This is a genomic window from Phycicoccus endophyticus (assembly GCF_011326735.1).
In the GTDB taxonomy this organism is placed as follows: Bacteria; Actinomycetota; Actinomycetes; order Actinomycetales; family Dermatophilaceae; genus Phycicoccus; species Phycicoccus endophyticus.
Genome location: NZ_JAANCN010000004.1, coordinates 111,659 through 169,190 on the forward strand (window position 1 = coordinate 111,659; position 57,532 = coordinate 169,190).

50 protein-coding genes (2 of these 50 cut by a window edge) are annotated in these 57,532 nt (G+C 73.2%); 12 read left to right on the forward strand and 38 right to left on the reverse strand.

Annotated features, from left to right (window positions below; translation table 11 throughout):
* The 4 genes in view from G8D98_RS06455 to G8D98_RS06470 are tightly spaced (at most 38 nt apart) and all read right to left on the reverse strand, a layout consistent with a single transcriptional unit that may run on beyond the window.
* A protein-coding gene (locus tag G8D98_RS06455; RefSeq protein WP_166100660.1) for a 3-oxoacyl-ACP reductase crosses the window boundary here: on the reverse strand, positions 1-423 show its 5' portion. Its footprint begins 345 nt before the window's first position; only the first 423 of its 768 coding nucleotides appear in the window; the start codon lies at positions 421-423; its stop codon lies beyond the left edge, outside the window.
* Positions 424-461: 38 nt separating this feature from the next.
* Positions 462-1,844 carry an aldehyde dehydrogenase family protein gene (locus G8D98_RS06460; RefSeq protein ID WP_166100663.1) on the reverse strand — a complete coding sequence of 461 codons (1,383 nt, stop codon included), beginning with the start codon at positions 1,842-1,844 and terminating at the stop codon, positions 462-464.
* A gap of 11 nt (positions 1,845-1,855) precedes the next feature.
* Entirely contained in the window at positions 1,856-3,241 is a 1,386-nt protein-coding gene (locus G8D98_RS06465; RefSeq protein WP_166100666.1) for a glutamine synthetase family protein, read from the reverse strand.
* Between the two features lie 17 nt (positions 3,242-3,258).
* Positions 3,259-3,987, reverse strand: coding sequence for a FadR/GntR family transcriptional regulator (locus G8D98_RS06470; RefSeq protein ID WP_166100668.1), 729 nt, complete (start codon positions 3,985-3,987; stop codon positions 3,259-3,261).
* 240 nt (positions 3,988-4,227) lie between these two features.
* Between G8D98_RS06470 and G8D98_RS06475 the strand changes: the two genes are divergently transcribed.
* Positions 4,228-5,742, forward strand: coding sequence for an amino acid permease (locus tag G8D98_RS06475; protein ID WP_229661921.1), 1,515 nt, complete (start codon positions 4,228-4,230; stop codon positions 5,740-5,742).
* A 66-nt stretch (positions 5,743-5,808) separates the two neighbouring features.
* Here the strand turns inward: G8D98_RS06475 and G8D98_RS06480 are convergent, their stop codons facing one another.
* The 15 genes from G8D98_RS06480 to G8D98_RS06550 all read right to left on the reverse strand — a co-directional run bounded on the left by G8D98_RS06480 (position 5,809) and on the right by G8D98_RS06550 (position 23,383).
* Positions 5,809-6,903 carry a branched-chain amino acid aminotransferase gene (locus tag G8D98_RS06480; RefSeq protein WP_166100673.1) on the reverse strand — a complete coding sequence of 365 codons (1,095 nt, stop codon included), beginning with the start codon at positions 6,901-6,903 and terminating at the stop codon, positions 5,809-5,811.
* 113 nt (positions 6,904-7,016) lie between these two features.
* Complete coding sequence (locus G8D98_RS06485) at positions 7,017-8,090, reverse strand: 3-isopropylmalate dehydrogenase (protein WP_166100675.1); 1,074 nt, start codon at positions 8,088-8,090, stop codon at positions 7,017-7,019.
* Positions 8,091-8,171: 81 nt separating this feature from the next.
* Entirely contained in the window at positions 8,172-8,267 is a 96-nt protein-coding gene (locus G8D98_RS06490; RefSeq protein WP_166100678.1) for a 3-isopropylmalate dehydrogenase, read from the reverse strand.
* Positions 8,268-8,529: 262 nt separating this feature from the next.
* Positions 8,530-10,116, reverse strand: coding sequence for a phosphoglycerate dehydrogenase (gene serA, locus G8D98_RS06495; protein ID WP_166100681.1), 1,587 nt, complete (start codon positions 10,114-10,116; stop codon positions 8,530-8,532).
* A 136-nt stretch (positions 10,117-10,252) separates the two neighbouring features.
* Positions 10,253-10,753, reverse strand: coding sequence for a DedA family protein (locus tag G8D98_RS06500; RefSeq protein WP_166100683.1), 501 nt, complete (start codon positions 10,751-10,753; stop codon positions 10,253-10,255).
* A 56-nt stretch (positions 10,754-10,809) separates the two neighbouring features.
* A complete protein-coding gene (ilvC, locus tag G8D98_RS06505) occupies positions 10,810-11,841 on the reverse strand; it encodes a ketol-acid reductoisomerase (RefSeq protein WP_166100686.1) in 1,032 nt (343 codons plus the stop codon).
* A gap of 60 nt (positions 11,842-11,901) precedes the next feature.
* Entirely contained in the window at positions 11,902-12,414 is a 513-nt protein-coding gene (gene ilvN, locus G8D98_RS06510; protein ID WP_166100689.1) for an acetolactate synthase small subunit, read from the reverse strand.
* A gap of 8 nt (positions 12,415-12,422) precedes the next feature.
* Positions 12,423-14,303 carry an acetolactate synthase large subunit gene (locus tag G8D98_RS06515; protein WP_187566483.1) on the reverse strand — a complete coding sequence of 627 codons (1,881 nt, stop codon included), beginning with the start codon at positions 14,301-14,303 and terminating at the stop codon, positions 12,423-12,425.
* A gap of 259 nt (positions 14,304-14,562) precedes the next feature.
* The gene (gene ilvD / locus G8D98_RS06520; protein WP_229661922.1) at positions 14,563-16,263 is read right to left on the reverse strand and encodes a dihydroxy-acid dehydratase; all 1,701 of its coding nucleotides are present in this window, start codon (positions 16,261-16,263) and stop codon (positions 14,563-14,565) included.
* A gap of 96 nt (positions 16,264-16,359) precedes the next feature.
* Positions 16,360-16,890, reverse strand: a complete 531-nt coding sequence (locus tag G8D98_RS06525; protein ID WP_166100698.1) for a SixA phosphatase family protein — start codon at positions 16,888-16,890, stop codon at positions 16,360-16,362.
* A gap of 88 nt (positions 16,891-16,978) precedes the next feature.
* Positions 16,979-18,508, reverse strand: a complete 1,530-nt coding sequence (gene gatB, locus G8D98_RS06530; protein WP_166100700.1) for an Asp-tRNA(Asn)/Glu-tRNA(Gln) amidotransferase subunit GatB — start codon at positions 18,506-18,508, stop codon at positions 16,979-16,981.
* Positions 18,505-20,022 carry an Asp-tRNA(Asn)/Glu-tRNA(Gln) amidotransferase subunit GatA gene (gene gatA, locus G8D98_RS06535; RefSeq protein ID WP_166100702.1) on the reverse strand — a complete coding sequence of 506 codons (1,518 nt, stop codon included), beginning with the start codon at positions 20,020-20,022 and terminating at the stop codon, positions 18,505-18,507. Before gatA ends, gatB begins: the two co-directional genes overlap by 4 nt.
* Positions 20,023-20,077: 55 nt before the next feature.
* Complete coding sequence (gatC, locus tag G8D98_RS06540; protein WP_166100705.1) at positions 20,078-20,374, reverse strand: Asp-tRNA(Asn)/Glu-tRNA(Gln) amidotransferase subunit GatC; 297 nt, start codon at positions 20,372-20,374, stop codon at positions 20,078-20,080.
* Between the two features lie 92 nt (positions 20,375-20,466).
* A complete protein-coding gene (gene ligA, locus G8D98_RS06545; RefSeq protein WP_187566485.1) occupies positions 20,467-22,740 on the reverse strand; it encodes an NAD-dependent DNA ligase LigA in 2,274 nt (757 codons plus the stop codon).
* A gap of 163 nt (positions 22,741-22,903) precedes the next feature.
* Complete coding sequence (locus G8D98_RS06550) at positions 22,904-23,383, reverse strand: mycothiol transferase (RefSeq protein WP_166100707.1); 480 nt, start codon at positions 23,381-23,383, stop codon at positions 22,904-22,906.
* A 151-nt stretch (positions 23,384-23,534) separates the two neighbouring features.
* On the opposite strand from G8D98_RS06550, the gene G8D98_RS06555 reads away from it, so the two are divergent.
* Together G8D98_RS06555 and G8D98_RS06560 are read left to right on the forward strand one after the other, a co-directional pair.
* Complete coding sequence (locus tag G8D98_RS06555) at positions 23,535-25,025, forward strand: long-chain-fatty-acid--CoA ligase (RefSeq protein WP_166100709.1); 1,491 nt, start codon at positions 23,535-23,537, stop codon at positions 25,023-25,025.
* Positions 25,022-25,621, forward strand: coding sequence for a hypothetical protein (locus tag G8D98_RS06560; RefSeq protein WP_166100711.1), 600 nt, complete (start codon positions 25,022-25,024; stop codon positions 25,619-25,621). The genes G8D98_RS06555 and G8D98_RS06560 overlap by 4 nt, the downstream gene beginning before the upstream one ends.
* Positions 25,622-25,636: 15 nt before the next feature.
* Here G8D98_RS06560 and G8D98_RS06565 read toward each other — a convergent pair whose 3' ends face one another.
* The 9 genes from G8D98_RS06565 to G8D98_RS06605 all read right to left on the reverse strand — a co-directional run bounded on the left by G8D98_RS06565 (position 25,637) and on the right by G8D98_RS06605 (position 32,833).
* The gene (locus tag G8D98_RS06565) at positions 25,637-26,650 is read right to left on the reverse strand and encodes a uroporphyrinogen decarboxylase/cobalamine-independent methonine synthase family protein (protein ID WP_166100714.1); all 1,014 of its coding nucleotides are present in this window, start codon (positions 26,648-26,650) and stop codon (positions 25,637-25,639) included.
* A complete protein-coding gene (locus G8D98_RS06570) occupies positions 26,647-26,799 on the reverse strand; it encodes a hypothetical protein (protein ID WP_166100716.1) in 153 nt (50 codons plus the stop codon). The genes G8D98_RS06565 and G8D98_RS06570 overlap by 4 nt, the downstream gene beginning before the upstream one ends.
* A 73-nt stretch (positions 26,800-26,872) precedes the next feature.
* On the reverse strand, positions 26,873-27,847 hold the full coding sequence (locus tag G8D98_RS06575; protein ID WP_166100719.1) for a pirin family protein: 975 nt from the start codon (positions 27,845-27,847) through the stop codon (positions 26,873-26,875).
* 64 nt (positions 27,848-27,911) lie between these two features.
* Positions 27,912-28,301 (reverse strand): TraR/DksA family transcriptional regulator, encoded by a 390-nt coding sequence (locus G8D98_RS06580; RefSeq protein ID WP_229661923.1) that lies wholly within the window; start codon positions 28,299-28,301, stop codon positions 27,912-27,914.
* Positions 28,298-29,380, reverse strand: coding sequence for a tRNA 2-thiouridine(34) synthase MnmA (gene mnmA, locus G8D98_RS06585; protein ID WP_166100722.1), 1,083 nt, complete (start codon positions 29,378-29,380; stop codon positions 28,298-28,300). The genes G8D98_RS06580 and mnmA overlap by 4 nt, the downstream gene beginning before the upstream one ends.
* Positions 29,380-30,564, reverse strand: a complete 1,185-nt coding sequence (locus G8D98_RS06590) for a cysteine desulfurase family protein (protein ID WP_166100725.1) — start codon at positions 30,562-30,564, stop codon at positions 29,380-29,382. The genes mnmA and G8D98_RS06590 overlap by 1 nt, the downstream gene beginning before the upstream one ends.
* Positions 30,565-30,610: 46 nt before the next feature.
* On the reverse strand, positions 30,611-31,024 hold the full coding sequence (locus G8D98_RS06595) for a VOC family protein (RefSeq protein WP_166100728.1): 414 nt from the start codon (positions 31,022-31,024) through the stop codon (positions 30,611-30,613).
* A 37-nt stretch (positions 31,025-31,061) separates the two neighbouring features.
* On the reverse strand, positions 31,062-32,018 hold the full coding sequence (locus G8D98_RS06600) for an electron transfer flavoprotein subunit alpha/FixB family protein (RefSeq protein WP_166100730.1): 957 nt from the start codon (positions 32,016-32,018) through the stop codon (positions 31,062-31,064).
* 26 nt (positions 32,019-32,044) lie between these two features.
* Positions 32,045-32,833 carry an electron transfer flavoprotein subunit beta/FixA family protein gene (locus G8D98_RS06605; RefSeq protein ID WP_166100734.1) on the reverse strand — a complete coding sequence of 263 codons (789 nt, stop codon included), beginning with the start codon at positions 32,831-32,833 and terminating at the stop codon, positions 32,045-32,047.
* Positions 32,834-33,023: 190 nt separating this feature from the next.
* Between G8D98_RS06605 and G8D98_RS06610 the strand changes: the two genes are divergently transcribed.
* Entirely contained in the window at positions 33,024-34,331 is a 1,308-nt protein-coding gene (locus G8D98_RS06610; protein WP_166100736.1) for a DUF2254 domain-containing protein, read from the forward strand.
* Between the two features lie 72 nt (positions 34,332-34,403).
* Here G8D98_RS06610 and G8D98_RS06615 read toward each other — a convergent pair whose 3' ends face one another.
* Both G8D98_RS06615 and G8D98_RS06620 read right to left on the reverse strand, forming a co-directional pair.
* Entirely contained in the window at positions 34,404-35,183 is a 780-nt protein-coding gene (locus tag G8D98_RS06615; RefSeq protein WP_166100739.1) for an enoyl-CoA hydratase/isomerase family protein, read from the reverse strand.
* Positions 35,180-35,650, reverse strand: coding sequence for a T3SS (YopN, CesT) and YbjN peptide-binding chaperone 1 (locus tag G8D98_RS06620; RefSeq protein ID WP_166100741.1), 471 nt, complete (start codon positions 35,648-35,650; stop codon positions 35,180-35,182). Before G8D98_RS06620 ends, G8D98_RS06615 begins: the two co-directional genes overlap by 4 nt.
* A 253-nt stretch (positions 35,651-35,903) precedes the next feature.
* Here G8D98_RS06620 and glgX point away from each other — a divergent pair, with 253 nt between their 5' ends.
* Positions 35,904-38,042, forward strand: coding sequence for a glycogen debranching protein GlgX (glgX, locus tag G8D98_RS06625; RefSeq protein WP_229661924.1), 2,139 nt, complete (start codon positions 35,904-35,906; stop codon positions 38,040-38,042).
* A 31-nt stretch (positions 38,043-38,073) separates the two neighbouring features.
* On the opposite strand, the gene G8D98_RS06630 is transcribed toward glgX, so the two are convergent.
* On the reverse strand, positions 38,074-38,601 hold the full coding sequence (locus G8D98_RS06630; protein ID WP_166100744.1) for a hypothetical protein: 528 nt from the start codon (positions 38,599-38,601) through the stop codon (positions 38,074-38,076).
* Between the two features lie 110 nt (positions 38,602-38,711).
* Between G8D98_RS06630 and G8D98_RS06635 the strand changes: the two genes are divergently transcribed.
* The 6 genes from G8D98_RS06635 to glgB all read left to right on the forward strand — a co-directional run bounded on the left by G8D98_RS06635 (position 38,712) and on the right by glgB (position 50,215).
* Positions 38,712-40,013: an alpha-hydroxy-acid oxidizing protein gene (locus tag G8D98_RS06635; protein WP_187566487.1), complete on the forward strand. Its 1,302-nt coding sequence runs from the start codon at positions 38,712-38,714 to the stop codon at positions 40,011-40,013.
* A 117-nt stretch (positions 40,014-40,130) separates the two neighbouring features.
* Complete coding sequence (locus tag G8D98_RS06640; protein WP_166100746.1) at positions 40,131-42,704, forward strand: glycogen/starch/alpha-glucan phosphorylase; 2,574 nt, start codon at positions 40,131-40,133, stop codon at positions 42,702-42,704.
* A 66-nt stretch (positions 42,705-42,770) separates the two neighbouring features.
* Positions 42,771-44,798 carry an alpha-1,4-glucan--maltose-1-phosphate maltosyltransferase gene (locus G8D98_RS06645; protein ID WP_166100749.1) on the forward strand — a complete coding sequence of 676 codons (2,028 nt, stop codon included), beginning with the start codon at positions 42,771-42,773 and terminating at the stop codon, positions 44,796-44,798.
* A 14-nt stretch (positions 44,799-44,812) separates the two neighbouring features.
* On the forward strand, positions 44,813-46,546 hold the full coding sequence (gene treS / locus G8D98_RS06650; RefSeq protein ID WP_166100933.1) for a maltose alpha-D-glucosyltransferase: 1,734 nt from the start codon (positions 44,813-44,815) through the stop codon (positions 46,544-46,546).
* Positions 46,539-47,993 carry a maltokinase N-terminal cap-like domain-containing protein gene (locus tag G8D98_RS06655; RefSeq protein WP_166100751.1) on the forward strand — a complete coding sequence of 485 codons (1,455 nt, stop codon included), beginning with the start codon at positions 46,539-46,541 and terminating at the stop codon, positions 47,991-47,993. The genes treS and G8D98_RS06655 overlap by 8 nt, the downstream gene beginning before the upstream one ends.
* Positions 47,990-50,215, forward strand: coding sequence for a 1,4-alpha-glucan branching protein GlgB (gene glgB / locus G8D98_RS06660; RefSeq protein ID WP_166100754.1), 2,226 nt, complete (start codon positions 47,990-47,992; stop codon positions 50,213-50,215). Before G8D98_RS06655 ends, glgB begins: the two co-directional genes overlap by 4 nt.
* A 63-nt stretch (positions 50,216-50,278) precedes the next feature.
* On the opposite strand, the gene G8D98_RS06665 is transcribed toward glgB, so the two are convergent.
* Genes G8D98_RS06665 through sqr form a run of 3 tightly spaced genes read right to left on the reverse strand, consistent with a single transcriptional unit; the run spans position 50,279 to position 52,442 of the window.
* The gene (locus G8D98_RS06665; RefSeq protein ID WP_166100757.1) at positions 50,279-50,818 is read right to left on the reverse strand and encodes a DsrE/DsrF/DrsH-like family protein; all 540 of its coding nucleotides are present in this window, start codon (positions 50,816-50,818) and stop codon (positions 50,279-50,281) included.
* 41 nt (positions 50,819-50,859) lie between these two features.
* Positions 50,860-51,174 (reverse strand): TusE/DsrC/DsvC family sulfur relay protein, encoded by a 315-nt coding sequence (locus G8D98_RS06670; RefSeq protein WP_166100759.1) that lies wholly within the window; start codon positions 51,172-51,174, stop codon positions 50,860-50,862.
* Between the two features lie 23 nt (positions 51,175-51,197).
* On the reverse strand, positions 51,198-52,442 hold the full coding sequence (gene sqr, locus G8D98_RS06675) for a type III sulfide quinone reductase, selenoprotein subtype (RefSeq protein WP_166100761.1): 1,245 nt from the start codon (positions 52,440-52,442) through the stop codon (positions 51,198-51,200).
* A gap of 115 nt (positions 52,443-52,557) precedes the next feature.
* Here sqr and pgm point away from each other — a divergent pair, with 115 nt between their 5' ends.
* Positions 52,558-54,222, forward strand: a complete 1,665-nt coding sequence (gene pgm / locus G8D98_RS06680; RefSeq protein ID WP_166100763.1) for a phosphoglucomutase (alpha-D-glucose-1,6-bisphosphate-dependent) — start codon at positions 52,558-52,560, stop codon at positions 54,220-54,222.
* Positions 54,223-54,324: 102 nt separating this feature from the next.
* Here the strand turns inward: pgm and G8D98_RS06685 are convergent, their stop codons facing one another.
* The 4 genes from G8D98_RS06685 to G8D98_RS06700 form a co-directional block, all read right to left on the reverse strand.
* Positions 54,325-54,525, reverse strand: a complete 201-nt coding sequence (locus tag G8D98_RS06685; protein ID WP_166100766.1) for a hypothetical protein — start codon at positions 54,523-54,525, stop codon at positions 54,325-54,327.
* A 340-nt stretch (positions 54,526-54,865) separates the two neighbouring features.
* Positions 54,866-56,041, reverse strand: coding sequence for a hypothetical protein (locus tag G8D98_RS06690; RefSeq protein WP_166100769.1), 1,176 nt, complete (start codon positions 56,039-56,041; stop codon positions 54,866-54,868).
* Positions 56,042-56,070: 29 nt separating this feature from the next.
* Positions 56,071-56,850 carry an ABC transporter ATP-binding protein gene (locus G8D98_RS06695; protein WP_338088745.1) on the reverse strand — a complete coding sequence of 260 codons (780 nt, stop codon included), beginning with the start codon at positions 56,848-56,850 and terminating at the stop codon, positions 56,071-56,073.
* A gap of 258 nt (positions 56,851-57,108) precedes the next feature.
* Positions 57,109-57,532, reverse strand: the final stretch of a protein-coding gene (locus G8D98_RS06700; protein WP_229661925.1) for a co-chaperone YbbN. The gene runs 605 nt beyond the window's last position; only the last 424 of its 1,029 coding nucleotides appear in the window; the start codon falls outside the window, past its right edge; its stop codon occupies positions 57,109-57,111.

The following is a 57,532-nucleotide window of genomic DNA, read 5'->3' on the forward strand; positions in this document are numbered from 1 at the left end:
GAAGCTCGCGGTGTTGACGATCGACCCGCCGCCCTGCTCGAGCATGATCGGGATGACCGCCTTGCAGCACAGGTAGACCGAGGTGAGGTTGACCTCGTGCACCCGCCGCCACGCCTCGAGGTCGGTCTCGAGGATGGAGTCGTCCTCGGGCGGGCTGATCCCGGCGTTGTTGAAGGCGATGTCCACCCGGCCGTGCCGCTCGACGGCGGTGGCGAACAGGGCGTCGACGTCGTCCTTGACCGCGACGTCGCAGTGCACGTAGCTGCCACCGACCTCCGCGGCGAGCCGCTCGCCCTCGGCGTCGGCGAGGTCGGCCACGACGACGGTGGCACCCTCCTCGGCGAAGCGCCGCACGGTCGCGAGGCCGATGCCCGAGCAGCCGCCGGTGACGACGGCGACCTTGCCCGCGAGCCTGCCTGACATGGTTCTCTCCTGGGGTGTGAAGGGGCGAGGGCGGACGCTCAGCCCTCGGTGGCGATGAAGACGTTCTTGACCTCGGTGAAGGCGTCGAGGGCGTCCGGGCCGAGCTCGCGGCCGAGCCCACTGGCCTTGAACCCCCCGAAGGGCGTGGAGTAGCGCACCGAGGAGTGGCTGTTCACCGAGAGGTTGCCGGCCTCCACGCCCCGGGCGACCCGCAGCGCGCGGCCGACGTCCCGGCTCCAGATCGAGCCCGAGAGCCCGTACTCGGTGTCGTTGGCCATGGACACGGCCTCCGCCTCGTCCTCGAAGGGCAGGACGGCGACCACCGGGCCGAAGACCTCCTCGCGCCAGACCCGGTCACCGGTCCCTCCGGGCAGCACGACCGTCGGGGGGTACCACCAGCCGGCACCGTCGGGAGCGGTCCCGCGGAAGGCGACCTCGACGGGCGGGGCCTCGCCCGTGCCCTCGACGTACCCGCGCACCGTCTCGCGCTGGCCGGCGCTGACCAGCGGGCCCATCTGGCTGGCCTCGTCGCCCGGGTCACCGACGACGACGCCCTTGACGGCGACCTCGAAGCGCTCCATGAACGCGTCGAGGACGCTGCGCTGCACGAGGATCCGGGTCCGGGCGCAGCAGTCCTGGCCGGCGTTGTCGAGGAAGCTCATCGGCGCGGCCGCCGCGGCGGCGTCGAGGTCCGCGTCGGCGAAGACGATGTTCGCCGACTTCCCCCCGAGCTCGAGGGTCACCCGCTTGAGGTGGTCCGCCGACCCGCGCAGCACGCGCTGGCCGACGGCGGTCGAGCCGGTGAAGACGACCTTGCGCACGTCCGGGTGGGTGACGAACCGCTCCCCGACGACCGAGCCCTTCCCGGGCAGTACGGTGAGCACGCCCTCGGGGATGCCCGCCTCGAGGGCGAGCTCGCCGATCCGCATCGCGGTCAGCGGCGTGAGCTCGGCGGGCTTGAGCACGACGGTGTTCCCGGCGGCGAGGGCGGGAGCCATCCCCCAGCCCATGATCGGCATCGGGAAGTTCCACGGCACGATGATGCCGACGACGCCGAGCGGTTCCTTGAACGTCACGTCGAGCCCGCCCGCGACGGGGATCTGCCGGCCGAAGAGCCGCTCCGGGGCGGCGCTGTAGTACCGCAGGACGTCGACGACGTTCCCGGCCTCCCAGCGCGCGTTGCCGATCGGGTGGCCGGCGTTGGCCACCTCGAGCCGGGCGAGCTCCTCGCGGTGCTCCTCGACGACGTCCGCGAAGCGGCGCAGCAGCCGGGCCCGGTCGGCGGGCGCGACCGCACGCCAGGCCGGGCCGGCAGCGACGGCCCGGGCGACGGCGGCGTCGGTCTCCTCGAGACCGGCCAGCTCGACGCGTGTCACGACACGCTCGGTCGCCGGGTCGATGACCTCGTGGGTGGTGCTCATCGGGGGCGTGCTCACATCCTCTCGAAGCCGCGGACCCGCTCCCAGTCCGTGACGGCGGCGCTGTAGGCGGCGATCTCGACGTCCGCGGCGTTGACGTAGTGCTCGACGACCTCGTCGCCGAAGGCCGCGCGGGCGACCTCGCTGCCGGCGAGCAGCTCACGGGCCTCGGCCAGGCTCGTCGGGACGTGGTCGACGTCGGCGGTGTAGGCGTTCCCCTCGAGCGGGTCGTCCAGGGGCAGCTCGTGCTCGATGCCGTGCAGCCCCCCGGCGAGCATCGCGGCGATCGCGAGGTAGGGGTTGACGTCACCTCCGGGCACCCGGTTCTCCATCCGCAGCCCCGCGCCGTGGCCGACGACCCGCAGGGCGCAGGTGCGGTTGTCCCTGCCCCAAGCCACGGCCGTCGGTGCGAACGACCCCGGCTGGAACCGCTTGTAGGAGTTGATGTTCGGTGCGTAGAAGTACGACAGCTCGCGAAGGGTCGACTGCACACCGGCGAGGAAGTGGTCGAAGAGCTCGCTCTGGCCCCCCGGTCGGGAGTCGTCGGCGAACACGAGCCGTCCGTCGGTGCCACGCAGCGAGAGGTGGATGTGGCAGGAGTTGCCCTCGCGTTCGTCGTACTTGGCCATGAAGGTCATCGACATCCCGTGGCGGGCCGCGATCTCCTTGGCCGCGGTCTTGTAGACGACGTGGTTGTCGCACGTGCGGACGACGTCGTCGTAGAGGAAGGCGATCTCGTGCTGGCCGAGGTTGCACTCGCCCTTGGCCCCCTCGACGGTGCAGCCGGCGCGGTACATCTCGTTGCGGATCTCGCGCAGCACCGGCTCGACCTTGGTGCCGCCGAGGATGGAGTAGTCGACGTTGTACCGGTTGGCGCCGGTCAGGCCCTGGTAGCGGCGGTCCCAGGCGTCCTCGAAGCTGTTCTCGAAGAGGATGAACTCCAGCTCGGTGCCCGACACCGCCTGCCAGCCGCGCTCGGCGGCCCGCTCGACCTGGCTGTGGAGCATGGCGCGCGGGCTCTGGCGCACCGGGCCACTGCCGTCGAGCCACTGCAGGTCGCACTGGATGGTCACCGACCCCGGCTGACCGGGGGTGCGCCGCAGCGTCTCGAGGTCGAGGACGAACTCGAAGTCGCCGTAGCCGCGTTCCCACGAGGAGATGGCGTACCCCTCGACGGTGTTCATCTCGACGTCGACGGCCAGCAGGTAGTTGCAGCCCTCGGTGCCGTGCTCGAGGACGTGGTCGAGGAAGAACTGGGCGTGCAGCCGCTTGCCCGTCAGCCGGCCCTGCATGTCGGTGAACGCGACGATGACGGTGTCGACGTCGCCGCTGGCGGTCTCGACGCGCAGCTGTTCGAGGGTGTACGGGGGCGGGCCCCCGGCGTGGATCGAGCTCGGCATGGTCCTCGTCCTCCCGGTCATCCGATGAAGCCGCGCAACAGCGCGGACGTCGCGTCGCAGTGCTCTTCCATCGCGGCCCGCGCCTCGTCGGCCGCTCCGGCGAGGACGGCGTCGAGGACCGCGTCGTGCTGGTCGTGCGAGTGCTGGATGTTGGTGCGCAGCACCGGGATCGCCTCGAGCAGCTCCCCGAGCGCGGCCTGCGCCCGGGTCACCGCCTCGATGAGCATCGGTGAGCCCGAGGCGGAGGCGAGGGCGAGGTGGAAGCGGCTGTCGGCGAGCCGGTGCGCACTGTCGCCCTCGGCGTCGCGGACCTGCCGGGCGGCGGCGACGAGCCAGGCGCGCTGCTCGCCGGCCAGCGGCTGCAGGGCGGCCAGCCGGGCGGCTCCGGGCTCGACGACGCGGCGGAAGTCGAGCGCGTCGACGAGCGCGGTCCCGACCCGAGGGGCCGGGCCGTCCTCGGGGGCGACCGCCGGCCCGTGGTAGGTGACGACGGTCCCCCCGCCGCGACCGCGGCGGGTGCGGACCAGGCCGGCGTCGCGCAGCGCGGCGATGGCCTCGCGCAGCGTGTTGCGGGCCACGCCGAGGCGCTCGGCGAGCTCGCGCTCGGGGGGCAGCTGGTCGCCGTCGACGAAGACACCGAGGCGGATCGCGGTGACCAGCTGCTCGACGGTGGACTCGAAGACGTTGGTCCCCCGGCTCGGGCGCAGCACCTGTTCGACGAGGTGCAGGTGGGGCTGCGCGGTCATGGCCGTGAGTCTCCGGCGCGGACGCCACCGCTGTCAAATGGTGCTCGTTCACACCTTTTTTACACGCAGGCTCTGGACGCCCCGTGCGCGCCGGGGCTAGCCTCCCGTGCGTTCGGTCCCGTCGCGCACCACGTGCGCACCCCCACCCCGGGCCTCGGTCGCGCCGGCCGGAGCACCGACGAGAGGACGGCCAGCGTGTCGCAGAACTCCACGGGCTCTAGCCCCCGCCGCAGGTCGAGCGTGACCTACGCCACGGCCGAGGCCGACTACTTCGACAAGCGCGGGCTCACCCGGCACGCCGGTGCGTGGTCGCTGTGGGCACTCGGTGTCGCCGCGGTCATCTCCGGTGACTTCTCCGGCTGGAACCTGGGCATCGGCGAGGCGGGATGGGGCGGGATGCTCCTCGCGACCGTCGTCATCGGCCTGATGTACCTGCTGATGATCTACTCGATCGCCGAGATGTCCGCCGCCATGCCGCACACCGGCGGTGCGTACTCCTTCGCCCGCTCGGCGATGGGCCCGTGGGGCGGCTTCGTCACGGGCCTCGCGGAGTCCATCGAGTACGTCATCACCACCGCCGTGGTCGGGGTGTTCGCCGGAACCTACGCCGACAGCATCACCGACGACCTCTTCGGCCTCTCCCTGCCGCTGTGGCTGTGGGTGGTCATCTTCTACATCATCTTCGTCGGCCTGAACTCGGCCGGCGCGGAGGCCTCGTTCAAGTTCGCCGTCGTCATCGCCATCGTCTCGCTCGGGGTGCTGGCGCTCTTCGCGGTCCTCGCCCTGACCTCGGGCACGTTCTCCTGGGACAACCTCTGGGACGTCGGCGGGGGCGGCTTCCTCCCGCTCGGGGCGGGCGGCGTGCTCGCCGCGCTGCCCTTCGCCATCTGGTTCTTCCTCGGGATCGAGGAGCTGCCCCTGGCCGCCGAGGAGACCCACACCCCCGCCCAGGACATCCCGCGTGGCTCGCTCATGGGGATGTTCACCCTGCTCGCGACGGCCTTCGTCGTCCTCGTGCTCAACCCGGGGGTCGTCGGAGCGGAGAAGATCTCCGGCAGCGGCGAGCCGATCCTCGAGGGGTTCCGCGCGATCTTCCCCGACAGCAACATCGCCTCTCTCCTCGCGCTCTTCGCCCTTGCGGGGCTCGTCGCCTCCTTCCAGGGGATCATGTTCGCCGCGGGCCGCAACCTGTACTCGCTCTCGCGGGCGGGCTACTACCCGCAGGCCCTCTCGCTCACCGGGTCCCGCAAGGTCCCCTACCTCGCCCTCGTCACCGGCGCCGCCATCGGCGTCCTGCTCGTGGTCCTGCTCACCCTGGTGCGCAACGAGCCGGGCGAGAGCTCCTACGACGCCACCGTCGCGGTCGCCGGCGAGCTGCTCAACATCGCGGTGTTCGGCGCGGTCATCGCCTACGTGCTCCAGATGGTCTCGTTCGTCATGCTCCGCCGGAAGTTCCCCAACGCCGAGCGGCCCTACCGCAGCCCGGTCGGGGTCGGCGGTGCGGTGGTCGCGGCGGTCATCGCCGCCGGCACCCTGGTCATCCTGCCGTTCAACCCCGACTACCGGGCGGTCGTCCTCGGGGTCGCCGCCTTCTTCGCGGTCGGCCTGGCGTACTTCGCCATCCGCGGTCGCCACCACCTCGTGTACTCCCCCGAGGAGGAGTACGCGACCTCCGGCGGCCTGCACGGCGCCCACCCCGAGACCGAGGGGTACGACGTCACCGACCGCGAGGCCGACGCGCACGACGCCCCCTGACCCGCGCGGGCGGCCCGGCCCGGCGTGGCGCTCCGGCGTCACCCGGGCCGGTCGCCCGGCCGGCCCTCAGGCCAGGCGCGTCAGCCAGCCGTGGGTGTCCTCGGCCCGGCCGTACTGCAGGTCGAGCAGGGCGGCGCGCAGCGAGCGGGTGACCTCGCCCCCCTGCTCACCGGCCGTCGACGGTGCCTCGCCACCCTCCCAGCGCAGCGCCCCGACAGGGGTGACGACGGCGGCGGTCCCGCACGCGAAGACCTCGCGGATGCTCCCGTCGCGCACGCCGTCCTTCCACTCGGCGATCTCGATGCGCCGCTCCTGCGGGGTGAGACCGAGGTCCTTGGCCAGCTCGAGGATGGAGCCTCGGGTGACGCCCTCGAGGATGGTGCCGGTGAGCTCGGGGGTCACGAGCCGGCCGTCGTCGGTGACGAAGAACAGGTTCATCCCCCCGAGCTCCTCGATGTAGGTGTGCGTCGCCGAGTCCAGGAAGACGGCCTGGTCGCAGCCGTGCTCGATGCCCTCGAGCTGTCCGGCGAGCGAGGAGGCGTAGTTCCCCCCGGTCTTGGCCGCGCCGGTCCCGCCGGCCCCGGCCCGGGCGTAGTGCTCCGAGACCCACAGGGTGACCGGCTGCAGCCCGCCGGCGAAGTAGGCGCCCGCGGGCGAGGCGATGACCGAGTAGGTCACCTCGGCCGCGGGGCGCACCCCGAGGAACGCCTCGGAGGCGTACATGAAGGGGCGCAGGTAGAGGCTGGTCTCCCCGGTGCCGGCGGCCGGGACCCACGCCTGGTCGACCTGCACGAGGGCCTCGAGCGAGGCGAGGAAGTCCTCGGTCGCGAGCTCGGGCAGCGCGAGCCGGCGCGCGCTGCGCTGCATCCGCTCGGCGTTGGCCTCCGGGCGGAAGGACCACACCGAGCCGTCCTCGTGGCGGTAGGCCTTCAGCCCCTCGAAGACCTCCTGGGCGTAGTGCAGGACGGCGGCGCTCGGCATGAGGCTCACCGGGCCGTAGGCATGGACCCGGGCGTCGTGCCAGCCGGCGTCGCGGGTCCACGTGGCGGTGGCCATGTGGTCGGTGAAGTGCACGCCGAACCCCGGGTCGGCGAGGATCTCGGTGCGTCGCTCGTCGCTCGTGGGGTCGGGCCGGCGCTGGAGGTCGAAGGTCAGGCTCATGGGAGGTCTCGGTCCTTTCCTCGGGAGGCGGCGACGCTGCCCGAGCAGGCTACCCGCCCGGGCTCGGACGGGTGGGGTGGGAGGAACCCACGGCCGAGCGGGGGTCGGCCGGGTCAGACGCGGGCGGCGATGGCGTCGCCGACGGCGCTCGTGGAGCGGGGGGAGCTCCCGCGCTCGGCGAGGTCGGCGGCCACCGCCTGCTCTACTCGCTCGGCGGCCTCGCCGAGCCCGACGTGGGCCAGCAGCATCGCCACCGACAGCACGGTCGCCGTCGGGTCGGCCGCGCCCGTTCCGGCGATGTCCGGGGCCGAGCCGTGCACCGGCTCGAACATGCTCGGGAAGCGTCGCTCGGGGTTGATGTTCCCGCTCGCCGCCAGCCCGATGCCACCGGCGATGGCGGCCGCGATGTCGGTGATGATGTCACCGAAGAGGTTGTCGGTGACGACGACGTCGAAGCGCCCGGGGTCGGTCGCGAGGAAGATCGTCGCGGCGTCGACGTGCTGGTAGGCGGTCTCGACGTCGGGGAAGTCCGCGGCGACCTCCTCGACGGTGCGTCGCCACAGGTGGCCGGCGTGGGTGAGCACGTTGTGCTTGTGCACGAGCGTCAGGTGCCGACGGGGGCGGGCCTGGGCGCGGGCGAAGGCGTCGCGGACGACCCGCTCGACCCCGAAGCGGGTGTTGACGCTCACCTCGGTGGCGACCTCGTGCGGGGTGCCGGTGCGCAGTGCGCCACCGTTGCCGACGTACGGCCCCTCGGTGCCCTCCCGGACGACGAGGAAGTCGATGCCCTGGGGGGCGACCCGCTCGACGGCCAGCGGTGACTCCACGCCCGGGTAGAGGCGGGCCGGGCGGAGGTTGACGTAGTGCTCGAGCGCGAAGCGCAGCGGCAGCAGCACCCCGCGCTCGAGGACCCCGCTCGGGACGCTGGGGTCGCCGATCGCCCCGAGGAGGATGGCGTCGTGCGCCGAGACCTCGGCGAGGACGGACTCCGGCAGGGTCTCCCCCGTCGCGTGCCAGCGCCGCGCACCGAGGTCGTACTCGGTCGTCGTGACCTTCGGCCCGGCCGACCCGAGGGCGGCCTCGAGCACCTTGAGCCCCTCGGCGACGACCTCGGGTCCGATGCCGTCGCCGGCGATGACGGCGAGGTCGAGCGTCGCCGGGGCGGCGCCGGCTGCGGTGTCCGTCATGACCCCCACCCTAGAGAGCCGTTCCGGGATGCGGACGGCCGTCCCATCCCGTGGATGGGACGGCCGTCGCTCGCGGACCGCTCAGTCGTCACTGTGGCCCTGGTCGCGCAGGTCCATCGACTCCTGGAGGGCCTGGCGGGCCAGGGTCGCCTCGTCGGTCGTCGTCTCGGTGTTCATGGTCTCTCGCATTCCGCGGCCGGTGGCCGCGTCCGGGGATGGCTCGGCGCTCGAGCCGGCAGCTGCCGGCGAGCGGTCAGCGACGTCGCGGGGTCTCCGCGGCGAGGGTGCTGACTACCGGACCTCGCCGCGGCCGGGAATGAGGAGTACCACGCGCCGCGTCATGCCAGCGACGATAGTAGGACGTCCATCTTTCCGCGAGCGGCTTCCCAGGATGCGGACCGCCGACGGGCGGCCGAGTGCGCCGCAGGGGCGCCGGGCCTCAGCCGAGCTCGACGGTGCGTACCGTGTCGGCCCCGATCTCGGCCCCGATCGCCGCGACGACCTCGTCCGGGATGGGGCTGTCGACGGTGAGCGCGACGAGCGCCGAGCCGGTGTCGTCGTTGCGCGAGACCTGCATCGCGGCGATGTTCACGTCGGCGTCCCCGAGCAGCCGACCCAGGGCACCGATGACGCCGGGGCGGTCGACGTAGGAGAAGAAGGCCATGTTGCTGCTCAGCGGGACCTCGAGGTCGTAGCCGTTGACGCCGATGACCTTCTGGACCATCTTCGGCCCGGTCAGGGTGCCCGAGACCGACACGCTGCTGCCGTCGGCGAGCGTGCCGTGCAGGGTCGTGACGTTGCGGAACTCCTCGGAGGTGGCGTCGGTGACCAGGCGCGACTCGCACCCGCGCTCGGCGGCGAGCAGCGGCGCGTTGACGTAGGTGACCGGGTCCTCGGTGACGTCGGTGAAGAGCCCCTTGAGCGCCGACAGCTCCCAGACCGAGACGTCGTGGGCGGTGATCTCGCCACGCACCTCGACGTCGAGCTGCACCGGCACCGAGCCGGCGATGGCCGTGAAGATCCGGCCGAGCTTCTCGACGAGGTCGATCCCGGGCCGGACCTCCTCGGCGACCGCACCACCGGAGACGTTGACGGCGTCGGGGACGAGGTCGCCCCCGAGGGCGAGCCGCACCGAGCGGGCGACGGCCACCCCCGCCTTCTCCTGGGCCTCGTCGGTCGAGGCACCGAGGTGGGGCGTGACGACGACGGACTCGTGCTCGAACAGCGGGCTGTCCGTGCACGGCTCGGTCGCGAAGACGTCCAGGCCGGCACCGGCCACCCGGCCGTCGGCGATCGCCTCGGCGAGCGCCTCCTCGTCGAGGACGCCGCCGCGGGCGGCGTTGACGATGCGCACCGTGGGCTTGACCTTGGCCAGGGCCTCCTTGCCGATGAGGCCGAGGGTCTCGGGCGTCTTCGGCAGGTGGATGGTGATGAAGTCGGACTCGGCGAGCAGCTCGTCGAGGGTGACCAGCCGGGCGCCGAGCTGACCGGCGCGCTGGACGGAGACGTACGGGTCGTAGGCGAGGATCTCGACCCCGAAGCCCTTGAGTCGCTCGGCGACGAGCTGGCCGATCCGGCCGAAGCCGACGATGCCGATCTTCTTCTCCAGCAGCTCGACGCCGCCGTACTTGCTGCGCTTCCAGGCCCCGGCCTTCAGGGCCGCGTTCGCCGGGGCGATGTTGCGGGCCGCGGCGAGGAGCAGGCCGACGGCGAGCTCGGCGGCGGAGGTGATGTTCGAGGTCGGGGCGTTGACGACCATGACGCCGGCCTTGGTCGCGGCGTCGACGTCGACGTTGTCCAGGCCGACACCGGCGCGGGCGATGACCTTGAGGCTCTTCGCGGCGGCGATCGCCTCGGGGTCCATCTTCGTCGCCGAGCGGATGAGCACGGCATCGACGTCGGCGAGCGCCGGCAGCAGCTGGGAGCGGTCCGCGCCGTCGGTGTGGCGCACCTCGAAGTCGGGGCCGAGGGCATCGATGGTCGCGGGCGAGAGCTCCTCGGCGATGAGGACGACGGGCTTGGTCACGTGCGGGGTCCCTCTTCCGTGCGGTGTGATGGCCGGCGACGGCCACGCGGCAGGCCGGGGTGCCGCGGCACTCCATGGTAGGCGCCGCACGCCGGGGGCCCGGCGGCGCCCGCCATGTGGGCGCCCGGGCCGGCCCTCACCTCTCCCGTGGGGGCCGACCCGGCCCGCCGGCGCCCTCGGCCTCGACGCGGCGGCGCACCCGGCGCCCCACGAGCACCGCGGCCGAGAGGAGCGCGGCGGCGAGCAGCAGCCACCACCACGGCAGCCGCCCGAGGGCGGCGTCGACGACCGCGAGCCCCACGGTCGTGTAGAGGAGCGCCCAGAGCAGCGCACCGGCGGCCACGGCGGGCGCGAACCGTCGCAGGGGCATCCGCAACGCCCCCGAGGAGGCGTTGATCGCCGTCTGCAGGCCCACCGTGAGGAAGCCCAGGGTCACCGCCGGCGGGCCCACCCGGCGCACGAAACGCTCGGCACGGGCCACGCCCGGGCGCTCGAGGTGACGCGCCCAGCGGGTACGGGCCCCTCCGGCGCGCACGCCGCGACCGAGCCAGTACGTGGCGGTGCCGCGCGCGAGCGCGCCCAGCCAGAACGCGAGCAGGACGACCCAGAACGGCCAGCCGTCGACGAGGTCCTCCACCCGCCCAGCCTAGGAGTGACCGGGCACCCGTGCCCCCACCCGGTGGGGCGGTGGGGTCAGCGGGCCGCGGACCCCTCGGTGTAGTCGCTGTCCTGGTCGGTGTCGATCCACGCCATGAGCCGGCGCAGCTCGCGCCCGGTCCGCTCGATGGGGTGGGCAGCACCCTGCTCGCGCAGCCGCCGGAACTCGGGGGCGCCGGCGTCCTGGTCGTCGATGAACCGCTGGGCGAAGGAGCCGTTGCGGATGTCCTCGAGGACGGCCTTCATGTTGTCCTTGACGTGCGGGTCGATGACCCGCGGTCCGGAGACGTAGTCGCCGTACTCGGCGGTGTCCGAGACCGACCAGCGCTGCTTGGCGATCCCACCCTCGATCATCAGGTCGACGATGAGCTTGAGCTCGTGGAGGCACTCGAAGTAGGCCACCTCGGGCTGGTAGCCGGCCTCGACGAGGGTCTCGAAGCCGTACATGACCAGCTGGGAGGCGCCTCCGCAGAGGACGGCCTGCTCGCCGAAGAGGTCGGTCTCGGTCTCCTCGGTGAAGGTCGTGCGGATGCCGCCGGCGCGCAGGCCACCGATCGCCTTGGCGTAGGACTTCGCGAGGTCCCACGCGGCGCCGGAGGCGTCCTGCTCGACGGCGAGCAGGACGGGCACGCCCCGCCCGTCGACGAACTCGCGGCGGACGATGTGGCCCGGGCCCTTCGGGGCGACCATGAGCACGTCGGACCCGGCGGGGGGCTTGATGTACCCGAACCGGATGTTGAAGCCGTGCCCGAACAGCAGCGCCGCGCCCTCGCGCAGGTTCGGCTCGATCTCGGCCGCGTAGAGGCCGCGCTGGACCTGGTCCGGGGTGAGGATGACGACGAGGTCGGCGGCGGCGACGGCGTCGGCGACGGTCGTGACGGTCAACCCCTCCGCCTCCGCCTTCGGGCGGCTCTTGCTGCCCTCGGCGAGCCCGACGCGCACGTCGACGCCCGAGTCGCGCAGGTTGAGGGCGTGGGCGTGACCCTGGCTGCCGTAGCCGATGACCGCGACCTTGCGGCCCTGGACCACGGACAGGTCGGCGTCGTCGTCGTAGAACATCTCGGCCATCGGAACAGGCCTCTCCTTCGGGTCGGGGATGGTGCTGGGACGGACTCTAGGTGGTGGTGCTCAGGCGCTGCGCAGCGCCCGGTCGGTGATCGAGCGGGGGCCACGGCCGACCGCGACGACGCCGGACTGGACGAGCTCGCGCACGCCGAACGGCTCGAGGACCTCGAGCAGGGCGGCGAGCTTCTCCGAGGTCCCGGTGGCCTCGATGGTCAGCGACTCGGTCGCGACGTCGACGACGTTGGCGCGGAAGACCTGGACGAACTCGAGGACCTGGCTGCGGGTGGCAGCGTCGGCCCGGACCTTGATGAGCATGACCTGGCGCGCGACGGCCGAGCCGGGCTCGAGCTCGACGACCTTGAGCACCTCGACGAGCTTGTTCAGCTGCTTGGTCACCTGCTCCAGGGGCAGGTCCTCGACGTCGACGACCACGGTCATCCGGGAGACCTCGGCGTGCTCGGTCTCCCCGACCGCGAGGCTGTCGATGTTGAACCCGCGCCGGGAGAACAGCGCCGCGATGCGGGCCAGGACGCCCGGCTTGTTCTCGACGAGGACGGACAGGGTGTGCTTGCTCATCGTGGTCCTCACCCTCGGTCGTGGTTGGCGTCGGTCGGCTGGGGTATCGCCTCGGAGTCCTCGCGGTCCCACCGCGGGGCGGTGTCGCGCGCGACCTGGATCAGGTCGTTGCTCACCCCGGCAGCGACCATCGGCCAGACCATGGCGTCGCGCTCGACGACGAAGTCGACCACGACCGGCCGGTCGGTGACCTCCATCGCCGCCCGGATCGTCGCGTCGACGTCCTCGGGTCGCTCGCAGCGCAGCCCGACGCACCCGTAGGCCTCGGCGAGCTTGACGAAGTCCGGCACCCGCGAGCCGACGGACGTGTGCAGGTCGGTGTTGGAGTAGCGCTCGTTGTAGAAGAGGGTCTGCCACTGCCGGACCATGCCGAGGCTGCTGTTGTTGATGACCGCGACCTTGATCGGGATGTTGTTGATGACGCAGGTCGCCAGCTCCTGGTTGGTCATCTGGAAGCAGCCGTCGCCGTCGACGGCCCACACGGTGCGGTCCGGCTCGCCGGCTTGGGCGCCCATCGCGGCCGGCACGGCGTACCCCATCGTGCCGAGGCCGCCGGAGTTGAGCCACGCGTTGGGCCGCTCGTACCGGACGAACTGGGCCGCCCACATCTGGTGCTGCCCGACGCCGGCGACGTACACGGCCTCCGGGCCGGCGATCTCCCCGAGCCGCTCGATGACGTACTGCGGTGCGAGGGAGCCGTCCTCGGGCGGGGCGTACCCGACGGGGAAGGTCTCCTTCCACCCGGTCACCCGGGCCCGCCACGCGGAGTAGTCCCCGCCTCCGGAGGCGTCCATGTCGGCCTCGACGGCCTCGGCGAGGTCGGCGATGACCGCCTTGCAGTCGCCGACGATGGGCACCTGGGCGATCCGGTTCTTGCCGATCTCGGCCGGGTCGATGTCGGCGTGGATGACCTTGGCCTGGGTCGCGAAGGTCGACAGCTGGCCGGTGACCCGGTCGTCGAAGCGGGCGCCGAGGGCGATGACCAGGTCGGAGCGCTGCAGGGCGGTGACCGCGGCAACCGATCCGTGCATCCCGGGCATGCCCAGGTGCAGGGGGTGGCTGTCGGGCAGGGCGCCGCGGGCCATGAGGGTCGTGACGACCGGGATCTGGGTCAGCTCGACGAACCGTCGCAGCTCCTCGCTGGCCCGCGCGCGCACGACGCCGCCGCCGACGTAGAGGACGGGCCGGCGGGCGGCGGCGACGAGCCGGGCCGCCTCGCGGATCTGCTTGCCGTGCGGCCGGGTCACCGGGTGGTAGCCGGGCAGGGCGATCTTCGGGGGCCAGGAGAACGTCGTGCGGGCCTGCAGGGCGTCCTTGGAGATGTCGACGAGGACCGGGCCCGGCCGTCCGGTGGAGGCGATGTGGAAGGCCTCGGCGATGACCCGGGGGATGTCGGCGGGGTCGGTCACCAGGTAGTTGTGCTTGGTGATCGGCATCGTGATGCCGCGGATGTCGGCCTCCTGGAAGGCGTCGGTCCCGATCGAGGACGAGGCGACCTGGCCGGTGATGGCGACGATCGGCACGGAGTCCATGTGCGCGTCGGCCAGCGGGGTGACCAGGTTGGTGGCGCCCGGGCCCGAGGTGGCCATGCACACGCCGACCCGGCCGGTCGCGGCGGCGTAGCCCTCGGCGGCGTGCCCGGCGCCCTGCTCGTGCCGGACGAGGATGTGACGGACGGAGACCGAGTCGAGCAGCGGGTCGTAGGCGGGCAGGATCGCGCCCCCGGGGATGCCGAAGACGGTGTCGACCTCCATCGCCTCGAGGGAGAGGACGAGGCTCTGGGCACCGGTCACCTCGACCGGCGCCTTGGCCCGCGCCTGCTGGGCCACCTGGGCCGGGCTCGGGGCCGGGTGGAGGGCGGTCGGCGTCGCCGCTCGGGTCTCGCTCACGATGGGGTCACCGCTTTCTGCTCGTTGGGCCGGCCGGGGTCCGCGCACAAAAAAACCCTCCAGCCCCGGTGAGGGACGTCGGAGGGAGCGCGCCTGGTCGCGGGTGGGTCAGGCGCGCTGTCGAAGTACGAGGACTCGGGCCACGGGACAACTGTCTCCCCACGCCCGGGGGGTGTCAACCCGCGAGACGGGCGGTCCCACCATCCGGAACCGTGACGTCGGCCACTGCGGTGCCACCCCATCGCCGGCCCGGCGCCGGTCAGTCGCAGACGGCGCCGGTGCTCGCGCTGCGGACGAGCTTGCGGTACTTGGCCAGCACGCCACGGGCGTAGCGCGGCTCCGGGTGACGCACCCCCTGCGCCCGGCGCGCGGCCATCTCCTCCTCCTCGACGAGGAGGTCGAGGGTGCCGTGCGCGACGTCGAGCCGGATGCGGTCGCCGTCGCGGACGAAGGCGATCGGGCCCTCGTCGACGGCCTCGGGGGCGACGTGCCCGACGCACAGCCCGGTCGTCCCGCCGGAGAAGCGGCCGTCGGTGAGCAGCAGGACGTCCTTGCCGAGCCCGGCGCCCTTGATCGCGCCGGTCACGGCGAGCATCTCGCGCATACCCGGCCCACCCTTGGGCCCCTCGTAGCGGATGACGACGACGTCGCCGGCGGTCAGCGAGCCGTCCTCGACGGCGTCCATGGCACCCCGCTCGCCGTCGAAGACCCGGGCGGTGCCCTCGAAGACCTCCGAGTCGAAGCCGGCCGACTTCACGACCGCGCCCTCGGGGGCGAGCGAGCCGGTGAGGATCGTGATGCCCCCGGTGCGGTGGATCGGCTCGCGCATCGCGCGCACGACCTTCCCGTCGACGTCCGGGGGCGCGATGTCGGCGAGGTTCTCGGCCATCGTGCGGCCGGTGACGGTGAGGCAGTCGCCGTGCAGGAGCCCGGCGTCGAGCAGCGCCCGCATGACGACCGGGACGCCGCCGACGCGGTCGACGTCGGTCATGACGAACTGCCCGAAGGGCTTGACGTCGGCCAGGTGCGGGACGCGGTCGCCGACCCTGCGGAAGTCCTCGAGGGTGAGCTCGACCTCGGCCTCGTGGGCGATGGCGAGCAGGTGCAGGACGGCGTTCGTCGACCCGCCGAAGGCCATGACGACGGCAATGGCGTTCTCGAACGCCTCCTTGGTCATGATGTCGCGCGCGGTGATGCCGCGCCGGAGGAGCTCGACGACGGCCTCACCGGAGCGCCGTGCGAAACCGTCGCGGCGGCGGTCGGTGGCCGGCGGCGCGGCCGAGCCCGGCAGCGACATCCCGATGGCCTCGGCGACTGAGGCCATCGTGTTGGCGGTGTACATCCCGCCGCAGGCGCCCTCCCCCGGGCAGATGGCCCGCTCGATGGCGTCGACGTCCGCACGCGGGATGAGCCCGCGCGCGCAGGCCCCGACGGCCTCGAACGCGTCGATGATCGTCACCGTCTTCTCGGTGCCGTCGGACAGCTTGGCGATGCCCGGGAGGATGGACCCGGCGTAGAGGAAGACCGACGCGAGGTCGAGGCGGGCGGCGGCCATGAGCATCCCCGGAAGCGACTTGTCGCAGCCGGCGAGCAGCACCGAGCCGTCGAGCCGCTCGGCGTTCATGACGGTCTCGACCGAGTCGGCGATGATCTCCCGGCTCACGAGCGAGAAGTGCATCCCCTCGTGCCCCATGGAGATGCCGTCCGAGACCGAGATCGTGCCGAACTCCAGCGGGTACCCGCCGCCCGCGTGGACGCCGTCCTTGACCGCCTGAGCGAGCCGGTCCAGGGAGAGGTTGCACGGGGTGATCTCGTTCCACGAGCTCGCGACCCCGACCTGCGGCTTGGCGAAGTCCTCGTCCCCGAGGCCGACCGCGCGCAGCATCCCCCGGGCGGCGGCCTTCTCGAGACCGTCGGTGACGTCGCGGCTGCGGGGCTTGATGTCGGGAGACGTCGTCATGGCGCTCATCCTAGGTTCGCGTCCGCGGCGGCGTCGGGCGGTCCGCCCCCCGGAAGGCCGGCCGCGGGTCCACCCCGGGCCGGCGGGCCCCGGGCGTCAGTGGTCGGCGCGGGCGACGTGGAAGCGCTCGAGGGTGGCGTCGCCGGCGCCGATGTCGGCCCAGCGGCCCGCGTAGTGCAGGACGGCGAGCCCGCACGTCGGGAACCCCTCGGCCAGCGCCCGGTGCCCCTCGACGCTGCCGTCGCCGTCGGCGAGCAGCTCGGCGAGCGCCGGCACGCCGGGGGCGTGCCCGACGACCATGACGACGTCCGCGTCCTCGTCGGTCTCCCAGAGGGCGGCCAGCACCGCCTCGGGGCTGCCGTTGTAGATCCGCCGGTCGTGGTGGACCTCGGCCTCCGGGCAGCCGGACTCCCACACGGCCTCGCAGGTCTGACGGGTCCGCTCGGCGGTGGAGCACAGGACCTCGTCGATACCGATGCCGTGCTCGAGGAGCCAGTGTCCGGCCGCGGTGGCGTCCCGCCGGCCCCGCGCGGTCAGCTCCCGTTCGTGGTCGCCGCCCGGGTTGGACTCCTCGGTCTTCGCGTGGCGCATGAGGACGAGGACGCGGTCTCGGGCGGCTCGGGTCATACCCCGATCATGCCCCGCCCCGGCGAGGGGGTCACCCCGGTCGTGACGCAGGAGACCGTCCCGCGCCGGCCGTCGTCGTCGACGCGGGTCAGCCCGGGGCGAGCCGGTCGAGGATGAGCCGGCGCGCGGCCGCGGCGTCGGCCTGCCCGCGCATCTCCTTCATCACCTGGCCGATGAGCGCGCCGACCGCCTGCACCTTGCCGCCACGGATCTTCTCGGCGACGTCGGGGTTGGCCGCGATGACCTTCTCCACCGCCGCCTCGAGGGCACCGGTGTCCTGGACCAGCTCGAGGCCGCGGGCGTCGGCCACCTGGGTCGGGCCGCCCTCACCGTCGAGGACCCCCTCCCACACCTGCCGGGCCATGGAGTCGTTGAGCCGGCCGCCGTCGACGAGCCGCTCGAGCTCGACGACGTGCTCCGGCGTGACCCCGAGCCGCTGCGCGTAGGTGACGACGTCGGTGCCCTCCCCGTTGGCCCGGCGGGCGACCTCACCCGACCACCACTTCCTGGCGGCCGCGGGGGTGGCACCCGCAGCGACCGTCTCCTCGACGAGCTCGACGAGCCCGGCGTTGAGGACGTCGCGCATCTCGAGGTCGCTGTAGCCCCACGCGTCCTGGAGCCGTCGGCGTCGCGCGGCCGGCGGCTCCGGCAGGGTGGCCCGCAGCGCCTCGACCGTCTCGCGCGACGGCGCGACGGGGACGAGGTCGGGCTCGGGGAAGTAGCGGTAGTCCTCGGCGTCGGACTTCAGCCGGCCGGAGGTGGTGATGCCGGTGTCCTCGTGCCAGTGCCGGGTCTCCTGGGTGACCGAGCCGCCGCCGGTGAGGACCGCCGCGTGGCGGCCGACCTCGTAGCGCACCGCCCGCTCGACCGAGCGCAGCGAGTTGACGTTCTTGGTCTCGGTGCGCGTGCCGAGCCGCGCCGAGCCCTTCGGCGCGAGCGAGAGGTTGACGTCGCAGCGCATCGAGCCCTGCTCCATCTTGACGTCGGAGACGCCCATGGCCTTGAGCAGGTCACGCAGCGTCGCGACGTACGCGCGCGCCACCTCGGGCGCTCGCTCCCCCGCGCCGACGATCGGCCGGGTGACGATCTCGACGAGGGGGATGCCGGCGCGGTTGTAGTCGACGAGGCTGTGGGTGGCGCCGTGGATGCGGCCCGTGCTGCCGCCCACGTGCAGCGACTTGCCGGTGTCCTCCTCCATGTGCGCGCGCTCGATCTCGACCCGGTAGGTGCTGCCGTCCTCGAGCTGGACGTCGAGGTAGCCGTCGAAGGCGATGGGCTCGTCGTACTGCGAGGTCTGGAAGTTCTTGGGCATGTCCGGGTAGAAGTAGTTCTTCCGCGCGAACCGGCACCACTCCGCGATGGAACAGTTGAGCGCCAACCCGATCCGGATGGCCGACTCGACCGCCGTCTCGTTGACGACGGGCAGCGCACCGGGCAGCCCGAGGCACACCGGACAGACCTGCGTGTTCGGCTCGGCGCCGAACTCGGTCGGGCAGCCGCAGAACATCTTCGTCGCGGTGCCGAGCTCGACGTGCACCTCGAGGCCGAGGGCCGGGTCGAAGGCGGCGACCGCCTCGTCGTAGGGCAGGGTCGCCTCCGCGCCGGTCGTCGTCGTCATCGGGTCACCTCGCTCAGGTCGGGTGCGCGGTCCAGGAGGGGGCCGCCCCAGGCGGCCGTGAGCCGCGCCTCGAGGGCGGCCCCGACGGCGTAGAGCCGGTCGTCGGCCATCGCCGGGGCGAGCACCTGGAAGCCGGCCGGCAGGCCGTCCTCGTCGGCGAGGCCGCTCGGCACCGACAGCCCCGGGATGCCCGCCAGGTTGGCGGGGATGGTGGCGATGTCGTTGAGGTACATCGCCATCGGGTCCTCGAGCTTGTCGCCGAGCCGGAAGGCGGTCGTCGGTGCGGTCGGGCTGACGAGGACGTCCGCGGCCTCGAAGGCCCGGTCGAAGTCGTCGGCGATGAGCCGCCGGACCTTCTGCGCCGACCCGTAGTAGGCGTCGTAGTAGCCGCTGGAGAGCGCGTAAGTCCCGAGGATGATCCGGCGCTTGACCTCGTCACCGAAGCCGGCGTCGCGGGTGGCCGCCATCACCTGCTCGGCGCTCGGCGCCGCGACCCCCTCGGGGGTGACCCGCAGCCCGTAGCGCATGGCGTCGAACCGGGCGAGGTTGCTGCTGGCCTCGCTCGGCAGGATGAGGTAGTAGGCGGCCAGGGCGTAGGTGAAGCTCGGGCACGACACCTCGACGACCTCGGCCCCGGCGTCGACGAGGTGCTGCACGGCCTCGTCGAAGCGCGCCTGCACCCCGGGCTGGAAGCCCTCGCCGGTCAGCTCGCGCACGATGCCGATCCGCAGGCCGGCGACGTCGGCCCGGCGGGCAGCCTCGACCACCGGGGGCACCGGCGCGTCGACCGAGGTGGAGTCCAGCGGGTCGTGCCCGCCGATCACCTCGTGCAGGAGGGCGGAGTCCAGGACGGTGCGGCTGCACGGGCCGGCCTGGTCGAGCGAGGAGGCCAGAGCCACCAGGCCGTAGCGGGAGACGCCGCCGTAGGTCGGCTTGGCGCCGACGGTCCCGGTGACGGCGGCCGGCTGGCGGATCGAGCCACCGGTGTCGGTGCCGATGGCCAGGGGCGCCTGGAAGGAGGCGACCGCGGAGGAGGAGCCGCCACCGGAGCCGCCGGGGATGCGCTCGAGGTCCCAGGGGTTGCGGCTCGGGCCGTAGGCGCTGTGCTCGGTCGAGGAGCCCATCGCGAACTCGTCCATGTTCGTCTTGCCGAGGAGTGGCAGGTGGGCCTCCCGCAGCCGGCGCACGAGCGTGGCGTCGTACGGGGGCACCCACCCCTGGAGGATGCGGCTGCCGCACGTCGTCGGCAGCCCGCGGGTGGCCATGACGTCCTTGACCGCGACGGGCACACCGGCGAGCGCGTGCAGGGGCTCCCCCGCGGCCCGGGCGCGGTCGGCGGCGTCGGCGGCGGCGAGCGCGCCGGCCTCGTCGACGTGGAGGTAGGAGTGGACGGCGCCGTCGACGGCGGCGGTGCGGTCCAGGAGCGCCCGGGTCACCTCGCGGGAGGAGACGGAGCCGGCACCGAGCAGGTCGGCGAGCTCGGCGGCGGTGGCGCGGGTCAGGTCGGTGGTCACGGTCGGTCCTTGCGGGCGGAGGTGCGGGGGCGAGCGTGGGGGTGGTGGCCGGCGGTCACTCTTCGTCCAGGATGCGGGGCACGCTGAAGCGCTGCTGCTCGGACTCGGGGGCGCCGGCCAGCGCCTCCTGCGGCGTCAGGCAGTCGCGGACGACGTCCGGGCGGGTGACGTTGACGATCGGCATCGGGTGGCTCATCGGCTCGACGTCGGTGATCGGGGCCTGCTGCACCGTGGCCACTGCCTCGAGGATGACCCCGAGCTCGCCGACCATCCGGTCCAGCTCGGCGTCGGACAGGTCGATCCGGGCGAGCCCGGCGAGGTGGGCGACGTCGTCGCGGGTCAGGTCGGCCATGACGGCCAGTCTATGGGTGCCACCTGCGACCCGGTCGCCGGCCGCCGCGAGACCGGGCCGTGCCGCCCACGGGCCACACCAGGAAGACCGGGTCAGTCGGGGGACCCGGTCTCGAGCAGGCGGACGAACTGCGCCTCGTCGAGGATCGTCAGCCCGAGCTCGCGGGCCTTGGCCTCCTTCGTGCCGGCGTTCGCGCCGACGACGACGTAATCGGTCTTCTTCGACACCGAGCCGGACGCCTTGCCGCCGCGCGCGAGGACGGCCTCCTTGGCCGAGTCGCGCGAGTAGCCCTCGAGGGACCCGGTGACGACCACGGTCCTCCCGGACAGGACTCCCCCGCCGCCGTCGGCGCGCCCCGGGCCGGGGTGGCCCGGCGTCGCGAAGGTGACCCCGGCCGCGCGCCAGGCCCGGACGATCTCCTGGTGCCAGTCGAGCGCGAGCCAGTCGACCACCGCCTCGGCGATGACCGGCCCGACGCCGTCGACCTCGGCCAGCTCCTCGAGCGACGCGCTCTCGATGGCCTCGAGCGAGCCGAACCACCCCGCGAGCGCGCGGGCCGCCACCGGCCCGACGTGCCGGATGTTCAGGGACACCAGCTGGCGCCAGAGGTCCTTGCCCTTGGCCGCCTCGAGCTCGCGCAGCAGGGTCTCGGCCTGTGCCGACGGCAGCACCTCGCGGTGGTCCTTGCGGATGCCCCGGGCCCGGCGTTCGGCGGGTGTCAGGTCCTCGGTGCCCGGCGGGTAGGTCGCCTCGCCCAGCTTCTGGAAGGGGCGGCGCACGACCGGTTCGCCGGTGTCGTCGTCGACCTTGGGCTCACCGGTCTCGGCGTCGCGGACGACGACCTCGATGGGGACCAGCCGGGCGAGGTCGAGGTCGAACAGCCCCGCCTCGGTGACCAGCGGCGGCTCGGCGGGCGACCGTGGCTGGGTGAGCGCGGCCGCGGTGACCTCGCCGAGGGCCTCGACGTCGAGCGCCGCCCGGGAGCCGATGTACTCGACCCGCCCGCGCACCTGGGCCGGGCAGGACCGGGCGTTCGGGCAACGCAGGTCGACGTCGCCCTCCTTCATCGGCCGCAGGGGGGTGCCGCACTCGGGGCAGTCGGTGGGCATGACGAACTCGCGCTCGCTGCCGTCGCGCAGGGCCACGACCGGGCCGAGGATCTCGGGGATGACGTCGCCGGCCTTGCGCAGCACCACCGTGTCGCCGATGAGCACCCCCTTGGCCCGCACGACGTCCTGGTTGTGCAGCGTGGCCTGGCGCACCTGGCTGCCGGCGACGAGCACCTTCTCCAGGACCGCGTAGGGCGTGGCCCGCCCGGTGCGCCCGACGCCGACGAGGATGTCGAGGAGCCGGGTGTTGACCTCCTCGGGCGGGTACTTGTACGCCATCGCCCAGCGTGGCGCGCGGCTCGTGGCCCCCAGCTGGCGCTGCACCCCGATCTCGTCGACCTTGACCACGACGCCGTCGATCTCGTGCTCGACGCTGTGCCGCTGCTCGGCGTACCGGTCGACGAACTCCTGGACCTGCTCGATCGTGTCGAGCACCCGGTAGTGGCTGCTCGTGGGCAGACCCCAGCCGTGCAGCAGCTCGTAGGCCTGGGACTGCCGGGTGATCTCGAGGCCCCTGCGGGCCCCGATGCCGTGGACGAGCATCCGCAGCGGGCGGGTCGCGGTGACCCGGGGGTCCTTCTGCCGCAGCGAGCCCGCGGCCGCGTTGCGGGGGTTGGCGTACGGCGGCCGGCCCTGCGCGACCTGCCGGGCGTTGAGGTCGGCGAAGGCCTCGATCGGGAAGAAGACCTCACCCCGGATCTCGACGAGCTCGGGCAGGTCCTCGCCGTGCAGCTCGGTGGGGATGCCCTCGACGGTCCGGACGTTGAGGGTGACGTCCTCGCCGGTGCGGCCGTCGCCACGGGTCAGGGCCCGGGTGAGCCGACCGTCCTCGTAGAGCAGGTTGACGGCCAGCCCGTCGATCTTCAGCTCGCACAGGTAGTGCAGCTCGGCCCCACCGGCGTCGCGCTCGACCCGCGCCGCCCAGGCCGCGAGCTCGTCCGCGGAGAAGGCGTTGTCGAGGCTGAGCATGCGCTCGAGGTGGTCGACCGCCGTGAAGTCGGTGGCGAAGACCGCCCCACCGACCTGCTGGGTCGGGCTGTCGGGGGTGCGCAGCCCCGGATGGGCCTCCTCGAGCGCGGTGAGCCGCCTCATCAGCGCGTCGTACTCGCCGTCGCTGACCGTCGGCGCGTCCCGGACGTGGTAGGCGAACTGGTGCCCGCGCGCTTCCTCGGCCAGCACCCCCCACTCGTGACGCACGTCGTCCGGGACGGCGTCGGCGGGCTCCTGCTCGGCGGGGTCGGTCGAGGTCTCGCTCACCCGCTCATCCTGCCGCAGACCACCGACGGCGCCGCCTCACGGCTGCGGCGGGTAGGACGCGGGCGCGGGCCCGGCCGGGCGGTCCTCGACCCGGTCCGCGACGACGGCCACGCCCCCGAAGCAGGCACGGGCCAGGGACACCGGGCCCAGCCCGCGGGCGACGCTAACGGCCCGGGTCGCTCGCGCGGTGGTCGCGCAGGAGGACGTCGCGGGTCACCTCGAGCTGCCCGAGGTGCTGGGCGAGCTCCTCGTACACGTGGAGGAGGACCTCGCCCTGGGTGGCGTACCGCACCGTGACGTCGTCGCGCACGGGCTCCACCGGAGGCGCGGAGACGACCGCGGCGACGACGTCGTCGTGCAGGCGCCGGCGCGCGTCCTCGATCAGGTCCAGCGCCTCCTCGACACTCCCCTCGGCGACGAACTCGGCGTCACGGTCGCGGGGCACGGGGAGGCCGCGGTTCGTCGTGCGTCCCCAGAACCCCATGACACCGCACACGTGGGCCACGAGGACGAAGGCGCTGTTGCTGCCCTGGACCCCCTCGACGCGCGTGTTGACCAGGTCATCGCCGAGCTCACGGCAGAGCGCCGCGAATTGCTCGAGCGCGTCGTCGCAGAACCGGAGGAACACCTCACCCTCGACCATCCCGCGAGGCTAGCCGTCGCCCGGCCACCGGACGAGGTGACCCAGGAGCCCGGCCGGGGGTCGAGTCAGGGTGTGTCGGCCACGCCTCTGGCGCCCGCCCGCCGGGTCGACAAGGATGGGGGTCCGTCGCCGACGCCGGACAGGAGCCCCGATGACCAACCTCGCGACCAACCTCACGACGACCGCTGCCCGGATGCCCGATCAGGACGCGCTGCGGGTAAACGGGCAGGGGGTCACCTACGGGCAGCTGCACCAGATGGCCGCCCGGGTCGCGGGCGCGCTGCGAGCCCACGGGGTCGAGCCCGGGGACCGGGTGGCCGTCATCCTGCCCAACGTGCCGGCCTTCCCCGTCGTCTACTGGGGCGTCCTGCTCGCCGGCGGGATCGTCGTCCCGATGAACCCGCTGCTCAAGGCCGGCGAGATCGACTACTTCTTCACCGACTCCGGCGCGAAGATCGCGTTCGTGTGGCCCGACTTCGTCGCCGAGGCCACGAAGGGGGCCGAGAACAGCGGCACGCGCGTCGTGACGACGGGCGCCATGGGCCCCGAGGACTTCGAGGGCGGCGACGCCATCGCCGACCCGACGCCCCGCGAGGACGACGACACGGCGGTCATCCTCTACACCTCCGGAACGACCGGACGCCCCAAGGGCGCCGAGCTGACCCACCGCAACATCCACCTCAACGCCCACCGGTCCGCCGAGGTCATCCAGGAGATGACCTCCGACGACGTCGTCATGGGCTGCCTGCCGCTCTTCCACGTGTTCGGGCTCACCGTCGGCCTCAACGCGGCCACCGTCGCCGGCGCGTCGCTCGCGCTCATCCCCCGCTTCGACCCCCAGGCGGCCATCGAGGTCATCGAGAAGGAGCGCGTGACGATCATGCAGGGGGTCCCGACGATGTACGCGGCGATCCTCAACCACCCCGGCTCGGACGGCATGGACGCCTCGAGCCTGCGGACCTGTGCCTCGGGTGGCTCGGCGATGCCGCTCGAGGTGATGAAGGCGTTCGAGGAGAAGCTCGGCTGCATGATCCTCGAGGGTTACGGGCTGTCCGAGACCTCTCCGGTCGCCTCCTTCAACATGCCCGACCGCGAGCGCAAGCCCGGCACCATCGGCGTGGCCATCCCCGGATGCGAGATGCGCTGCGTCGACCTCGACGGCCAGGAGGTGCCCGTCGGCGAGGTCGGCGAGATCGCGATCCGCGGCGACAACGTCATGAAGGGCTACTGGAACAAGCCCGAGGCCACCGCGGAGGCCATCCCGGACGGGTGGTTCCGTACCGGTGACCTCGCGACGATGGACGACGAGGGCTACTTCACGATCGTCGACCGCAAGAAGGACATGATCCTGCGCGGTGGGATGAACGTGTACCCCCGCGAGGTCGAGGAGGTCATCTACCAGCACCCCGACGTCCTCGAGGTCGCCGTCGTCGGGATGCCCGACGAGCTGCTCGGGGAGCAGGTCGCCGCCGCCGTCGCCCTGCGCGAGGGCTCACAGGCGACGCCGGAGGACATCATCGCCTTCACCAAGGAGCGGATCGCGGCCTACAAGTACCCCCGCCGGGTGTGGGTCGTCGAGGCGCTGCCCAAGGGCCCGACGGGCAAGATCCTCCGGCGCGAGGTCCGCGCCCCCTCCGCGTGAGCGCTGGCGGCGGGTCACGCCGGCCCCCGGGCGCGGGCTCGCTCGCCGCGCACCGGCGGGTCGCCGAGCTGTGGCGGGCGGTGGGGCTCGGGTTCACCATGGTCTGGGCGGTGCTCCTCGCCCTCGTCGTCGTCTACTGGGTGCGGGTGACCTTCCTGCCCAGCCCCGAGGACGACCTGCCCGGCTCCCTCCGGCTGCTCCTCGCCCCCGCCGCTCTGGCCGCGGCCGTGTTCGTCCTGTGGACCCTCGTGTGCGGCTGGCGGCTGCTGCGGCGGCGGGCGAGCGGCTGGGACGCGGCCGTCGTCCTGGGCTCCTTCGCCATCGCCGGCGCGGTGTTCGCCTGGGCGCCCGGCCAGCTCGTCGACGGGCTCGAGAGTGCGCCGCGCACGGTCGCGGTGGGCCTCGTCGTCCTCGGTGGCGCGTCCGTGACGAGCGGGATGCTCGCGCAGCGGGCCTTCCGGCGCAGTGCGGTGGCACTCGAACCGGGCGAGGAGGAGGGCTACGTCGAGCTCGTCGCCGAGGACGACCCGACCGAGGAGTACGCCTACCCCGGCTCCGACGAGTCGCCGGCGCCGCCACCGGTGCGCGACTGGTGAGCCGGGCCGCCGACCTCAGCCCGCGAGGTCGTCCTCGAGGCGCCGCGCGGCCTCCACGACCGCCTGCTGGACCGCCACGGCCGTCGCCGCACTGCGACCGGCGAGACCGCATGCCGGGCTGAGGACGAGCCGTGGCACCTCGCCCGGTGCCACCCCGGCTCGCTCGAGCCCGTCGGTGAGGACCTCGCGGGCGCGCGCGCCGGAGGTCTCGCCGTCGGTGGCGACGACGCCCGCGACGACGCCGGTACCGGCCTCGAGGGTGGCGGCCACCGACTCCCACCGGGCGGGCGAGGCGTCGACGAGGTCGAGCGCGAGGTACCCGGCACCGGTCCCGCGCAGGAGCGGGAGGGGCGCCCTGGCGTGACAGCAGTGCACGACGGTCGGGCCGTCGTGCGCGGCGAGCAGCTCGCGCAGCCCACGGGCGACGTCCTGCGGGTCCACCGCGCGGACGCGCCCGTAGCCGGAGGCCGTCGGCAGCGCACCCTCGAGCACGGCGGTCACCGACGGCTCGTCGACCTGGAGGACGACCTCGGCGCCGGGCACGAGCCGGCGCACGTCCGCGACGTGGGCACCGATGCCCTCGGTGAGCGAGGCGAGCAGGTCAGCGCTCGCGCCGGGGTCGCTGACCACGCGCTCGCCGCGGGTCAGCCGCAGGGTCGCCGCGAGGGTCCACGGCCCGGCCACCTGGACCTTGAGCGGGCCGGAGTATCCGTCGTAGGCCTCGGCGAGCTCGTCGAGGTCCTCGCGCAGCAGCGAGGCGGTCCGGGCCGCGTCCCGCCCCGCCCGGTCCACGAGCCGCCAGCCGCTGGGCTGGAGGTCGACGGGCAGGTCGACGAGCAGCCCGGCCGCGCGCCCGACGAGGTCGGCCCCCGGCCCCCGGCCCGGGGTCTCGGGGAGGTAGGGCAGGCCCCGCCCGTCGCCGTCGACGAGCAGGTCCCGGACCGCCCGGACCGCCTCGCGGGCACTCTCACCCGGCCACGAGCCGATGCCCGTCGCGACCGGCCGGGCCGGGGCCTCGGAGGAGGTCACGACGTCCACCGGGCGCGCAGCGCGGCGCGCTCGCCCGTGCCGCGCTCGGGCGTGCGGGTGAGCCGCGCGACGGGTGGCGACGGGGGCGGTGTCTCGAGGGGCAGGTCGAGGTCACGGCGTTCGCAGCGCGGGCGCATCGTCAGGGACACCCGCACATCCTCTCGTGCGGTGACCGGCCCTGCGCCACCGGACCACGACGGCCAGGACCGGTGGCCGGGGCGCTCAGAGCACGTCGTGCCCGGGGTGCGGCTCGGCCGGGACCGTTCCGAGGCGGCCGGCCTGGAAGTCCTCGAAGGCCTGGACGAGCTCGGCGCGGGTGTTCATGACGAACGGCCCGTAGGCCGCGACCGGCTCGCGGATGGGGCGGCCACCGAGGACGTAGAGGTCCAGGCTCGGGCTGCGGCTCTCCTGGCTGGCGTCGGCGCCGACCTCGACGACGTCACCGCCGCCGAGCACCGCGAGCTGGCCCATGCGCAGCGGCTGCCGGCCCGGCCCGACCGACCCGGTGCCGTTGAGGGCGTAGACGAGGGCGTTGTAGCCCGGCTCCCACGGCAGGCGCACCCGCGCGCCGGGGGCGACGGTGACGTGCAGGACGGTGATCGGCGTGTGCGTGACCCCCGGACCCTCGTGGCCGTCGAGGGTCCCGGCGATGACGCGTACCAGCGCCCCGCCGTCCGGGCTGGACAGCAGTGCGACGTCACCACCGCGGATGTCCTGGTAGCGCGGGGGCGACATCTTCTGGGCGCGCGGGAGGTTGACCCACAGCTGCAGCCCGTGGAAGAGCCCCCCACTGACGACGAGCTCCTCGGGCGGGGTCTCGATGTGCAGCAGGCCGGAGCCGGCGGTCATCCACTGGGTGTCGCCGTTGGTGATGACCCCGCCGCCGCCGGTGCTGTCCCGGTGGACGAAGGTCCCGTCGATGATGTACGTGACGGTCTCGAACCCGCGGTGGGGGTGCCACGGGGTGCCCTTCGGCTCACCCGGCGCGTACTCGACCTCGCCCATCTGGTCCATGTGGATGAAGGGGTCCAGGGCCGCGAGGTCGACCCCGGCGAAGGCCCGGCGGACGGGGAAGCCCTCGCCCTCGAAGCCCGCGGGCGCGGTCGTCACCGAGTGGACGGGGCGGCTCACGGCCCCCGCAACGGGCTCGGCGACCCGGGGCAGGGCGAGGATGTTCTCGACGGTCACGGCAGGCACGGCGCTCACGCTCCTTGGGTGGTCGGCCTCGAGGCGGCCGCTGTGTCCAACACTAGTTGACGTTTCAACCATTCCCGAGCGAGGGTGCGTGCCGCACGCACGTGCGGGCCGTCGGGCGAGCCTCGAGCCGCCCCTCGGCGATCGGCTCGCCACACACGGCGCAGCGCCCGTAGCTACCGTCGGCGACGCGGGCGAGGGCGGCGTCGACCTCGGCGAGGCGGTGCCTCGTCTCGGCCGCGAGCGCCTGGTGCTGCGAGCGCTCGAAGGCGATCGTCTGGCCCTCGGGGTCGTGCTCGTCGTCGGCGTTGGAGTCGCGCGAGGCCTCGAGGAGCCGCTCGAGGTCCTCCCCCATCGCCGCGAGCCGGGCCAGCACCTGCGCCCGCTCGGCGGCGAGGCGTGCGCGGGCCTGTGCCCCCGCCGTTCCGCTGCCGCCGTGCGCGCCGGGCTCGCTCACGCCGCCCGCGAGGTGGCCGTGACCGTCGCCGACCCGACGACCCGGGAGCCCTCGTAGAGCACGACCGACTGCCCCGGCGCCACCCCACGCACCCGGCGCCCGAGCCTGACCCGGACCACCTCCTCGGCGACCGTGGCGCTCGCGGGCACCTCCTCGCCGTGCGCCCGCACCTGGGCGCCGAGGACCACCTCGCCCCACGGCGGCGGGCCACACCAGCGCAGGTGGGCTCCCTCGAGCACGTCGACCCCGAGCAGGTCTGCCGTCCCGACGAGGACCCGCGCCCGCGGCGCGTCTACGCCGACGACGTAGCGGGGCTCACCGTCGAGGCGCGAGCGCTCGAGCCCGAGCCCGCGGCGCTGGCCCACGGTGAACCCGTGCACGCCCGCGTGCTCGCCGACGACCTTCCCGCTCACGGCGTCGACGAGCTCACCGGGGCGCTCCCCGAGACGCCTGGTGAGGAAGCCGCGGGTGTCGCCGTCGGCGACGAAGCAGATGTCGTGGCTGTCCGGCTTGCGGGCCACGGCGAACCCGCGCTCGGCGGCCTCCTGGCGCACCGCCGCCTTGAGCGACCCGCCGAGGGGGAAGAAGGCACGGGCGAGCTGGTCGGCGTCGAGCACGCCGAGGACGTAGGACTGGTCCTTGTCCGGGTCGACCGCCCGGTGCAGCTCTCGCCCGGACGGCCCCTCGAGGACCCGCGCGTAGTGACCGGTCGCGACACCGTCGAAGCCGAGGGCCAGCGCCTTGTCGAGCAGGGCGGCGAACTTGATCCGCTCGTTGCAGCGCAGGCACGGGTTGGGGGTGCGTCCGGCGGCGTACTCCTGGACGAAGTCCTCGACGACGTCCCGCTCGAAGCGCTCGGCGAGGTCCCACACGTAGAACGGGATGCCGAGCCGGTCCGCCACCCGCCGGGCGTCCCCGGCGTCCTCGAGGGTGCAGCACCCCCGGGCCGACTCGCGCAGCGTCGCGGCCGAGCGCGACAGGGCCAGGTGCACGCCGACGACGTCGTGGCCGGCGTCGAGCATCCGGGCCGCGGCGACCGCCGAGTCGACCCCGCCGGACATCGCGGCGACGACCCGCATCAGCGGCTCCCGCCCGCCTGGCGGGCACGCTCGACGACGCCCGGCAGGGCGGCGAGGACGGCGTCGACGTCGGCGTCGGTCGAGGTGTGCCCGAGGGAGAGCCGCAGCGCACCGCGCGCCTCGGCCTCGGAGTGGCCCATGGCGAGCAGCACGTGGCTGGGCTGGGGCACGCCCGCCTGGCAGGCCGAGCCGGTGCTGCACTCGACGCCGGCGGCGTCGAGCAGGTAGAGCAGCGAGTCGCCCTCGCAGCCGGGGACGACGAGGTGGGCGTTGCCCGGGAGGCGCTGCTCACCGTCGCCGGGGTGCCAGCAGCCGCCCACGGTGATGCCGAGACCGAGGCCGAGCGCCCCCTCGAGGAGCCGGTCGCGCAGCCCGAGGACGCGCTTGGCCTCGACGTCGCGCGCGGCGACCGTCTCCTCCAGGGCCACGGCGAAGGCGTGCACCGCCGGCACGTCGAGGGTGCCGCTGCGCACCTGGCGTTCCTGGCCGCCGCCGTGCAGCTGCGGCTCGAGCGCGGCGTCGCGGCGGGCGAGCAGCGCACCGACCCCGACCGGCCCGCCCACCTTGTGCGCCGTGACGGTCATCAGGTCGGCGCCGGAGGCGTCGAAGCGCACCGGGAGGTGGGCGAGGCCCTGGACCGCGTCGGTGTGGAAGGGGACGCCGTGCTCGTGCGCGACCGCGGCGAGCTCGGCGACCGGCTGCACGGCGCCGACCTCGTTGTTGGCCCACATCACCGAGACGAGCGCGGTGCTCGCCCCGTGCTCGGCGAGGACCGCCCGCAGGTCGCCGGTGGCCACATGCCCGCAGCGGTCGGGCTCGAGCCAGGAGACCTGCGCCCCGCGGCTGCGCACGAGGTGCTCGACGGAGTCGAGGACGGCGTGGTGCTCGACGCTGGAGCTGACCACCCGGGTGCGGGCGGGGTCGGCACCGCGGCGCGCCGCCCAGGTGCCCTTGACCGCGAGGTTGTCGGCCTCGGTGCCTCCGGAGGTGAAGACCACCTCGGAGGGCCGGCAGCCCAGCGCGGCGGCGATCCGCTCACGCGACTCCTCGACGGTCCGGCGCGCGGCGCGACCCGCGGTGTGCAGCGAGGAGGCGTTGCCCACGGACCCGGCGGACTCGACGAACGCCTCGATGGCGGCCGGCAGCATCGGCGTCGTCGCCGCGTGGTCGAGGTAGTGGGTCACGAACGTCGAGTCTACGGTCGGGCGCCGACGCCACCGTGCCGCCGGCTCAGGCGGGGAAGAGGCAGAACGGGTGACCGGCGGGGTCGGCGAGCACGTAGAGCGGCTCGTCGGGGTCGTCGGTGCGGTCGAGCAGCAGCCGCGCGCCGAGGGTCTCGGCCCGGGCGCGCTGGCGCACGAGGTCGGCGGCGTCCTCGACGACGAGGTCGAGGTGCAGCTGCATCGGCACCTCGTGGTCGGGCCACGTCGTCGGGGTCAGCTCGGGTACCTGCTGGAAGGCGAGCCGGCGCGTGCCGTCGGCCTCGGTGAGGACGAGCCAGTCGGCGTCGTCGGGCTCGCCGCCGGCCGGTGGCGCGTCACCCTCGCGGTAGTGCAGCGCGAGCAGCTCGCGGTAGAACTCGGCGAGCGCCCGGACGTCGGTCGTGTCGAGCACCGTGTGCAGCAGCCGTGGCGAGGTCCCCATCCACCGACCGTAACGCCGGGCGGCGACGGGCGCAGGGTCAGCCCTTGCGCTTGCGCACCTCGGCCGTGGCCTGCGGGAGGACGGCGAACAGGTCGCCGACGACGCCGAAGTCGACGAGCTCGAAGATCGGCGCCTCCTCGTCCTTGTTCACGGCGACGATCGTCTTCGAGGTCTGCATACCCGCCCGGTGCTGGATGGCTCCCGAGATGCCGGCCGCGACGTAGAGCTGCGGCGAGACCTGCTTGCCCGTCTGCCCGACCTGGTTGCTGTGCGGGTACCACCCGGCGTCGACGGCGGCACGGCTCGCGCCCACCGCTGCCCCGAGGGAGTCGGCGAACTCCTCGACCGGGCCGAAGTCCCCGCCCGTCCCGCGCCCGCCGGAGACGACGATCGCGGCCTCGGTGAGCTCCGGACGCCCGGTGGCCTTCTTCGGCTGGCTGTCGGTGACCCGGGCGGCCTTCGCGGCGTCGCTGACGGACACCTCGACCGGCTCGAGGGTGCCGTCGGCCGGCGCGGCCTCGATCGTGGCCGAGTTCGGCTTGACGCAGAGGATCGGGGTGCCGGTCGTCACCTTCGCGGTCACCGTGTACGAGCCGGCGAAGACCGACTGCGTGGTCTCCGGCCCGTCCTGGCCCGCGACGAGGTCGACGGCGTCGGTGATCAGCCCCGAGCCGGTCTTGACGGCCAGCCGGGCGGCGATCTCCTTCCCGGCGGCGTTGCTCGGGACGAGCACCGCGGCCGGCGAGGTGCGCTCGACGAGCTGGGCGAGGATCTCCGCCTGGGGCGCGACGAGGTAGGAGGCCGCCTCGGGGTCGTCGACGACGTACACCGTGTGCGCGCCGTACTTGGCGTAGGTCTTCTGGGCGGCCTCCGCGCCGGGCCCGATGTGGACGGCGGACGGCTCGCCGACCCGCCGGGCGAGGGTCAGCAGCTCGGCGGTCGCCTTGCGCAGCCGGCCACCGGCGTGGTCGGCGAGGACGAGAACTTCGGCCATGGTCTGTGCTCCTGGGTGGTGGCGCGTCAGAGGAACTTGCGGGCGGTGAGGAACTCGGCGAGCCGGGAGCCGCCGTCGCCCTCGTCGGTGACGATCTCGCCCTGCTCGCGCGGGGGTCGCTTGGCGAACGCGACGACCGAGGTCCAGGCCGCCTCGAGCCCGACGCTCGCAGGGTCGATGCCGAGGTCGGCGAGCGACCAGGTCTGCACCGGCTTCTTCTTGGCGGCCATGATCCCCTTGAACGAGGGGTAGCGCGGCTCGTTGATCTGGTCGGTGACCGAGACGAGCGCGGGCAGCGCGGCCTCGATGGTCTCGGAGGCGACGTCGCCGTCGCGGCGGATCGTCACCGTGCCGTCGCCGACGGTCAGCTCGGAGGCGTAGGTGACCTGCGGCAGTCCGAGCCGCTCGGCCATCATCGCGGGGACGACCCCCATGACGCCGTCGGTCGAGGACATCCCGGTCAGGACGAGCTGCGGGCTGCCCTCGGTGACCTTGCGCACCGCCTCGGCGAGCACGAGGGAGGTGGCCACGGCGTCCGAGCCGTGGATCGCCTCGTCCTGGACGTGGACCCCCTGGTCCGCGCCCATCTGGAGGGCCTTCTTGATCGCGTCGGCGGCGGCCTCGGGGCCCACCGTGACGACGGTGACCTCACCCTCGCCGGCGGCCTCGACGATCTTCAGCGCCTCCTCGACGGCGTACTCGTCGAGCTCGGAGAGCAGCCCGTCGGCGGCGCGGTCCACGGTGCTGTCGGAGTCCTGGAACGTCCGCTCGGACTGGGCGTCCGGGACGTACTTGACGCAGACGACGATGTTCATGCGCGGGTCGTCCTCTTCCTGTGGGTCGGTGGTCCCGTGCCGGACTCCCGGCACGCATCGCCCTCCATCCTGACAGCCGGCGGGCGGCTGTCCACCATCGGTGCGGCGTGACGGTCACCACCCCGGCGGTGGGAATGCGGCGCGGTGCGCGCGCCGGACGGGACCCGGCCGCTCTGGGAGGATCGGGGCGATGAGCGGCGATGACGAGGTCGGACCGGGCAGCATCCGGCGCACCGTGGGCCCGCTGGGCGACCCGGAGACCGTCGGCTGGTGGGAGTCGCTGTGGCGGCCCTTCTGGGTGCTCCCGGCGGTCGTCGTCGCCGCGTCGGTGCTCGCCGGCGTGCTCGTGCCGCTCGCCGACGAGCACCTCCTCCAGGACGTCGAGCCGCTCTTCGGCGGCAACGCCGACTCCGCCCGCAGCCTCCTCGGGACGATCGCCAGCGCGATGATCTCGGTCACCGGCCTCGTCTTCTCGATCACGATGGTCGTCATGCAGCTCGCGAGCAGCCAGTTCACGCCGCGGCTGCTCGGCACCTTCCTCGGCAGCCGCATCGTCCAGGTCACCCTGGGGGTGTTCATCTCCTCGTTCGTCTTCGCGCTCATGGTGCTGCGCGACGTGCGCGGCGGCGAGGCCCAGTTCGTGCCCCAGCTGTCGGTGACCCTCGCTTTCGGGCTCGTCCTGGCGAGCGTCGCGCTGTTCATCGCGTTCATCCACCACATCACCGACTCCATCCAGGTCGACCGGGTGGTCGACCGGATCGCGGGGTACACCGTGCGCTCCCTCGAGCGCGGCCCCGCCACGGAGTGGGACGACACCTCCGCGGTGCCGCCGAGCTGGTCGCAGGCGCCCGGGCCGTCGGTGACGGTGACGACCGGCGAGCGGCACGGCGTCGTCCAGCGCGTCCACTACAGCGCGCTCGTGCGGGCCGCGCAGCGGGCGGGCGCGGTCGTCGAGCTGCGGACCCGGCCCGGGCAGGTGCGCCACCGCGGGCAGCAGCTGGCCGTCGTCCACGGCGCGCACGCCGGCGACGACGTCGTCGAGGCGGTGCGGGACGCCTTCGGGCTGGGGCGCGAGCGCACCCTCCAGCAGGACCCCGAGTTCGGCCTGCGCCAGCTCGTCGACATCGCCGAGCGGGCGCTCTCCCCGGGCGTCAACGACCCGACGACCGCCGTGCAGGTGCTCGACGAGCTGCACCGCATCCTGCGGGTGGCGGCGGTACGGCCCGACCGCTCGGCCCACCTCGTCGACGGCGACGGCACGGTCCGGGTGCTCGACCGGCCGCCGACGTTCGCCGGGATGCTCGACCTCAGCCTGGACGAAATCGCCCACTACGGTCGCGACACCCTCCAGGTGCCCGCCCGGGTCGATGCGCTGCTCGAGGACGTCGAGGCGATGGCCCGCCCGGAGCACGCGGCGACGGTCGCTGCCAAGCGGGCCGCGCTGCGCGCCGGGCAGGCCGGCGGCCCGGGGCCGGGCGAGCGGGCCAGCGGCCGGTGAGGGCGGCCACTGGCCCGTGAGCCGGCCGGGCAGCGGGTGAGAGCGTCCGGCGTCCGGCGTCCGGCGTCCGGCTCAGGCTCCCTCGAAGGTCGCCTTGCCCGGGCCGTTCTCGACGAAGCTGCGCATCCCGGTGGCTCGGTCCTTCGTCGCGAAGAGACCCGCGAAGAGGGTGCGCTCGATCTCCAGCCCGGTCTCGAGGTCGACCTCGAGACCGCGGTCGACGGCCTCCTTCGCGGCGCGGACCGCGTAGGCCGGCCCGCCGACGAACGGCGCGAGCATCGAGCGGGCGGCGTCGTAGACCTCGGCCGCGGGGACGACCCGGTCGACCAGCCCGATGGCCAGCGCCTCCTCGGCGCCGACGAAGCGCCCGGTGAGCACGAGGTCCTTGGCCTTGGCGGGTCCGACGAGACGGGCGAGGCGCTGGGTGCCACCGGCCCCCGGGATGATCCCGAGGAGGATCTCGGGCTGGCCGAGCTTGGCGTCGTCGGCGGCGATGCGCCAGTCGCACGCGAGCGCGACCTCGCAGCCCCCGCCGAGCGCGTAGCCGGTGACGGCCGCGACGGTCGGCTTGGGCAGCCGGGCCAGGGCCCGGGTGAAGTCCTGGAGCAGCGCGGAGTGGTCGACCATGTCGGTGTAGGACATCGTCTCCATCTCCTTGATGTCGGCGCCGGCGGCGAACACCTTCTCGCCGCCGTAGACGACGACGGCCGCGACGTCGCGCCGCTGCTCGGCCTCACGGCAGGCGGCGACGAGCCCGCGCTGGATCTCGGCGTTGAGCGCGTTCATCGGCGGCCGGTCCAGCCGGACCGTCCCGATGCCGTCCGCGACCTCGAGACGGACGAGGTCGGTCACTGTCCGTCCTCGGTGGGCCGGCCGGTCTCCGGGTCGATGCCGAGGATGCGCTGGTGCCACAGGTGCACGGCCGAGAGCACGACCTGGATGGAGACCTGCGTGAGCACGGGGAGGTCGGCGCCGGGGGTGACGACGTGCTCCCCGGTGACCACGAGCGTCGAGCCGGCGATCCCGGTCTTGACGTGGTTCATGTGCAGGTTGATCTCGTTGCACGTCTCGTGGAGCTTGAGACGGTCGGCAGTGAGCTCGTCCTGGATCTGCCACTGCCCGAAGAGGCGCATGATCTCGACGTCGCCCTCGGTGCAGCGCACGAACAGCTGCTGGTCGTTGGCCTGGAAGGCGACGTCGCCGTCGTCGTCGATGTTCGGTGAGAGCCCGAGGTCGACGAGCACGTCGAGGACCCGGCCGCGCAGCGGGTGCTCGTCCGGGGGCGGTGGGAAGTTGGGCAGCGAGGTGGGGTCGGTCATGCTCCCACCGTAACGACTGCCGGAAGACCTCTCCCGGTCACGTCACGCCCGCTCGCCCATGCTGATCTCGCCGAACCGAGGCGCCATGGCACCAGGGCACAGCGACATCGACAGTGCCGGACGAGACGCACATGACCCGGAGAGGTCATCCGGCGGCCGGGGGGCGGGAGGAGGGGGGCCGCGGGTCGCCGCGGTGCCGATGCTCTCGGGGCCGGCCGCGGGGGTGCGCGCGCGGCTCACTACGCTCCCGGACGTGCCACCCAGCCCCCTCGCCTCCGGTCGGGCGCCCCGCGACCTCCCGCCTCCCCCGGGCGTGACCCTCGTCCCCGGCGGCGCCGAGGTCTCGGTGTACGCCGGGCACGCCGACGCCGTCGAGGTCTGCCTCTTCGACGCCGACGACGCCACGGGCGAGAGCGAGCGCCGGGTCGTGCTCGAGGAGCGGGCCCACGGCTGGTGGTTCGGCGTCGTCCCCGGCATGGGTGCGGGCACGCGCTACGGCCTGCGTGCCCACGGCCCCTGGGACCCCGACCGCGGCCTGCTGTACAACCCGGCCAAGCTCCTCCTCGACCCGTACGCCGGGGCGCTCGAGGGCGAGGTCTCGTGGGGGCCGGAGGTCTACGGCCACCCGGTGGGTGAGGCCTGGCGCGGCGACCTCGAGCACCCCTCCCCCGTGGACAGCCGGGGTCACGTCCCGCGCGGCGTCGTCGTCGACCAGGCCTTCGACTGGGGCGAGGACCGCCCACCCGGGCACGCGCGCAGCGAGTCGGTCATCTACGAGGCGCACGTCCGCAACCAGACGATGCGTCTCCCCGAGGTCCCCGAGCACCTGCGCGGCACGTACGCCGGCCTGGCACACCCCGCCTCGCTCGAGCACCTGCTCACCCTCGGGGTCACGGCGGTCGAGCTGCTGCCGGTGCACGCCTTCACCCACGAGCCGCACCTGGTGCGCCGGGGGCTGCGCAACCACTGGGGCTACAACACGATGGGCTTCTTCGCGCCGCACGCCCCCTATGCCGCCGCCCGGGACCCGCAGGGCGCCGTCGACGAGGTCAAGGGCATGGTCAAGCTGCTGCACGCGGCGGGCGTCGAGGTGCTCCTCGACGTGGTGTTCAACCACACCGCCGAGCAGGAGCGCACGGGTGCGACCCTCTCCTGGCGTGGCCTGGACCAGCAGGCCTACTACCGGCTCGACGAGCGGGGCCGGGACATCGACGTCACCGGGTGCGGCAACACCCTCGACCTGCGCCACCCCGTCGTGTGCCGGATGGTCCTGGACAGCCTGCGCCACTGGGTGGAGCACTACCACGTCGACGGCTTCCGCTTCGACCTCGCGGTCGCGCTGGGTCGTGACCGCGGCGACGCCTTCGACCCCGACCACCCCTTCCTCGTCGCACTGCGCACCGACCCGGTCCTCAGCCGGGTCACCCTCGTCGCCGAGCCGTGGGACATCGGGCCGCACGGCTGGCGCACCGGCCAGTTCCCGCCCCCCTTCCTCGAGTGGAACGACCGCTTCCGCGACGCCGCCCGCCGGTTCTGGGTCTCGGACGTGCACGCCGCCCACGACGGCCGCCCGGCCCACGACGCGCGCGACCTGGCGACGCGGCTCACCGGCTCGCGCGACCTCTTCGGCGACCACGACCGCGGACCGACCGCCTCGGTCAACTTCGTCACGGCGCACGACGGGTTCACCCTGGCCGACCTCGTCTCCTACGACCACAAGCACAACGAGGCCAACGGCGAGGCCAACGGCGACGGGTCCAACGGCAACGGGTCGTGGAACCACGGGGTGGAGGGCCCCACCGAGGCCCCCGAGGTGCTCGCCTCCCGCACGCGGACCCTGCGCGCCCTCCTCGCGACCCTCCTGCTCTCCCAGGGCGTGCCGATGCTCACCGCCGGCGACGAGATCGGCCGCAGCCAGGGCGGCAACAACAACGCGTACTGCCAGGACACCGAGACGACCTGGCTGGACTGGTCCCTCCGGCCCTGGCAGGAGGACCTGCTCGCGACGACCCGCCACCTGCTCGCGCTGCGGCGGTCCCTGCCCGCGCTGCGCCAGCGCACCTGGCTTACCGGCCGCACGGTCGACGCCGACGGCACCGCGGACGTGGCGTGGTACGGCGCCGACGGGTACCCGATGGACGGCCGGTGGCACGAGAGCGCCCGGGTGCTCCAGATGACGCTCGCCGCCCCGCCCGGCGGTGGCGCCGCGGTGCTCGTCGTCGTCAACGGCGGGGTGGACCCGGTGGCGGTGACCCTCCCGGCCACGACGTCCACCGCCCGACGGCTGGTGTGGGACAGCGCCTGGCCGCGGCCCGCCGCGGCCGCGAGCGAGCCGGTCGGCGAGGAGAGCACCCTGGAGGCGCTCTCGGTCCGGCTCTACGTGGCGGAGTGACCCGCGGCCCCCGGACGGGGGCGCGCCGCTGTCAGGCCGGCGCGAGCCGACCGGAGCGGGCCACCCGCTGGAGGAGGATGACCGTGAGCACCCCGACGACGACCCGGCCGAGGTAGCCGAGCCCGTAGAGGATGCCCACCCCGGCCGCGTAGAGCGCGAGGCCGACGAGCAGGACCCCGCCGACGACGACCGCGGCGACCCGCAGGAGCCGGGCCCAGCGCAGCGCCTCGCCGTCGTCGGCCGCCGTGGCGAGCACCCCGGTGCACAGCTGGTGGGTCACGACGGTGACGAGGACGATCTCGATCGTGAGCGCGGTGAACGCCAGCGCGGCCCACCGCTCACCGGTGAGCAGCGGCGTGCCGGTGAGCAGCCAGACGGGGACCCCGACCAGAGCCGCCGCCCGGGCCCGCACGAAGGCCGGGTGCACGGTGTCCGCCCCGCGGAGCCCGACGAGCACCCACACCCACCCGACGACGTCGGGGACGATGTCCCAGCCGGCGAGCGGCAGGTCGACGACGACGACGAGCAGGCCCCAGGCCACCCAGACGAATCGCTGCACCCTCGCACCCTAGGCGGAGCGCCCCGGGGAGGGTGGCGGGGTCCACCGGACGGCCCCTTCGGGTCTGGACCGGGCACGGGCGGGCACCGCCCTCGGGTAGACAGGCCGACGTGGTCGCTGCGGGCATCGGACGCCTCGCCCAGGCCGCCATCTACCGGGCGGGAACCTACGGGCGCCGGCCCGCCGTGCCCACCGACGGCTCGCGGCTCGAGGCCGCCGCCGAACGGGTCATGCTCCGGCGGGCCTTCGCGTACGTCACGGGTGCGGCGGGCAGCGAGGCCGGTGCGCGGGCCAACCGCGAGGCCTTCGAGCGCTGGCGGGTGCTGCCGCGGATGCTCGTCGACACCGGCGAGCGCGACCTCTCGCTCGACCTACTGGGCCACCGCCACGACCATCCTCTGCTGCTCTGCCCGGTCGGCGTGCTCTCGGTCGCGCACCGGGACGCCGACCTCGCGGTGGCCCGCGCCGCCCGCCGCTACGGCGCCACCCCGGTCCTCAGCACGCAGGCGTCGGTGCCGATGGAGGTCGTCGCCGCCGAGCTCGGAGGCGGCGGGTTCTGGTACCAGCTGTACTGGAGCGCGGACGACGAGCTCACCGCCTCGCTCGTCCGCCGCGCCGAGGCCTGTGGCGCCGAGGCGGTCGTCGTCACCCTCGACACCAGCGTCCTCGGCTGGCGCCCACGCGACCTCGACCTCGGCCACCTCCCGTTCGCGCGGGGCGAGGGTCTGGCCCAGTACACCTCCGACCCGGTCTTCCGGCGGCTCGTCACCCAGCGGGTCGCCGCGGCGGACCCCGAAGAGCTCGGGTCCCACCCGGCACCGTCCCCGACGCCGGCCGCCGTGCGGACCCTCCTCTCGATGAGCCGCCACCACCCCGGTTCGACGCGGGAGAACGTCACCTCCCCGGAGCCCCGGGCCGCGGTGGACACCTTCGGCGAGCTCTTCGCGCGCCCCTCGCTGACGTGGGCGGACCTGCCGCGGCTACGGGCCCTCACCTCGCTGCCGATCGTCCTGAAGGGGATCCTCGACCCCGACGACGCGGGCCGGGCCGTCGACGCCGGCGTCGACGGGATCTGGGTGTCCAACCACGGCGGCCGGCAGGTCGACCGCACGGTCGCCGCGCTCGACGCCCTCCCCGAGGTCACCCGTGCGGTCCGCTCGCGGGGCTCGCGGGCGCCGGTCATCTTCGACAGCGGCGTGCGAACGGGCGCGGACGCCTTCGTCGCCCTGGCCCTCGGGGCGAGCGCGGTCGGGATCGGCCGACCCTACGTCTACGGGCTCGCCCTGGCCGGGGAGGACGGCGTGGCCGAGGTGCTGCGCAACCTCGTCGCCGAGCTCGACCTGACGATGGCGCTCACCGGGTGCCGGAGCCTCACCGAGGTCACCCGCGCCCGGCTGCGCCTGGCCCCCTGAGCCCCGCGGCCCGCCCCCGCCGACCCGTGACCGGTCTCCCCACGGCCGGGGTGCGTACCCTGTCCTGCGCACCACCGTCGCTGCGTCCCTCCGCCGCCCTCCCCGAAGGACGACCCGATGTCCGAGAACTCGCCCACGCCCCCCGTCGTCTCCGACGGGGCGCCGCAGCCTGTCACCGTCTCCGACGAGTCGCCCTCGACCGACGCGCGGCGGATCGGCCCCGCCTTCCGGACGAGCCACCCGCTCGCCTCGGGGCCGGTGGTCCAGCCGGCTCCCACGGTCGACGGCTTCGTCGAGACCTTCCTCGGCGAGCTCAACTACGGCCAGGGCACCCTGCTGTCGCAGTCGACGCTCAACGACCAGTACCTCGCACTGGCCCGCACCGTCCGGCGCTACCTCATGGCCGACTGGCTCGAGACGGGCGCCCGCCGCCGCCACGCACAGCAGAAGACGGTCGGCTACCTGTCCGCCGAGTACCTGCTCGGCCGGCAGCTGGGGAACAACCTGCTCGCGACCAACCTCCAGGACGTCGCCGAGGAGGCCATGCGCCGGTGCGGGATCGACATCGCGACGCTGCGCGCCCAGGAGGTCGAGCCCGGTCTCGGCAACGGCGGTCTCGGCCGGCTGGCCGCGTGCTTCGTCGACTCGCTGGCCACGATGGACGTGCCGACGATCGGCTACGGCATCCGCTACGAGTACGGCATCTTCCGGCAGACCTTCGAGGACGACCGCCAGGTCGAGCTGCCCGACTCCTGGCTCTCGCTCGGCAGCCCGTGGGAGTTCCCCCACCCCGAGCGCCAGGTGCTCGTCGGCTTCGGCGGGAGCACCGAGACGAGCACGGCCGCGGACGGCACGCAGCACACCCGCTGGGTACCGGACTGGACGGTCCTCGGGATGCCCTACCACTACATGGTCCCGGGCTTCCGCAACGGCGTCGTCAACACCCTGCGGCTGTGGAGCGCCCGCGCGACGCACGCCTTCGACCTGCAGATCTTCAACGCCGGCGACTACACCCAGGCGGTCCGGGCCCAGACCTTCGCCGAGAACATCTCCAAGGTGCTCTACCCCGAGGACTCCACGCCCCAGGGCAAGGAGCTGCGCCTGCAGCAGCAGTACTTCTTCGTCGCCTGCTCTCTGCACGACTTCATCGACAACACCCTGCCCGCGGACTTCGACCTGCACCGCCTCCCGGAGCGGATCGTCTTCCAGCTCAACGACACCCACCCGGTCATCGCCATCCCCGAGCTGATGCGGATCCTCGTCGACCGCAAGGGCTTCGCCTGGGACGAGGCCTGGGAGGTCACCCAGCGGTGCTTCGCCTACACCTGCCACACGCTCCTGCCGGAGGCCCTGGAGGTGTGGTCGGTCGAGCTGCTCGGGCGGCTCCTCCCCCGGCACCTGGAGATCATCTACCGGATCAACGAGGAGTTCCTCGAGCAGGTGCGCGAGGCGTTCCCGGGCGACGAGATGCGGGTGCGCCGGATGTCGGTCATCGCCGAGCACCCGGAGCGCTCGGTCCGGATGGCCTACCTCGCGACGGTCGCCGGCGCCAAGGTCAACGGCGTCGCCGAGCTGCACAGCCAGCTGCTGCGCGACAAGGTGCTGCCCGACTTCTCCCAGCTGTGGCCGGAGAAGTTCACCAACGTCACGAACGGCGTCACCCCCCGGCGCTTCGTCCGGCTGGCCAACCGCCGGCTCTCCGAGCTGCTCACCGACACGATCGGCGAGGGCTGGGTCACCGACCTCGACCGGCTGCGCGAGCTCGAGCCCTACGCGGACGACGCCTCCTTCCGCGAGGAGTTCCGCCGGGTCAAGCGCGAGAACAAGGAGCGCCTCTACCGCCTGCTCGCCGTCCGTGACGGCCTGCGCCTGCCGCAGGAGGCGATGCTCGACGTCATGGTCAAGCGGCTGCACGAGTACAAGCGCCAGACCCTCAAGCTGCTGCACATCGTCTCGCTCTACGACGACCTCGTCTCCGGCCGGGTCGCGCCCGAGGAGATGACCCCGCGGACGGTCGTGTTCGGGGCCAAGGCCGCCCCCGGCTACCACCTGGCGAAGGAGATCATCTTCCTCGTCAACTCCGTCGCCGGCGTCGTCAACGCCGACCCGCGCGTCCAGGGGCTGCTCTCGGTCGCCTTCCCGGCCAACTACAACGTCACCCTCGCGGAGAAGCTCATCCCGGCGGCCGACCTCTCCGAGCAGATCTCGCTCGCCGGCAAGGAGGCCTCGGGCACCGGCAACATGAAGTTCGCCCTCAACGGCGCGCTCACCATCGGTACCGACGACGGCGCCAACGTCGAGATCCGCCGGCTCGTCGGCGACGAGAACTTCTTCCTCTTCGGGATGACCGAGCCGGAGGTCGAGCGGCGCCGGGCGGCGGGGTACACCCCCGCCGAGGTCTACGAGACCACCCCGGCCCTGCGCCGCACCATCGACCTCGTCGCGAGCGGGCACTTCACCGGTGGCGACCGGCAGGCGGTCGCGCCGGTCGTCGACAACCTGCTCCACGAGGACGCCTTCATGGCGCTGGCCGACTTCTCCTCCTACCTCGAGGCCCAGTCGCGGGTCGACGCGGCCTACGCCGACCCGGAGGCCTGGACCCGGTCGGCGATCCTCAACGTCGCCCGCTCCGGGTTCTTCTCCTCCGACCGCTCCATGCGCGACTACCTCGAGCGGATCTGGCACTCCTGAGAGCGCGCTCGGCGTGCCGGGTCCGGACGTGGGGAGGCCGGCGCCGCTCCGTGTAGGTTCGGTGGGGTGAGTGATGCCTTCCGCACCGCCCCTCCCCAGGTCCCCCTCGGCCGGATCCCCGTCCTCGAGGTCCGGCCGGCCGTCGACTGCGGCGAGCGCCCGGCCAAGGCCGTCGTCGGCGAGGAGGTCGAGGTGAGCGCGACGGTGTTCCGCGAGGGCCACGACGCCGTGAACGCCACCCTCGTCCTCACCGACCCCGACGGCGCCGAGCGGCACGTGCCGATGACGTGTGTCAACGCCGGCCTGGACCACTGGGTCGCGCGGCTCACGCCCGAGCGCACCGGGTGGTGGAGCTACCGGGTCGAGGGCTGGTCGGACCCCTACGGCACCTGGGAGCACGACGCGACGATCAAGGTCGCGGCCGACGTCGACACCGAGCTGATGCTCGAGGAGGGCGCCCGCGTCCTCGAGCGGGCCCTCGACGAGGTGGAGCGCACGCCCGAGCAGGAGCAGGTGCTCGTCGAGGCGGTCACCGGCCTGCGGGACGCCTCGCGGTCGGCCGGCGTGCGGCTCAAGGCCGGCACGGACGGCACGGTCGAGGACGAGCTCGGCGCCCGGCCCCTGCGCGACATGGTCACCCCCTCGCGCGAGTACAGCCTGCTGGTCGAGCGCGAACGTGCCCTCTACGGCGCGTGGTACGAGATCTTCCCCCGCAGCGAGGGCGCGTACTACGACGCCGAGAGCCACCGCTGGGTCAGCGGCACACTGCGCACGGCCGCCGAGCGGCTGCCGGCGATCGCCGGGATGGGCTTCGACGTCGTCTACCTCACCCCGGTGCACCCCATCGGGCAGGCCGCGAAGAAGGGGCCGAACAACACCCTCGACGCCCGGCCCGAGGACCCCGGCAGCCCCTACGCCATCGGCTCGGCCGAGGGCGGCCACGACGCGATCCACCCCGACCTCGGCGACTTCGACGACTTCGACGCCTTCGTCGCCCGCGCCGAGGAGCTCGGCCTCGAAGTCGCTTTGGACCTCGCGCTCCAGTGCTCCCCGGACCACCCCTGGGTGCGCGAGCACCCCGAGTGGTTCACGACCCGGGCCGACGGCACCATCGCGTACGCCGAGAACCCTCCGAAGAAGTACCAGGACATCTACCCGCTGAACTTCGACAACGACCCCGCCGGCATCTACGCCGAGGTCCGCAGGGTCGTCCAGGTGTGGATCGACCACGGGGTCCAGATCTTCCGCGTCGACAACCCGCACACCAAGCCGGTGGAGTTCTGGCAGTGGATCATCGCCGACGTCGCCAAGGACCACCCCGACGTCATCTGGCTCGCCGAGGCGTTCACCCGGCCGGCGATGATGCACACCCTGGCCAAGGTCGGCTTCCAGCAGAGCTACACGTACTACGCGTGGCGCAACACCCCGGCCGAGCTGCGCGAGTACCTCACCGAGCTCTCCGGCGAGGCGTCCTACTACATGCGCCCCTCGTTCTGGCCGACGACGCACGACATCCTCACGCCGTACATGCAGTTCGGGGGTCCGGCGGCCTGGAAGGTGCGCAGCGCCCTCGCCGCCACCCTCGTCCCGACCTACGGCATCTACGCCGGCTACGAGCTCGTCGAGCACGTCGCCCGGCCCGGCGCCGAGGAGCAGATCGACAACGAGAAGTACGAGTACAAGGACCGCCGCTGGGGCGACGACGAGCCCGGCGGGCCGCGCGAGGGCCGCACCCTCGCCGGCTGGCTGACCCGGCTCAACGAGATCCGGCGCGCGCACCCCGCCCTGCACCGGCTGCGCGACATCCGCTTCCACCACGTCGACGACGAGAACTTCCTCGCCTACTCCCGCCGCCGCGTCCTCGACGACGGCACCGAGGACGTCGTGCTCGTCGTGGCCAACCTCGACCCGCACTCGACGCGGGCGAGCACGATGCGCCTGGACCTGGCCGCGCTCGGCCTCCAGCCCGGCGACTCGTTCGAGGCCCACGACCTGCTCACCGACGAGCGCTGGGTCTGGCAACGCGACGTCTACGTCCGGCTCGGGCCGGAGACCGAACCCTGCCACGTCGTCGCCCTCCGGAGGCCCTGGTGAGCGTCATCCCCGGCATGGGCCACAGCACGCCGGGGCTCGGGATGAACCAGCCCGGGCTCCGACACGACCCCGAGTGGTTCCGGACGGCGGTCTTCTACGAGGTGCTCGTGCGGGCCTTCGGCGACTCCACCGGCTCCGGCGAGGGCGACTTCGCCGGCATCATCAACCGCCTCGACTACCTGCAGTGGCTCGGGGTGGACTGCCTGTGGCTGCCCCCGTTCTACGCCAGCCCGCTGCGCGACGGTGGCTACGACATCTCCGACTACACCCAGGTGCTGCCCGAGTTCGGGACGCTGCCGGAGTTCCGCGAGCTGATCACCCAGGCGCACGCGCGCGGCATCCGGATCGTCACCGACCTCGTGATGAACCACACGAGCGACCAGCACCCGTGGTTCCAGGCCTCGCGCAGCGACCCGGAGGGGCCCTACGGCGACTTCTACGTCTGGTCCGACACCGACGACAGATACACCGACGCCCGGATCATCTTCATCGACACCGAGACCTCGAACTGGACCTTCGACCCGATCCGCCGGCAGTTCTTCTGGCACCGGTTCTTCAGCCACCAGCCTGACCTGAACTTCGAGAACCCGGCGGTGCACGAGGCGATCTTCGAGGTCGTCCGGTTCTGGATGGACATGGGCATCGACGGCTTCCGGCTCGACGCCGTCCCCTACCTCTTCGAGGAGGAGGGGCACAACGGCGAGAACCACCCGCGCACCCACGAGTTCCTCGCGGCGCTGCGCTCGATGGTCGACACCGAGTACCCGGGCCGGATCCTGCTCGCCGAGGCCAACCAGCCCCCGTCGGAGGTCGTGGACTACTTCGGCACCGAGGACTCCCCCGAGTGCCAGATGTGCTTCCACTTCCCCGTGATGCCGATGCTGTACTACGCGCTGCGCGAGGAGAAGGCGGCCCCGATCGTCGACGTCCTCGCCGACACCCCGCCGATCCCCACGGGCACCCAGTGGGGCACCTTCCTGCGCAACCACGACGAGCTGACCCTGGAGATGGTCACGCCGGAGCAGCGGGCGGCGATGTACGGCTGGTACGCCCCCGACCCCCGGATGCGGGCCAACATCGGCATCCGCCGCCGGCTCTCCCCGCTGCTGGACAACTCCCGGCCCGAGGTCGAGCTCATCCACGCCCTGCTGCTCTCGCTGCCCGGCTCGCCGTGCCTCTACTACGGCGACGAGATCGGGATGGGCGACAACATCTGGCTCAGCGACCGCGACGCCGTCCGCACCCCGATGCAGTGGACGCCGGACCGCAACGCCGGGTTCTCCACGGCCGACCCCGGCAAGCTCTACCTGCCGGTCATCCAGTCCCTCGTGCACCACTACAACCAGGTCAACGTCGAGGCGCAGATGGCGAGCGGCTCCTCGCTGCTGCACTGGGTGCGCGGCATGCTCGCGGTGCGCCGCGAGCACCCCGTCTTCGGTCTGGGCGACTTCACCGTCTGCGACAGCTCCCACGAGCGGGTGCTCGCCTTCGTGCGGGTCGACCGGCGCGAGCGGGACGTCGAGGACCGCTCGGCGCGTGCGGTGCTGTGCGTCAACAACCTCTCCGCGAGGCCGCAGGCGACGACGCTCACCGTCCCGGAGGAGCTGCACGGGTGGCAGACACGAGACCTCTTCGGCGGCACCGGGTTCCCCGACATCGGCGACGACGGCGCGCTGACCCTCACGCTCGGGTCGCGGGACTTCTTCTGGCTCGCGCTCGACCCACCGCCCGGGGGCGAGCATGGCTGAGCTGCACCACGACGCGACCATCACCCCGAGCAAGCTCGAGCTCGTCGAGGCCTGGATGGGAGACCAGCGCTGGTACGCCGCGAAGGGCCGCTCGCCCCGGCTGCGCCGGCTCGCGTCCTGGCGGCTGGACGACCCTGCCGGCGAGGTCGGCGTCGAGACGCTGCTGCTCGCCGACGAGTCCGGACCGGAGCCCGTCGTCTACCAGGTGCCGCTGACCTACCGCGACGCGCCGCTGCCCGACGCCGAGCACGCCCTCGTCGGCACGACGGAGCACTCCGTCCTCGGCCACCGCTGGGTCTACGACGCGCCCCACGACCCGGTCTACGCGACCCAGCTCCTCGAGCTCGTGCAGGGCCGGGTCCGGGCCGCCTCCTCCTCGACGTCGGACACCCCCGACGACGCCTTCACCGGTGTGCCCCAGCCGAGCTGGACGGAGGCGGTCTCGGTCACCGGCTCTCGGGTCCTGCGGGGCGAGCAGTCCAACACCTCGGTCATCCTCGACACCGAGACCCGCGACGGCGCCTCCCTGCCGCTCATCGTCAAGGTCTTCCGCATGCTCTCCCCCGGTGACAACCCCGACGTCGTCCTCCAGGGCGCCCTCGTCGACGCCGGCTGCGCCCGGGTGCCCCGTGTCGTGGGAGCCGTCGCCGGCAGCTGGCCGCACCCCGGCGTCGACGGCGACCACGAGGCCCACGGCCACCTCGCCTTCGCCCAGGAGTTCCTCCCCGGGGTGCAGGACGCGTGGCGGGTCGCGCTGCGCGCCGCCGAGGAGGAGGGCGACTTCACCGCTGCGGCGCGTGACCTCGGCGCCGCCACCGCCGAGGTGCACGCCACCCTGGCCCGCGCCCTCGGCACCCTGCCGACCACCCCGGAGACCGTCGCCACCACCCTGTCGGCGATGCGTGGGCGGCTGGCCGCCGCGGTCGCCGAGGTCCCCGAGCTGCGGGCCGCCGTCCCGGCGGTCGAGCAGGTGCTCGAGGCCGCGGCCGGTGCCCGGTGGCCGGACCTGCAGCGCGTCCACGGCGACTACCACCTCGGGCAGGTGCTGCACTCACCGGAGCGCGGCTGGGTCCTGCTCGACTTCGAGGGCGAGCCACTGCGCCCCCTCGCCGAGCGCACCCGTCCGGACCACCGGCTGCGCGACGTCGCGGGGATGCTGCGCAGCGTCGACTACGCCGGCGGCTCGCACGAGCGGGCCACCGGCCGCTCGGCCCGCCGCTGGGTCGCCGCCACCCAGGAGGCCTTCCTCGACGGGTACGCCGCGACCGCCGGCGAGGACCCACGCGACCACGCCGCGGTCCTCGCCGCCTTCGAGCTCGACAAGGCCCTCTACGAGGTGGTGTACGAGGCCCGCAACCGACCCGGCTGGGTCGGCATCCCGGTCGCCGCCGTCGACCGCCTCACCACCCGATTCTCCACCGCCACACCGCAAGGAGACCTTCCGTGAGCCCCACCCCCAGCCCCGAGGTCGGCGGCGCCATCGCCGCCCTCGTCCAGGGCCGCCACCAGCAGCCGCACGACCTGCTCGGCCAGCACCTCGAGCCGGAGGGGCTGCGCATCCGGGTCCTGCGCCCGCTGGCCGAGTCGGTCCGGGTCCGCTTCGAGGACGGCGAGGTGCTCCAGCTCGAGCACGAGGCCGAGGGCGTGTGGAGCGCCGTGCGCACGGGGACGTCCCGGACGATGGACTACCGCCTGCTCGTCGCCTGGGGCGACGGCGTCGAGCACGAGCAGGACGACCCCTACCGGTTCGCGCCCACGCTCGGGGACGTCGACCTCCACCTCGTCGGCGAGGGTCGCCACGAGCAGCTGTGGACGGTGCTCGGGGCCCGCGTGCACACCTACGACGGCCCGCTCGGGCAGGTCACCGGCACCTCCTTCGCCGTGTGGGCCCCCCGGGCCAAGGCCGTGCGGGTCGTCGGCGACTTCAACGGCTGGGACGGCAGGGTCCACCCGATGCGGCTCATCGGCAGCAGCGGGGTCTGGGAGCTGTTCATCCCCGGTGTCGGCGCGGGCGAGGTCTACAAGTACGAGATCCGCGGCGCCGACGACGTCGTGCGCACCAAGGCCGACCCGCTCGCGCGGCGCACCGAGTGCCCACCGCGCACCGGCTCGGTCGTCGAGGACAGCACCCACACCTGGGGCGACGCGACGTGGATGGAGCAGCGCGCCCAGCGCGACCCGCACACCGGGCCGATGAGCGTCTACGAGGTACACCTGGGCTCCTGGCGCCAGGGGCTGTCCTACCGCGAGCTCGCCGAACACCTCGTCAACTACGTCACCGACCTCGGGTTCACCCACGTCGAGCTGCTGCCCGTCATGGAGCACCCCTACGGCCCGTCCTGGGGCTACCAGGTCACCGGGTACTACGCCCCGACCGCGCGCTTCGGTGCACCCGACGACTTCAAGTTCCTCGTCGACGCCCTGCACCAGGCGGGCATCGGCGTCATCCTCGACTGGGTCCCCGGGCACTTCCCCCGGGACGAGTTCGCCCTGGCCCGCTTCGACGGACTGCCGCTCTACGAGCACCCCGACCCGCGCCGCGGCGACCAGCCGGACTGGGGCACACACGTGTTCGACTTCGGCCGGCTCGAGGTGCGCAACTTCCTCGTCGCCAACGCGCTGTACTGGCTCGAGGAGTTCCACGTCGACGGCCTGCGCGTCGACGCCGTGGCCTCGATGCTCTACCTCGACTACTCCCGCCGCGACGGGGAGTGGATCCCCAACGTCCACGGCGGGCGCGAGCACCTCGAGGCGATCGGGCTGCTCCAGGAGGCGAACGCGACCGCCTACCGGCGCGCCCCGGGCATCGTCACCGTGGCGGAGGAGTCGACCTCGTGGCCCGGCGTGACCCGCCCGACCTCGAGCGGAGGGCTCGGCTTCGGGCTGAAGTGGAACATGGGGTGGATGAACGACACCCTGCGCTACCTGCACGAGCAGCCGGTGCACCGCCAGTACCACCACAACCTGCTGACCTTCTCGCTCATGTACGCCTTCAGCGAGAGCTTCGTGCTGCCGATCAGCCACGACGAGGTCGTCCACGGCAAGGGCTCGCTGCTCACGAAGATCCCCGGCGAGCGGCCCGAGCAGCTGGCGACGCTGCGCGCGTTCCTCGGCTACATGTGGAGCCACCCGGGCAAGCAGCTGCTCTTCATGGGCTGCGAGTTCGCCCAGCCCCAGGAGTGGGCGGACGGGCGCTCGCTGGAGTGGTGGCTGCTCGACCACGCCGCCCACCACCGGGTCCATGCGCTCGTCAAGCAGCTGAACACCCTCTACCGGGAGCACCCGGCACTGTGGGCGCTCGACGGCGAGCCGGCGGGGTTCCGCTGGCTCGACGCCGACGACAACACCGGCAACCTGCTCTCCTACCTGCGCAACGAGCGGGCCGACGGCTCCGGGGACGTCGTCGCGACCGTCGTCAACTACAGCGGCGCCGACAAGGACTGGGTGCGGGTCGGCGTCCCCCGCGCCGGCGAGTGGGAGGTCGTCCTCGACACCAGCGGGTACGACGAGGCCGGCACCCCGAGCCAGGCCGGGGTACGGCTCGCCGCGGAGGCGACGCCGTGGGACGACCAGCCGTACTCGGTGACCGTGCGCGTCGCCCGGCTCTCGACGCTCTACCTCGCGCCCGTCGCCGGCACCGAGCCGGCGGAGCCCACGCTGAGCCTGTGAGCACACCGGGACGCTGACCCGGCGCGGCCCGGCGGGAGACGCTCCCGCCGGGCCGCGCGGCGCTCAGATGAACAGCAGCTGCGCGCCCTCGGTGATCTCGATGAAGTCGCTCGCCGAGATGATCCCCTCGACGCCCTCGAAGAGGTCCTCCTCGGTCACGTGGTTCATGTCCGCGGACATCCGGCAGGCCCACATGTGCACCCCGGAGGCGGAGAGGATCTCGAGGAACTCCGGGACGTCCGGGACGTCGAGCTCGGCGATCTGCTTCTTGAGCATCGACGTCGCGGCCGCGGTCGCGCCGGGCAGCGCGCCGAGCATGTGGTGGATGCCCATGGCGCTGTGGCCCGGCGGGTGCATGGCGGTGTTGCCGACGAAGCTGAACTTCAGGTCGCCCATGGTCTTCCTCGTGATGACGTCGAAGCCCCAGAAGGTGAAGAACAGGTGGGTCTCGACGCCCTCGCCGACCGCGGCGTTGGCGAGGATGAGGCCGGGGTAGGCCATGTCGAGGTTGCCCTTGGAGCAGATGATGGCGAGCTTGCGCCCGGAGCCCTCGGCGTCGTCGAACGAGGGGACGACGGGGGCGGTGTCGGTGGTGGCGGTCATGACGGACCCTCCTGCGGGCTGGTGGTGGTGTACGGGCCGGCTCAGACGCAGCCCTTGGGCTTGGGCAGCCCGGAGACGTAGGCCATCTTCTTGGCCGGCTTGCCGGGGAAGAGGGCGAAGAGGGACTTCACCGGGGTCCCGGTCTGGGTCGAGACCCGGCGCAGGGTGGCGGTCTCCCCCTGGCTGGCGTAGTCCTCGCGCAGGAAGCGGATGAGCTTCCAGTGCTCCTCGGTCAGCTCGAGGCCGATGAGCCGGGCCAGCTCGGGCGCGAGGTCCTCGCTCCACTCCTGCGGGCTGGTGAGGAAGCCCTCGTCGTTGACCTCGACCTGGTGGCCGGCGATCGTCGTGGTCGTCATCGTGGTGTTCCTTTCGGTCGTGCTCAGGCGGGGTTCTTCCCGGCCATGGACATCGCGGCGGGCAGGCCGATCGGCCGGCCGGGCAGCAGGGCGTTCCAGTACACGTGCCGGAAGGCGAGCTTGCCGAGGTGGTTGGCGCGGGACTCCCCGAGGAGGGTCATCGGGCCGACCTTCGGCAGCGGGAAGGTGCCGGTCAGGGGCTCGGTGTCGTAGTTGAAGTCCAGCAGCAGAGCCTTGCCGTGGCCGGACTCCACGAAGCAGTTGGCGTGGCCGTCGAAGCGGTGGGTCATCGGCCGGCCGGCGACGTGCTCGAGGAAGTTCTCGACGAAGACCTCGACCGAGAAGTGCGCGACCGAGCCGGCCTTGCTCGTCGGGATGTTGCTCGCGTCCCCGAGGGCGAAGATGTCGTCGTGGCCGGTGGCGATCAGGGTGTGCCGGTCGACGGGCACGTAGTTGAGCTCGTCGCCGAGCCCCGAGGCCGCGACGAAGTCCGCCCCCATGTTGAGCGGGATGGTCACGAGCTGGTCGTAGGCGACCTCGCGCTCGTCGAAGGAGACGAGGACCTTGCGGTCCTGGTCGATCCGCTCGACCATGAAGTCGGGCTCGACGAGCACCCCCTTCTCCTCGAGCAGCCCGCCGAGGGCGCGGCTGGCGACCGGCTTGGTGAAGGCGCCGTCGAGCGGAGTGACGAAGACCAGCTCGGTCGTCTCTCGCAGGCCGCGGCGGCGCAGCCAGTCGTCGGCGAGGAAGGTGAACTCCAGCGGTGCGACGGGGCACTTGATCGGCATCTCGGTGATGTGCACGACGAGCCGGCCGCCGGTGAAGGTGTCGAGCTGGTCGTGGAGCGCGAGCGCGCCGTCGTAGGTGTAGAACTCACCGACCTCGCGGTGCCACTGCGGCCCGAGCGTGCCCTCGGTCTGGTCCGGGCGTGGGGTCGTGCCGGTGGCGATGACGAGCTGGTCGTACCCGAGGGTCGGGCCACCGGCGAGGTGGACCTCGTGGGCCTCGGCGTCGACGCGCTCGATCTCGCCCATGACGACCTCGACGCCCCGTCCGATGAAGGGCCGCTTGGTCTTGCGGATCTGCTCGGGGGCGTTGATGCCGAAGGGGATGAAGAGGTACCCGGGCTGGTAGTCGTGGACGTCGTCCTTGTCGACCACGGTGATCGACCACTGGTCGTGGGGCAGCCGCCGCCGCAGCTTGTTGACGACCATGGTCCCGGCCGTCCCGGCGCCGAGGACGAGCAGCTTCTTCGGTGTGCTGGACATACCCAATTACTACACCGTGTAGTACTTTTTTGCTACCCCTAGGGGTATTTCATCCTGTGATCTCGGGAACACCGCCGCTGTACCCCCCACCAGCGCGTCTGCGAGGATCGAGGCCATGAGCTCCTCGCGCGCCGGACAGCCCGCCGAACCCCGCGACCTCGTCGACGTCGCGGCCCTGGTCACCGCGTACTACACCCGCGAGCCGGACCCCGAGAACGTCGAGGAACAGGTCGCCTTCGGCACCTCGGGCCACCGGGGGTCGAGCCTGCGCACGTCCTTCAACGAGGCCCACATCCTCGCCACGACCCAGGCGATCTGCGACCACCGCCGCGAGCAGGGCTACGACGGGCCGCTGTTCCTCGGGCGCGACACCCACGGGCTGTCCGAGCCCGCGTGGTCCAGCGCCCTCGAGGTGCTCGTGGCCAACGAGGTGACCACGCTGGTCGACGCCGGCGACCGGTACACCCCGACCCCGGCGGTCTCGCACGCCATCCTCACGGCGAACCGCGGCCGGGTCACCGGGGTTGCCGACATGCCGGCAGGCGGCGGGCTCGCGGACGGGATCGTCGTCACCCCGTCGCACAACCCGCCCACCGACGGTGGCTTCAAGTACAACCCGCCGCACGGCGGCCCGGCGGACTCCGACGCCACCACGGCGATCGCCGAGCGGGCCAACGCCTACATCCGCGCCGGTCTCGAGGGGGTCCGCCGGGTCCCGTTCGCGCGGGCGCGGGCCGCCGTCGAGGGCTACGACTTCCTCGGCCGCTACGTCGAGGACCTCCCGAACGTCCTCGACCTCGCCGCCGTCCGCGAGGCCGGGGTCCGTATCGGCGCCGACCCTCTCGGGGGCGCGGCCGTCGACTACTGGGGCGCCATCGCCGAGCGGCACGGCCTCGACCTGACCGTCGTCAACCCGCTCGTCGACCCGACGTGGCGGTTCATGACGCTCGACTGGGACGGCAAGATCCGGATGGACTGCTCCTCGCCCTCGGCGATGGCCTCCCTCATCGAGCGCCGCGACGAGTACGACATCGCGACCGGGAACGACGCCGACAGCGACCGGCACGGGATCGTCACCCCCGACGCCGGGCTGATGAACCCCAACCACTACCTCGCCGTGGCGATCCAGTACCTCTACGGCGGCGCCCGCCCGGGGTGGCGGCCAGACGGGTTCGTCGGCAAGACGCTCGTGTCGAGCTCGATGATCGACAAGGTGGCCGCCGACCTCGGGCGCCGGCTGGTCGAGGTACCCGTCGGGTTCAAGTGGTTCGTCCCCGGGCTGCTCGACGGCTCCGGCCCGTTCGGGGGCGAGGAGTCGGCGGGGGCGTCGTTCCTGCGCACCGACGGCTCGGTGTGGACGACCGACAAGGACGGCATCCTGCTGGCGCTGCTCGCCTCGGAGATCCTCGCCCGGACCGGCAAGACGCCCTCACAGCTCTACGACGAGCTCACCGCCAAGCACGGGGAGCCGGCCTACGCCCGGGTCGACGCCCCGGCCGACCGCGAGGCCAAGGCCAAGCTGGCCCGGCTGTCCCCGCAGGACGTGACGGCCGAGTCGCTCGCCGGCGAGCCGATCACCGCCAAGCTCACCGAGGCCCCGGGCAACCACGCCCCGATCGGGGGCCTGAAGGTGGTCACCGACTCGGCGTGGTTCGCCGCCCGGCCCTCGGGCACCGAGGACGTGTACAAGATCTACGCCGAGTCCTTCCGCGGCGCCGACCACCTCGCCCAGGTCCAGGCCGAGGCGAAGGACGTCGTCTCCGCGGCGCTCGGCTCCTGATCCTCCCCGGCGTCGCACGACCGCACGCCCGAAGCCCCTGCCCCGCGGCCTGCGCGTACGCGCTTCCCCGATCTCGACGCTCGCGTCACCGGCTCGTCCGGGTCAGGCGGATCCCGGCAGGGTGGCCGCACCCACGTACCCTGCAGCGCACCCGAGGCACAGAGCGGCCGGCCCGAGGGTCGCCACCCCGCCGAGGGCCGCGGTGAGCGGGGCCAGAGGGGTGACGTACTCGACCGCCACCCCGAGCAGGCCCACGGCGAGGACGCCCGCCCACGTCTGACGGGCGCCGGCACCGGCCGCCACGAACGCCCGGACTCGAGGACGAGCAGCCAGGCGAGCAGGACCCCCGGCGCTCCCGCGCCGACGACGCCCGCACCGATGACGACGGTGAGCACGAGGACGACGCCCGCGCGGGCCAGCCGGCCCGTGATGGCGCGCACGGACGCCCGCTCGAGCGCGCCGCACGGCGGCTCCAGGACGAGCGTCGCCGCGCCGAGCTGGAGGATCGCGACGGGCCAGACGAGGGGGACGGGCTGCCTCGGAGCCGCGAACTGGTAGGCACCCGCCGCGACCACGAGGACACCGCAGAGGGCGACGACGGCGGTGACGGCCGGGACGAGGTGGGCGCGGACCCACGCGGTGATCACGAGAGGTCGCCAGTCATGACCCGACACGAGAGGACCACGGAGAACGCGTCGGCAACCTCGTCCGGAACCGGCTGCGCCGGGACACGGTCCTCGAGGACACCGGTGAGCCACGGTCGGACCACGTCCTGGGCGTCGAGGAGCGCGACGGCGCCCGTCGCGTCGAACAGATCCGCGCACTGGTGAGGTCTGAGCAGCGCCGCAACGACCTGGGACGTGGCGGCGCGGTCGTCCGGGATCTGCGACGGGTCGAAGTCCAGGGGTGCCGCCCCGTCCAGCTGCGAATAGTGGTCCAAGCGGGTGACGCGGAAGGCGGTCGGGGCCACGAACGGCGTCCCACGTAGCCGCTCGTAGGCGCGCGCGAAGGTCGGCTGGGCCATCGCGAGCAAGGGGAGCCGCGACTGCGGACCACACAGCCGGGGGTTGCTCCCGACGCAGCCGGTGGCCTCGGTCGAGACGCGGTAGACCTGGTCCTGCCACGGCCAGGCCGCGGGTGCCACCGTTGCCAGCACCAGCGCCAGCGCCAGGACGGACCCGACGACGCGGGGCGGATCGCCTGCGGAGAGGCGGGTCACGGCAAGAGCGCACCCGAGCACGATGAGGCCGGCGGCGACCACGGTCACGGCGGCCTGGGCGGGTGGACGCTCGAGCCCGGTGAGGGTGCCGTAGGTGGTCACGGCCTCGAACGGTCCGCGCCCCCACGGGCTCGCGACGACTGCCGTCAGGAGAACCAGGACAGCGGCGACGAGCGGCGACACGAGGCTGCGCACGAGATGGCCGACGACACCACCGAGCGCCGCGGCCGCTACGACCGGAACGACGGTCTCGGGCACGACCCAGACATCGGTCGGCCCGATGCCTCCCGAAGCCGCCACCGCGACGAGGACACCCGTCCATACGAGCACGTAGGCCACGCCGGCCGCCCCCGCGAGCGCCGCGGCGGGGGCGAGATGCACCCACGGTGCGCGTGTTCCGGCACGGGCTGCCGCCGCGAGGGAGGGGTGGTAGCGCCGGGCCGTGACGAAGGCCGCGCCCGCGGCGACGAGCGGGGAGACGAGAACCACGGTGGACGACGTCAGCCGCAGGCCCCAGTCCGCCTCGAGGAACCAGTCGGACCGGCTCGCCACCGTGCTCGCCACCGCTGCGAGGACGACGAGCGCGACTGGAGGCGCCACGCCCCGTCGGACCCACCACCAGACGGCGGTCACCGACCGACCTCGCTCCCGATGACCCGGAAGAAGCCAGACTCGACGGGGCTCCGCCTGGCGCCCGCGTCCCCCAACGCCGCGAGGTCACCGACCGGCCCCCAGAAGCGGAGCGTCCCCTCGTGGAGCACGATGACGTCGGTGGCCAAGTCCTCGACGTCCTCCACGACGTGACTGCTGAGCAGGACCGAGACCCCGGTCACCGAGAGGCCGCGCACGAGCTCGACCATAGCGTGCCGCTGCGCGGGGTCGAGACCGGTGGTCGGCTCGTCGAGGAGCAGCACCCGTGGTCTCGGGGCCAGGGCCTGGGCGAAGGCCACCCGGCGCGCCATTCCTCCGGAGAGCCGGGACATCCGGGTGCGCATCCGAGGGCCGAGACCGACCTCCTCCAGCACCTCGCGCGCCCGGGTCCGTGCCGCACGACGCGGGACGCCCTTGAGCCAGGCGAGGTAGGTGACGACCTCCTCCGCGGTCATGCCGGGTGGGAACGCCGTCGTCTGAGGCATGAGCGCGACCGCCCGCAACGCCTCCTTCCGGGTCGACCGTGACCAGAGATCCATCCCGTCGACGAGAACGCGTCCGGCCGACGGGCGCAGGACCCCTCCCGCCGCGGACAACATCGTCGACTTCCCGGCACCGTTGACTCCGAGGAGTGCCGTGGTGCCGGGAGCCAACGTCGCTGTCACGCCCTCGAGAGCCTGTGTGTCTCGGTAGCGATGACCGACCTCGGCCAACTCCAGGGTCACGGACGAGGTCCGATCAGGAGCGTCGCCCCGCACCGACAGCCGCCCCTTTGAGAATGCGCTTCGTCATCGTGCTTCCTCACCATCCGGGCGATGAAGGTCGGCCCCCCTGCCGCAGGCTGCGGCGAGATGAATGTAACGCCGCCTGCCGTCCACCGCTCGTCGAGACGATCCGGGCTGCTCGACGGACCTGACAGCGCGGTGATGCGTGCGCGTCAGCAGTGAGCGACGAGGTTCGTGGACGGTGACGCTGGGCGAACTCCTGCGACGCCACCCACACGGCGACCGGAACGCTCAGAACAGGGCGCTCATCAGCGCGGTGCGCCCCTTGCGCACGCGCTCGTCCTGGTTGCCGACGACGCCGAACAGCTCGAGCAGGTGCGTGCGCACCCGGTCGCGCTCCTCGCCCTCGGTGCTGCGCACGAGGTCGAGCAGCCGGGTGAAGGCGTCCTCGACGTGGCCCCCGAGCACGTCGAGGTCGGCGACGAGGGTCGCGGCGTCGAGGTCGGTGGGGTCGGCCGCGGCGCGGGCGCGGGCCTGCGCGAGGTCGACGCCCTCGGTGCGCTCCATGAGGCGGACCTGGGCGAGGCCGAGGCGGGCGTCCTCGTCCTGGGGGTTGTCGGCTAGCGCCCGCTCGTAGGCGCTGGCCGCGCCGGCCAGGTCACCCCGCTCGATCGCGTCGTACGCCTCCTGGTGCAGCGGGGAGAGCTGGTCCTCC

Bases quoted from the DNA above. Each gene is read 5' to 3' on its own strand.
- mnmA (WP_166100722.1), bottom strand. From the start codon at position 29,380: ATGCGGGTCGTCGCCGCGATGTCCGGCGGGGTCGACTCGGCGGTCGCC.
- ilvC (WP_166100686.1), bottom strand. From the start codon at position 11,841: ATGGCCGAGATGTTCTACGACGACGACGCCGACCTGTCCGTGGTCCAG.
- G8D98_RS06525 (WP_166100698.1), bottom strand. From the start codon at position 16,890: ATGACCCGAGCCGCCCGAGACCGCGTCCTCGTCCTCATGCGCCACGCG.
- G8D98_RS06490 (WP_166100678.1), bottom strand. From the start codon at position 8,267: ATGAACACCGAGACGACGACCGACGAGGCGACCCTGGCCCGCCAGGCC.
- G8D98_RS06620 (WP_166100741.1), bottom strand. From the start codon at position 35,650: ATGACCGACCCCACCTCGCTGCCCAACTTCCCACCGCCCCCGGACGAG.
- gatC (WP_166100705.1), bottom strand. From the start codon at position 20,374: ATGGCCGACCTGACCCGCGACGACGTCGCCCACCTCGCCGGGCTCGCC.
- G8D98_RS06665 (WP_166100757.1), bottom strand. From the start codon at position 50,818: ATGACCGCCACCACCGACACCGCCCCCGTCGTCCCCTCGTTCGACGAC.
- G8D98_RS06670 (WP_166100759.1), bottom strand. From the start codon at position 51,174: ATGACGACCACGACGATCGCCGGCCACCAGGTCGAGGTCAACGACGAG.
- pgm (WP_166100763.1), top strand. From the start codon at position 52,558: ATGAGCTCCTCGCGCGCCGGACAGCCCGCCGAACCCCGCGACCTCGTC.
- G8D98_RS06610 (WP_166100736.1), top strand. From the start codon at position 33,024: ATGAGCGGCGATGACGAGGTCGGACCGGGCAGCATCCGGCGCACCGTG.
- G8D98_RS06600 (WP_166100730.1), bottom strand. From the start codon at position 32,018: ATGGCCGAAGTTCTCGTCCTCGCCGACCACGCCGGTGGCCGGCTGCGC.
- ilvN (WP_166100689.1), bottom strand. From the start codon at position 12,414: ATGAGCAAGCACACCCTGTCCGTCCTCGTCGAGAACAAGCCGGGCGTC.
- sqr (WP_166100761.1), bottom strand. From the start codon at position 52,442: ATGTCCAGCACACCGAAGAAGCTGCTCGTCCTCGGCGCCGGGACGGCC.
- treS (WP_166100933.1), top strand. From the start codon at position 44,813: ATGGGCCACAGCACGCCGGGGCTCGGGATGAACCAGCCCGGGCTCCGA.
- G8D98_RS06460 (WP_166100663.1), bottom strand. From the start codon at position 1,844: ATGAGCACCACCCACGAGGTCATCGACCCGGCGACCGAGCGTGTCGTG.
- G8D98_RS06465 (WP_166100666.1), bottom strand. From the start codon at position 3,241: ATGCCGAGCTCGATCCACGCCGGGGGCCCGCCCCCGTACACCCTCGAA.
- G8D98_RS06595 (WP_166100728.1), bottom strand. From the start codon at position 31,024: ATGGGGACCTCGCCACGGCTGCTGCACACGGTGCTCGACACGACCGAC.
- G8D98_RS06555 (WP_166100709.1), top strand. From the start codon at position 23,535: ATGACCAACCTCGCGACCAACCTCACGACGACCGCTGCCCGGATGCCC.
- G8D98_RS06480 (WP_166100673.1), bottom strand. From the start codon at position 6,903: ATGAGCCTGACCTTCGACCTCCAGCGCCGGCCCGACCCCACGAGCGAC.
- G8D98_RS06550 (WP_166100707.1), bottom strand. From the start codon at position 23,383: ATGGTCGAGGGTGAGGTGTTCCTCCGGTTCTGCGACGACGCGCTCGAG.
- ilvD (WP_229661922.1), bottom strand. From the start codon at position 16,263: ATGACGACGTCTCCCGACATCAAGCCCCGCAGCCGCGACGTCACCGAC.
- G8D98_RS06655 (WP_166100751.1), top strand. From the start codon at position 46,539: ATGGCTGAGCTGCACCACGACGCGACCATCACCCCGAGCAAGCTCGAG.
- gatB (WP_166100700.1), bottom strand. From the start codon at position 18,508: ATGACGACGACGACCGGCGCGGAGGCGACCCTGCCCTACGACGAGGCG.
- G8D98_RS06640 (WP_166100746.1), top strand. From the start codon at position 40,131: ATGTCCGAGAACTCGCCCACGCCCCCCGTCGTCTCCGACGGGGCGCCG.
- G8D98_RS06485 (WP_166100675.1), bottom strand. From the start codon at position 8,090: ATGACGGACACCGCAGCCGGCGCCGCCCCGGCGACGCTCGACCTCGCC.
- G8D98_RS06605 (WP_166100734.1), bottom strand. From the start codon at position 32,833: ATGAACATCGTCGTCTGCGTCAAGTACGTCCCGGACGCCCAGTCCGAG.
- G8D98_RS06470 (WP_166100668.1), bottom strand. From the start codon at position 3,987: ATGACCGCGCAGCCCCACCTGCACCTCGTCGAACAGGTGCTGCGCCCG.